Consider the following 56,182-nt stretch of genomic DNA (forward strand, 5'->3'; position numbering starts at 1 on the left):
GCAATGGCTGCACACCTACAATCACCACCGCGGACACACCGCGCTGAAAGGGCAACCACCCGCCAGCCGCGTCCCCAACCTCGCGGGTCAGTACAGCTAGCCGAGGGCGTCGAGGAGGGCGGCGGCGGTGAAGAGCTCCACGCCGACGGTGATGGCGTGCTCGTCCACGTCGAAGTCGCCCTGGTGCAGGTCGCGGACCGTGCGCTCGCCGGGCGGGCGGACGCCGAGCCGGGCCATGGCGCCGGGCACCCGCTCCAGGTACCAGGAGAAGTCCTCGCCGCCCAGGCTCTGCTCGGTGCCCTCGATCGACTCCACGCCGCGCCGGGCGGTCATCGCCTCCCGCAGCAGCTCGGTGGCGTCCGGGTGGTTGACGACCGGCGGGACGCCGCGGACGTAGGTGATCTCGGACTTGGCACGGTAGAGGTTGGCCACTTCGTCGATCGCCGCGACCACCACGTCGGGCGCCTGCCGCCAGGCGTCGAGGTCCAGGCAGCGCACGGTCCCGGCGAGCTCGGCGTGCTGCGGGATGACGTTCGGGGCGTGTCCGGACTCGATCCGGCCCCAGGTGACGGCGAGGCCGCTGCGGCTGTCGATGCGCCGGGCCACCAGCGCGGGCACGTCGGCAACGACGCGGGCGGCGGCGGTGACCAGGTCGGTGGTGAGGTGGGGGCGCGCGGTGTGGCCGCCGGGGCCGTCGAGCGCGATCTCCAGCCGGTCGCAGGCGGAGGTGATGGGGCCCTCGCGCAGCCCGATCCGCCCGGCGTCCACCCGCGGGTCGCAGTGCACGGCGAGGATGCGGCGGACCCCCTCCAGCGCCCCGGCCTCGATGGCTTCGGCGGCGCCGCCGGGCAGTACCTCCTCCGCCGGCTGGAAGATCATCCGCACGGGGCGGCGCAGCAGCCCCTGGCGGTGCAGCCCGGCGAGGACGAGGCCGGCTCCGAGGACGACGGTGGTGTGCACGTCGTGCCCGCAGGCGTGCGCCCGGTCCGGCACGGTGGACCGGTACGGGCAGTCGCTCTTCATGTCGGGGATGGGCAGGGCGTCGATGTCGGCCCGCAGGGCGAGTATGCCCGGGCCGCCGTCGCCGCCGGGGCTCTCCCCTCCCTCGACACCGATGTCGCAGATGAGCCCGGTGCCGGCGGGGAGTACGCGCGGCGCCAGGCCCGCCTTCTCCAGCCGTTCCTTGATCGCTGCGGTGGTGCGGAACTCCTGGTTGCCCAGCTCGGGGTGCATGTGCAGGTCGCGGCGGAAGGCGACGAGCTCGGCGCGCAGTGCCTCGGGCAGCGCGCCGGGAAGCAGGGCTTCACCGGGAAGGTCGACCTCGGACTCTGGGGACATCAGTTGCTTCACCCTCTGAAGGGTAGGACGCCCAGGCGGCCGGTTGACCCTCGATCAACAAAAGTTCAGCCCCTTAGGGGAAGAAAATCTGGTCGCCCCACGCATATCTGTCGAATGTCTTGGGTAAACTCGCCGGTTTTCGCCGACCGAGTGGATCTTCGGATCCACGGGAAGCGGCGACCGCCCCCGCTCCCGGCTACCCGTCTCTCTCACGGATACCACGTCCCGCCCGCCCCACTCGTCCGCGCTCATCAGGCGGACGGGCGGGGCCGGCGGCGGGGGCCCCGCCGAGCCCCTCCGGCGAGGGCGATGGCCCCCGCTCAAACGGTCAGAGCGGCATGAAAGGTGTGATGTTCACCTCTACCGGTGATTGCCGTGAAAAGCGTCATATACGCACGTTCGGCCGGAAAGCCACCGGTAGCGGCGACGGGACCCGTGCCCCGGCCGGGGAGCTATCCGGCGATCGCCACCGCCGCCAGGCGGTGCGCGTCCCGGGCCGAGCCCGTCACCCCGGACAGGAAGCCCTGGGCGCGCGGGGAGGCGTGCTGGGTCAGCCACGCCGGGTCGATGTCGCAGACGGCGACCTTCACCTCCGTACCGGCCAGGGCCAGGGGCAGGGTGTGGACGACCGTGGAGGGGAAGCTGAGGACGGTGCGGCCGACGGGGCCGCGGCGGGCGATCAGTTCCAGGGGCAGGTCGGGGCGGACGATCTGGAGGCCGGTCTCCACGGCCAGCCGGTGGAGTTTCTCGGCGCTCTCGCGCCGGTGGGCGAAGTAGCGGGTGGCGCCGTGCCGCCTCGCCAGCTCCCGGACGGCGGCGACGTACCGGTCGCCGTCCACGACGCCCGTCTCCACCAGCGAGGTGCCGACCATGTCGGCGCCCTTGGTCAGGCGGGGCGGGCCGAAGCGGGCGCGGGTCCAGGCGAAGGCGTTGGCGGTGACCGTCACCCCGTCCGGGGCCTGCTCGATCGGCATGGCGGAGAAGACCTCCACCCGGCGGCTCCGGGACGGGGTCAGCCGGCGGCGGGCGGCGGCGGAGACCGGCGCGAACAGCAGGTCGCGCGGGCCGGGGCGGCGGCCTTTGCGGTGCCAGCGCACCAGGCGTTCGCCGCGGGCGAGCTGGGTGACGAACTCCATGGTGGCGGTGCCGTCGTCGACGACGACCAGCTCGCGGGCGCGGGTGATGGTCAGCAGCAGCTGCACATAGCGGGAGAAGGGGTCGCCCATCACGATCCGCTCGGCGCGGCGCAGGTCGCCCATCAGGCCCCCCACCGTCTGGTAGGGGGCCGCGGCACCGCCGCGGGCCTCCTCCCAGCGGACCTCGTGGCCCTCCCGGCGGGCCAGTTCCGCCATGCGGCGCAGCTGGCCCCGGGTCATCGGGTCGACGGGCGACAGCACCACCAGGGCGAGTCCCGCGCCGGGCGCGCGCAGGTGCGCCCACTCCAGCACGTTCAGGAGCTGTACCGGGCTCTCGACGAAGGCGAGAGTGGGGTGGCCGGCATTCCCGGCGCGGGGGCTCATCGGCGTACGACCGTCCCGTCTCAGGGCGTGGGCGGAGGGGTGGTGGGCGGGGTCAGACGGAGACCGGCTCGCCCGCCGCCGCGGCGATCTCCGCCTCGGCGACGACGCCGGGGACCCGGCGCAGCTTCTTCATGGGGCCGAGCTCGGAGTCGTAGACCTTCTTCACGCCGTCGCCGAGCGCCTCCTCGATGGTGCGGATGTCGCGGACCAGGCGCGTGAGGCCCTGCGGCTCCACCGAGGCGGCCTGGTCCGAGCCCCACATGGCGCGGTCGAGGGTGATGTGGCGCTCGACGAAGCAGGCGCCGAGGGCGACGGCGGCGAGGGTGGTCTGCAAACCGGTCTCGTGGCCGGAGTAGCCGATCGGGACGTTCGGGTACTCCTTCTCCAGCGTGTTGATCACGCGGAGGTTCAGCTCCTCGGCCCTGGCCGGGTAGGTGGAGGTGGCGTGGCAGAGGAGGATGTTGTCGCTGCCCAGGACCTCGACGGCGTGGCGGATCTGCTTCGGCGTCGACATGCCCGTGGACAGGATGATCGTCTTGCCGGTGGCGCGCAGGGCGCGCAGCAGCTCGTCGTCGGTCAGGGAGGCGGAGGCCACCTTGTGGGCGGGGACGTCGAACTTCTCCAGGAAGGCGACGGCCTCGGTGTCCCAGGGGGAGGCGAACCAGTCGATGCCCTTGGTCTTGCAGTAGTCGTCGATCTGGCGGTACTCGTCCTCGCCGAACTCCACGCGGTGGCGGTAGTCGATGTACGTCATCCGGCCCCAGGGGGTGTCGCGCTCGATGTCCCACTGGTCGCGCGGGGTGCAGATCTCCGGCGTCCGCTTCTGGAACTTCACGGCGTCGCAGCCGGCCTCGGCGGCCGCGTCGATCAGCTTGAAGGCGTTGTCGAGGTCGCCGTTGTGGTTGATGCCGATCTCGCCGGTGACGTAGACGGGGCGGCCGGGGCCGGCCTCGCGCGAGCCGAGCGTGCGGATGCGGGAGTCGGTGCTCATGATCAAGGGGTCCTTACGTGGTGGGACTGGGTGAGGGGTTCGTGAGGGAGTGAGGGGAGGGAGTCGGCAGTGGCCGGGGATCCGGGGGCCTCGGGGGTCCCGGCGGCCTCGGGGTCCTCGGGGGTGCCGGGCGTGTCGAGGCCGGGGCCCAGGAGCCAGCCGGCGATCTCCCGGATCGCGCCCCGGCCGCCGGGGACGGTGGTGACCGCGCGGGCGGCGCCGCGTACGGCGTCGTGGGCGTCGGCGACCGCCACCGGCCAGCCGGCCAGGGCGAAGCACGGCAGGTCGTTGACGTCGTTGCCGACGTAGAGCACGCGCTCGGGGTCGACGCCCTGCTCCTCGCACCACCGCTTCAGCGCGAGGTCCTTGCGGTCGACGCCGTGCAGCACCGGGACGCGCAGCTTGCGGGCGCGGGCGGCGACGACGGGGTTGACCTCGGTGGAGAGGATCAGCATCCGCAGGCCGCCGCGGCGCAGCGCGGCGATGCCGAGTCCGTCGCCGCGGTGCACGGCGACCAGCTCCCGCCCGTCGGCGTCGATCAGCACCCGGTCGTCGGTCTGGGTTCCGTCGAAGTCGAGGACGACCGCGTCGACGTCGGCGGCGGTCGGCAGCGCGCCGGGGCGCGCCGCGTCCAGCAGGGGCGCCAGCGCGCGGGCCCGGGCCAGGTCGTGCGGGTCGTCGATCTCCAGGACGCGCGCCGGGTCGGTGCGCACCAGCTCGGTCCGGCCGAAGAAGCGGTGCCGGTGGGCGCGGAAGCCGGAGGCGTCCATCGCGTAGGCGGCGCCGGTCTCCAGCAGGTCCTCGGGCCGGTCCTGGCGGCGCGGGCGGAAGGACTTGTCGTGGTTGACGCCCCGGCCGCCGCCGTCCCCGGGGCCGCCGGCGGCGTCGCGCCAGAGGAAGCCGTGGAACGGCGCCACGGTCACCGCGGTGTCGGCGCCCCGCTCGGCGACCGCGCCGGCCACCCCGTCGACGTCCTCGCGGGTGAGGAAGGGGCTGGTGCACTGCACGAGCAGCACCACGTCGACGGGGGCGCCGTGCAGGGCCTCGTGGGCGTCCAGGGCGTGCAGGACGGCGGCCTCGGAGGTGGCGGTGTCGCCGGCGATGCCGGCGGGCCGCGGCACGATCTCGGCGCCGGCCCGGCGGGCGGCGTCGGCGATGGCCCGGTCGTCGGTGGAGACGACGACGTCGGTCACCAGCCGGGCGGCGCGGCACTCGCGCACGGCGCGGGCCACCAGCGGGACGCCGCCGACGGGGGCGAGGTTCTTGGCGGGCACGCCCTTGGAGCCGCCGCGTGCGGGGATCACCGCGAGCACGCGGCGCACCGCCGCGCCGCGGCCCGCCGCGGGCTCCGCTTCCGGGGTGGACATGAACGGGTCTCCTTGCGCTGCGGGGTGGGCGGCCGGGGCGGTCACAGCTCCCCCATCCGCCGGATGACGGGCGCCACGCGCTGCACGCCGTGCCGGTAGGCGCCGCGGGCCGCGCGGCGGACGATCTGCCGGACGGGGCCGGGCTCCCGGTCGCCGGCGGGGGCGCCCGGCAGCGGGGTGCCGTCGGGGCCGAGGTGGTGGCGGGCGAGGATGCCGGGCAGATAGCCGGGGGCGGTGACGGGGGTGTAGTACGGGGTCAGCGGGGGCAGGCCGCCGGGCCGGGCGAGCAGCTTGGCGATGCGCGCGCGGGCGGCGTCGAAGGCGGTGGCGTACGCGCCTTCCCCGCCGGGGCCGGCCCCGGCCGCGACGCCCTGCCGCGCCACCCACTCCTCGTCCGGCACCGGCCGGTGCCCGGCGTCGAGCTGGTCCCAGGAGGCCAGGCAGCCGGAGCCGGTGAAGTGGTGGTTGCCGAGCGCCTCGCGGATGCCGAGGTCGGTGAGGACGGCGGTCGGGATGCGGCGGTGCAGCGCCTCCAGGGCGGCCGTGGAGCTGACGGTGACCAGCAGGTCGGTGCGGTCCAGCACCTCGCCCATGTGGCCGTAGACCAGGCGGAGGTTGGGCGGCGGGTCCGCCTTCTGCGCCAGCTTCTGGTAGGGCAGTTCCTCGATGTGGGTGGTGTGCTCGCCGGGCTGGGAGCGCAGCTTCAGCAGCACCTCCCGCTCGGGGTGGCGGCGGGCGTGCCGGATCAGCCGGTCCAGCAGGTACGCGCGGTCCGCGCGGCTCGCCGGCACGGAGGGCTGGGCGGCGAAGACGACCGTGTAGGGGTCGTGTTCACCGGTGTAGGGGGCGCCGCCCAGGAACGGCAGCGCCACCTCGGTCACCGCGGAGGCGTCGGCGCCCACCCCTTCGTACACGGCCCGGAAACGCTCGGCGTCCTGGCGGGAGTTGGCGAGGACGAGGTCGGCGCCGTGCCGCAGCAGCAGGCCGTCGGCGAGCTTCTCGTAGACGACGCCGACGTAGCCGGTGACGACGACGGGCCGGTGGGCCCGGTCCTCCCACACCCGCTTCAGGCCGTGCAGCATCGCCTGCACTCCGCCGCCGACCAGGGCGAGGACGAGCACGTCGTACGGCTCGCGCGCCATGGCGCGCAGGAACTCGACGCCGGTGACCTCGCGGAGCGTGTCGGCGCGGACGCCGACCTCGTCGAGCTGGCGGGGGGTGGGGGTGGCGCGGCCCCGCAGGAGGTAGCCGTCCAGACGGAGGTCCGTGTCCCGGGGGGCGGTGCGGCGCGCGGTGAGCGCGCCCCACTTCCACCGGGTGTCGGAGTCCGCGAGGACGGCCACCCGCAGGGCCTTCGTCGCACTTGCTGCACTTGCTGGCACGCCGAAGACGCTAGGAAGGCATTTCTAGGAACCGCCCAACCCGAAAGCAACAAACGGTTAACAGCACACCGCCGAATGGGGAATCGGCCCGTGTCCCGCCCGGAAAACCGTCTGCTTCACGGCTTCGCCACGCGCCGTTCACTCCGCATCAAGCCGCAGGTAAAACCGAATGCCGGGCCGCGGCCTAGCGTCGCCTGCGTGCTCAAGCTCTCCGTCATCGTGCCGTTCTACAACGTGCAGCAATACGCCCCCGACGCCCTGAGGAGTCTGCGCGCCAACGCGCGGGACGACTTCGAATTCATTCTCGTCGACGACTGCTCGACCGACGGGACACCCGACATCCTCGCGCGCGCGGAGCGCGAGCTGCCCGGCGCGGTGCTGGTCAGACACGAGCGCAACGGCGGCCTCGCGACCGCCCGCAACACCGGCATCGACCGGGCTCGCGGCGAGTACCTCACCTTCCTGGACGGCGACGACTGGCTGGCCCCCGGCTACTACGCCCGGCTGGTCGCCGTGATCGAGGAGCTGGGCTGCGACTTCGTGCGCACCGACCATGTGCAGTGCACCGCGCGGTCCCGCGCGGTGCACCGGGTGCCGCACGGCCGCAGGAACGTCCCGCTGCGTCCGCGCGACGCCATCCTGCCGGCCCACCGCTCCACCTCCGTCGACTACGCCTACGCCTGGGCCGGCGTCTACCACCGCCGGCTCGTCGACCGCGGTCTGCTCCACTTCACCGACGGGCTGCGCACGGCCGAGGACCGGCCGTGGATCTGGAAGCTGCACCGGGAGGCGGAGTCCTTCGCCGTGACGGGGCTGCTCGGCGTCTTCTACCGGCGCGGGGTCGCCTCCTCGCTGACGCAGATCGGCGACGCCCGGCAGCTCGACTTCATCCGCGCCTTCGACCAGGTGGTCGCGGAGACCGCAGAGGACCCCGACGCCGAGCGGCTGCTGCCCAAGGCCGTGCGCACGTACTGCGCCATCATCTCCCACCACCTGGGATCGATCGAGAGGTTCGAGCCGCCCGTGGCCCGCAAACTGAAGGCGATGAGCGCCGCCGCGCTGCGGCGGATGCCGCAGGACGCGCTCGACAAGGTGCTCGGCTCGATGGACGCCGAGCGCGCCGGGCGGCTGCGCCGGCTGCGCCGCCGGCCGGTGCCCGCCGGGGAGGTGGCGGCGTGACCACGCAGATCTTCATGGCGTCGACGCTCTACGGCACGGCCACCCTCGCCGCCGCCCTGGACGCCGGCTGTTTCGCCCCCGCCGGCCGGCGGATCCTGCTGGTGTCCAACAACGCGGCGACGCCCGAGACGACGCCCGCGGTCGACCAGATGCCCGGCTTCGACCGGCTGCGCACCCGGTTCGACGACGTCGTGTCGTGGAACGAGGCGATCTTCCCGTTCCACCCGGGCGGCTGGCAGCCGCGCCCGGAGGACGTCCCGGTGTGGGAGCGGTATCTGCGGCTGGCGTGGGGGCTCGGTGACGACGACGTGGCGCTCGCCGTGGAGTCGATCCAGGTGCACCCGGCGCTCGGCGTGACGCAGATCTTCGCCGACGCGCCGGTCACCGTCTACGCGGACGGCCTGATGAGCTACGGCCCCACCCGCAACAAGCTCGACCCGCTGGTCGGCACCCGGGTGGAGCGGCTGCTCCACCTGGACCTGGTGCCGGGCCTCACGCCGCTGCTGCTGACCGAGTTCGGCGTCCCGCCGGAGGTGGTGCCCACCCCCGCGTTCACCAAGGTGCTCGCCGAACTGGCCGACACCGGGGACGGCCTGCCCGCCCTCACCGAACCCGCCCTGCTGCTGGGCCAGTACCTGTCCGCGCTGAACATCCTCTCCCCCGGCGAGGAGGAAGACCTGCATGTGCGGATGCTGCGGGGCGCGGCCGGACTCGGCCACGAGCGGATCGTGTTCAAGCCGCACCCCTCGGCCCCGGCCCGGTTCGCCCGCACCCTGGAGCGGGAGGCCGAGCGGCTCGGCGTGGACCTCACCGTCCTGGACACGCCCGTCCTCGCGGAGGTGCTCTACCAGCGCATGCGTCCGGCGCTGGTCGTCGGCTGCTTCTCCACGGGCCTGCTCACCGCGTCCGCGCTGTACGGGCTGCCGGTCGCCCGCGTCGGCACGGGCACGCTGCTGGACCGGCTCAGCCCGTACGAGAACAGCAACCGCGTCCCGGTCACGGTCGTCGACGCGCTGCTGCCCGAGCCGACCGAGCGCGCGGCCGTCACCGAAGGGCGCCGGGGCATGGACACCGGCGCGCTCACCTCCCTCGTCCGCGCCGTCGGGTACACGATGCAGCCGAAAATCCTGCCGGAGCTGCGCCCCGAGGCCGAGCGGTACCTGACGGCGCATCTCCACACCGGCGCCCGGCGGTACTTCAGGAAGAAGCGGCTGACCGCGCTGGGCCTGCCCGGCGGCATGCCGCGGCGGCTGGCCTTCCTGCCGCGCAACGCCGCGGCGCGCCGGGTGGTACGCCGGGCGCGGGCGCTGCGGCGCTCCCTCAAGCGGTGACGTCCGCCCCGGGGGGACGGACCCGGCGCCGCCGCCCCCGGCAGCCGTACCACCAATTCACGGTGAAGAGAAAATGAACGGAAAGAACTCCGCGACCGATCGCACTTTCCGTTCATTTCCTCTTCACGCACACGTTTCCGTGCCCCGTGCGATGATCTGCGGGAAATCATCACATCTCTGTACGACGATGAAGGTGCGCCTGCAAGACCGGCGTCGCGGGCCGAACAAGCGGTGGCCTTCCGGTACCTGACCTTCGGACTGGGCTGGTTGTCTATGCGTATCGCCGTGTTCATCGAAAACCGCAACGGGGTCGGTCTCACCGCTCAGATCATGAGCGCTCCCGGCGCGCGGGAGCACACCTTCCTGCCGGTCACCGCCGACCTCGGCGGTGACGTCGGCCGGTGGATCGAGGAGGAGACCTCGGCCCGGCTCGACGGCGTGGAGGTACGCAACCTGTTCCACGAGGACGAGACCCTCGCCCACGCGCAGTTCCTGGAGGAGATCGGCCCCCGGACGGCCGCCTTCGCGCGGCGCGAGGGCATCGACCGGCTGATCCTCTTCAACGACCAGTCGCAGCGCGGCAGCCGCGTCGCCCGCGCCCTCGCCGAGACGCTCCCGGTGGTGCTCGTGCAGGACGGGCACCTGGACTTCCACTACAAGACCCTCACGCCCGGCGTCCGCGACCAGAACTGGTACTACGGCTCCTCCAGACCCGCGGCGATATGCGTGTGGGGGCCCGCCACCGCCCATCACCTGCTGTACCGCACGGCGGACGCCGATCCGGTCGTCCACATCACCGGCGCCCTGGGCCACAGCGACGACCCGGCCCTGCTGCGCGCCGCGCACAACCCCGCCCCGCGCCCGGCCCGCACCTCCCGCGAGCCCCTGCGGATCATCATTCTCGACCAGCCCCTGGGCGATCAGCGCAAGCTGCCCGCCAAGCAGCACCGCGAGTATCTGAAGGCGGCCTGCGCGGCCCTCGCGGAGTTCGGCGAGGTCGCGATCAAACCGCATCCCTCGACGCTCTCCGGCCATCTGACCTGGCTGGCCGGGCTGCCCGGCGTCACCGTCCTCGACGAGTCGGCGCTGGCGGACGCGGCGGGCCTGGGCGCCTACGACCTGGCCGTCACCTTCTTCTCCACCACCTACCTCCAGACCCTGCGCGCCGGCGTCCCGCTGATCCTGTTCAGCCCGCCGCCGCTGAACATCGTCTTCCCGGCCGTCAACCACGCCCTGCTGCGCAACGTCGGCACCGTCGGCGAGCTGGCCGACGTGGCCGGGCAGCTGCACCGGACGGGCAAGTTCACCGGCAACACCACCGGGGAGCCCCTGACCCACTTCCTCACCTTCCGCGACGACGTGGCGGAGCAGATCCTGAAGGTGGTGGAGGAGGCGGAGCCGGCCGCGCCGGCCGCGCCGCGGCCCGCCGTCTCCTCGGGCGCGCCGCGCGAGACCCGCGCCGAACGCGCGCTGCGTGCCGTACGGGAGCGGCAGACGCCGCCGAAGTCGCTGGCGGTGCTCGGGCTCGGCTTCGGCTACGTGACGGGAGTCGCCATCCCGATCCTCACCTACACCCAGGCCCTGCTGGCCCACTCCCCCGTGGACATCCGCTACGTCGACCTCAGCGCCTACTGCCGCACCGAGGACGTGCTCGACGCGCTGAAGGACACCGACGTCGTCCTCGTCAACAGCCTCGCGCCGCTGTGGCGGTCGGCGCTGGGCAACGAGCTCGTGGCCGAACTGGTGTCCGCCGGCCGGCAGGTCTTCCTGTACGCGCACGAGACCGAGCACGTCATGGCGTACGAGGCGGAGCACCACACCCTGCGCCACAAGGAGATGCTGCGGCTGCTGCCGGAGCTGACGGTGCTGTGCGTGTCGGCCGCCCAGGCGGACATGTTCCGGGGCCTCGGGGTCGCCGACCCCGTCGTCGTCTACAACACCGTGCCGCAGGACCTGAACCGGGCGCGGGCCCGGGTCGAACCCGGCCCGCGGCCGAGGATCGTGATGGTCGGCTCCATGCAGGACCGCAAGGGGCTGGACCTCTTCTCCCGGGTGGCGGAGCTCGCGCACACCGAGGGGCTGCCGTGGCGGTTCGCGTGGATCGGGCACCGCACCCCGCGCATCGCGCCGACCACCCTGCTGTCGGACCGGGTGACCTGGATGGGCGCCCTGTCCCGCGAGCGGGTGCGGGCCGAACTCGCCGCGTCGGACGTCTTCTTCCTCTCCTCCGTCGACGACCCGATGCCGCTGTCGGTGGTGGAGGCCGTGCAGCAGCGGCTGCGCGTGGTGACCTACCACCGGGTGGGCTCGCGGGAGGTGCTCGACGGGGTGCCGGGCTACCGGTCCTTCGCCGACTACACCCCGCAGGCGGCGCTAACGGCGCTGGGGGCCGTGCTCGGCGAGCGGGTGTCCGAGGACGACTACCGCGAGGTCGAGGAGCTGTTCGACATCCCCGCGTTCACCGCCCGGATGACGGCGGCGCTGGGCCTGCCCGGCCCGCGGCGGGCGGCGCACGGGCAGCCCGGCGATCCGGACACGGGCGCGGGCGGCGGGGACCGGGCGGACACCGGCGCGGCCGAGGAGGTCCGGGCCGTGATACCCCAGCAGATCCGGCACCTCAACGAGGACTTCAAGCGCCATGTGCGCAGCGGCAACGTCGAGGACGCGCTGCGGGTGGGCACCGAGATACTGCGCCGGCGGCAGCCGGTCGACGTGCTGATCGGGATGGCCGAGCTGCGCGCGGGGCGGGGCCAGGTGAAGGAGGCGTGCCAGCTGCTGGCCGCGGCGGCGATCGCCGGGGGCGACCGGGGCCGGGTGTGGTCGGAGATCTCCCGTGTCGCCGGGCTCCTCGGCGCGCGCGGCCGGTCCATCCGCCTGCTGGCCCGCCGGGAGTCGGTGCGCGCCCAGGTGACCACGCACTCGGCACGGCTGCGCAAGGGCCACTGACGGCGACGCGAGGGCACTGACGGCGACACCCCGCCGTTCCTCCGGCCGCCCGCCCGCCCGCACAGGCGGGCGGCCCGGCGGCGGCCCGGACGCGCGGCATCCGGGCCGCCGCTCCCGCGGGTCACCCAGAGTTCAGCAGAAGTTCCCCCGATCCTCCGCCCGACGGCTCCGCACCCCGGCGGGCGGCTGCCTAGCCTGGCCCCACCGCGCTCCTCGCACCCCCGTTCAACTCCCGTGACGGATTGAGGTCCTTGGTTTCCATGGCTTCCACGAACAGCCGCTCGCTGCTTCGCAGCTCGGTCTCCCGGCGTCTGCTGCGTCCGGTCGCCGACCTCATCGACCAGCGCATCGAGCGGCGGGTCCGCTCGGCGGTCGCGCGCACCACCGCGCTCCGGAGCCCCGACGCGCCCGACACGGAGCGACTGGCCCGTGACGTCGAGCTCCTCAGACGCCGCCAGCTCACCTTCGAGCTCCTGCTCGGACCACGGGGCCGCGGCATCTCCCGGATGGTGGCCGAGGCGCCGCTGGACCGCCTCCACGCCGAGGTCGCCGCGCTGGCCGGGGACCGGGAGGCCGCGGTGCGCAACGTCGCCGCCGCCTTCCGTCTGCTCGTGGCGCTGGAGTCGCTCGGGGTGGGCCGGATCGCGGGCGGCACCATGAACATCTGCGGCAAGCTCGGCACGATACCGCTGCTCGACCCGCCCAATGACGAGATCCTGGAGATCGGGACGCTGTACGGGATGTTCTCCGCCGGGCTGGTCCGCATGATGGAGCGCGACGGACGCAGCCCGAGCCTGACCATCGTCGATCCCTTCGCCGGCGTCCAGCTCCAGCCCGGCACCGCCCAGCGCCCGGACCCCACCGGCGCCCCGGTCGACGAGCACGCCGTACGCACCAACCTCGCCCTGGCCGGCCCGGCGGGCGCGGCGGCCCGCGTCCAGCGGGGATTCTCGGAGGACCCCGCGACCCGGGCCGCCGTCTCCGACCGCGCCTACGGCGTCATCGTCGTGGACGGGGACCACTCCGAACGGGGCGTGGCCCAGGACCTTCAGTGGGCCGAGGAGATAGCGGCGCCCGGCGCCGTCGTCGTCCTGGACGACTACGGCGACCCGAACTGGCCCGGCATCAAGCAGGCCCTGGACACGCACCTGACCGGCGAGACGCGCTTCACCTACCTCGGCAAGGCGGCGCACTCGGCCTACCTGCGGGCGGCCTGACACCGCCCGCCGCCCGCACCGGGGCGACCCCGCCCACCCGCACCAGCAGTGACCGTGAACCGCGCACGGTCGAAGGAGTCACGCACATGACCGAGACGGTCATGACGGCGTCCGCGTCGCAGCCCGCCGCCGTCACCGGGACCCCGGGCCCCGCCGACCCGGCCCGCCCGCCGCGGCGGAAGGCCGCCCCCGCCCGGCTGCGCGCCCTGGACGGGCTGCGCCTGGTGGCCGCGCTGATGGTGGCCCTCTACCACTACGGCGGGCGCGGCGGTCACGTCACCGAGGCGTGGGGCACGTCCCCCCGGCACCAGTTCCCGACGCTGCACCAGCTCTTCGCCTACGGCTGCCTGGGCGTCCAGGTCTTCTTCGTGATCAGCGGGTTCGTGATCTGCATGAGCGGCTGGGGCCGGCCCCTGTCGTCGTTCTTCGCCTCCCGGGCCGCCCGGCTGCTGCCCGCCTACTGGGTGGCGGTGGTCCTGGTGACGGCGGTCTTCGCGCTGCCGGTGGTCGCCTACGAGGCGGTGTCACCGAGCGACGCGCTGGTGAACCTGACCATGCTCCAGCAGCCGCTGGGCGCCGACCGGGTGCTCGGCGTGTGCTGGACGCTGTGGGCGGAGGTCCGGTTCTACGCGCTGTTCGCGCTGTGCGTGGTCCTGCCGGGGGCGACCCGGCGGCGGGTGATCCTGTTCTGCGCCTGCTGGACGCTGGCGGCGGCGCTCGCCCAGGCCGCCGACGAGCCGCTGCTCGATCTGGTCCTCATGCCCGAGTACGCGCCGTTCTTCATCGGCGGCATCGGCCTGTACCTCGTCCACCGCGACCGGCGGGACGCCTGCGGGTGGGGCATCGCGGCGGTCGGCTTCCTCGTCGGGCAGCACTACGCGGTCGGCGAGCTGTGGAACGCGGCCGATCCGGACGCCTTCGCCCACCGCACCACGGCCGGCATCGTCCTCGTCGTCGCCGTCGGCTTCGCGGCGGTCGCGGCGATCGCGCTGGGCCTGCTGAACCGCGCCGACTGGCGCTGGCTGACCGTGGCGGGCGCGCTGACGTACCCGTTCTACCTCGTCCACGAGCACCTCGGCTGGGTGGTGATCCACGCCCTGCACCGCGGTGCGGGCCTGGGCTCGGCGACGACCTTCGCGCTGACCCTGGCCGCGATGCTGCTGCTGGCCTGGCTGCTGAACCGGTACGTCGAGAAGCCGCTGACCCCCCGTTTGCGGGCGGCTCTGTCACGCATCCGGTGATTTCTTCACACGATATGCGGCGTGGAGCTGGAACGGGGTGCGCCCGGCAGGCAACCTCCCCCCATGGCCACTGCACACGCACCCGAGACGTACCCCGGTGAGCTGAACGACGTGCCCGGCTGGTTCTGGCCGCTCGACCAGCTGCTGTTCACATGGTTCCTGGAACGGCAGTCGGCGCGGGGCCTGCGGGGCGACCTGCTGGAACTGGGCGCCTACCTGGGCAAGAGCGCGATCCTGCTGGGGCACCACCGCCGGCCGGGCGAACGGTTCACCGTCTGCGACCTGTTCGGCAGCCAGGCCCCGGACCGGGCCAACCGCGCGGAGTCGGCGCGGTCCTACGCCTCGCTCACCCGCCAGGCGTTCGAGCGGAACTACCTCTCCTTCCACGACACCCTGCCGGAGATCGTCCACGCGCCGACCTCCGTGATCACCGAGGAGGTCGCGCCGGGCACATGCCGGTTCGTCCACATCGACGCCTCGCATCTGTACGAGCATGTCCGCGGCGACATCGAGGCGGCCCGCGAGCTGCTGCTGCCCGAGGGCGTCGTCGTCCTGGACGACTTCCGCTCCGAGCACACCCCCGGCGTCTCCGTCGCCGCCTGGGAGGCGGTGCTCAACCACGGGCTGCGGCCCGTCTGCCTCAGCTCCCAGAAGCTGTACGGCACCTGGGGCGATCCCGTACCCGTCCAGGAGGAGCTGATCGCCGTGCTGGGCCGGCGCGAGGACTGCTCGGTGAGTACGCAGGAGGCCGCCGGGCACCGGCTGGTGCGGGTGCGGGCCAAGGGCATGCAGCCGCCGCCGTTCCCGCGCTCGCGGCACTACGAGCCCCCCGCCCCGGCGCCCCGGCCGGTGCCGGCGGCCCGCCCCGCCGGCACCGCCCGCGCCCGCCGTCTCGCCGTGGACCTGCTGCCGCCGGTCGTCACCCGGGCCGTCCGCCGCCACCGCGCGGGGCGCGGACGCCGTACACCGGGCGCACGGGCCGCTTCCTAGCGTTGTACTGGGGGCGCGGACGCCGTACCCCCGGCGCGCGCCCCGCTCCGAAGCGCCCCCGGCGGCGGACGGCCTCGCGGAGCACCTCGCCCTCGTGGGCCCTGAGGTGACCGGGGCCGGCGGTCAGGCGCTCGCCAGCGACAGCTTCACCGCGAATCCCAGGAACAGCGCGCCCGCCGCCGAGGTGGCCGTCGCCGACAGACGCCTGCGGCGGCGGAAGGCGGCGGCCAGCCGGGTGCCGCTGAGGATCAGGGCGCTGAGGTAGAGGACGCTGGCCAGCTGGGCGAGGGTGCCCAGGACCACGAAGGAGAGCGCGGGGTAGGCGTAGGCCGGGTCGACGAACTGCACGAAGAAGGCGACGAAGAACAGGATCGCCTTCGGGTTGACGAGACTGATGACCAGGGCGCGGCGGTAGGGGCGCTCGTCGGCGACGGCACCGGCGGCCGGGTCGCCGCCGCCCTCGGCGCTCCGGTCGCGCCGGGTCCGCCACATCCCCCAGGCGGCCCGCAGCATGCCCACGGCCAGCCAGGTCAGGTATCCGGCCCCGGCGTACTTCACGATCCCGAACAGCAGCGCGTTGGCCTGGAGCAGCGAGGCGACCCCGGCGGCCGAGAGGGTCATCAGCACGGTGTCCCCGCACCAGACCCCGGCGGCGGCGCGGTACCCGGCGCGCACCCCGCGCCGGGCGGCGACGGAGAGGACGTACAAGGAGTTGGGGCCGGGGAGCAGGACGATCAGTACCAGGCCCGCGAGGTAGGTGGGGAGATCGATGACGCCGAACATGGGAAGGAGTGTCGCACGTGAGTACGACATCCCGCCCCGGCGTTTTCCGCCGCCGGGAAACCGGCGGCGGGCTCCGCGCCCGGGGTCACCCCTGCGAGGTGGTGGCCGGCCGGGCGGAAGGCGTCAGAAGGCGTCCGACGGCACGTAGGTCCCCCACACCTCCCGCAGCGCGTTGCACACCTCGCCCACCGTGGCCCGCGCCCGCAGCGCGTCCTTCATCGGGTACAGGACGTTGTCGTCCCCCTCGGCGGCCTTCTTCAGCGCGGCGAGGGCCGAGTCCACGGCCTGCTGGTCCCGCTCGGCGCGCAGCCTGGCCAGGCGCTCGGCCTGCTGCGCCTCGATGGCGGGGTCGACGCGCAGCGGCTCGTACGGCTCCTCCTCGTCGAGCTGGAAGCGGTTGACGCCGACCACGACCCGCTCCCCGGCGTCGGTCTCCTGGGCGATGCGGTAGGCGCTGCGCTCGATCTCGTTCTTCTGGAAGCCGTGCTCGATGGCGTTGACCGCGCCGCCGAGGTCCTCGACCTTCCGCATCAGCTCCAGCGTCGCGGCCTCGACGTCGTCGGTCATCTTCTCGATGACGTAGGAGCCCGCGAAGGGGTCGACCGTCGCGGTCACGTCCGTCTCGTAGGCCAGGACCTGCTGCGTGCGCAGGGCGAGCCGGGCGGACTTGTCGGTGGGCAGCGCGATGGCCTCGTCGAAGGAGTTGGTGTGCAGCGACTGGGTACCGCCGAGCACCGCCGCCAGGCCCTGGACGGCGACCCGGACCAGGTTGACCTCCGGCTGCTGCGCCGTCAGCTGCACCCCGGCCGTCTGCGTGTGGAAGCGCAGCATCATCGACTTGGGGTTCTCGGCGCCGAACTCCTCCTTCATCACCCGCGCCCAGATCCGGCGCGCGGCACGGAACTTGGCGACCTCCTCCAGGATCGTCGTGCGGGCGACGAAGAAGAAGGACAGGCGCGGGGCGAAGTCGTCGACGTCCATGCCGGCCGCGACCGCGGTGCGGACGTACTCGATGCCGTCGGCGAGGGTGAAGGCGATCTCCTGCGCGGGGGAGGCGCCCGCCTCGGCCATGTGGTAGCCGGAGATCGAGATGGTGTTCCACTTCGGGATCTCGGCCTTGCAGTACTTGAAGATGTCCGCGATCAGGCGCAGCGACGGCTTGGGCGGGAAGATGTACGTCCCGCGCGCGATGTACTCCTTCAGCACGTCGTTCTGGATGGTGCCCGTCAGCCGGTCGGCGCTGACGCCCTGTTCCTCGGCGACCAGTTGGTAGAGCAGGAGCAGCAGGGCGGCCGGGGCGTTGATCGTCATCGACGTGGACACCTTGTCCAGCGGGATGCCGTCGAACAGCACCCGCATGTCGTCGATCGAGTCGATGGCGACGCCGACCTTGCCGACCTCGCCGTGCGCGATCGGCGCGTCGGAGTCGTGGCCCATCTGGGTGGGCAGGTCGAAGGCGACCGACAGGCCCATGGTGCCGTTGGCGATGAGCTGCTTGTAGCGGGCGTTGGACTCCACCGCCGTGCCGAACCCGGCGTACTGGCGCATCGTCCAGGGGCGGCCGGTGTACATCGTCGGGTACACGCCGCGTGTGAAGGGGTACGCCCCGGGCTCACCCAGCTTTCCGGCCGGGTCCCAGCCGGCCAGGGCGCCGGGTCCGTAGACCGGTTCGATGGGCAGTCCGGACTCAGACTCGCGCGCCATGGTGCGTTGCCTCCCGCTGAGCAAAGAATCGAGTTACTCGTCGTCTACTCGCCGGCTCACGCCGGTTACTCGCCAGTACAGCCCATCTCTTGATCGGACTGTAGCGGTGACCCGCCCGCCGGGTGCAGAGGTAAGGGCTGGGACCTTGCTCACAACCGCACGCCGCGTCCCCCGTCACACCACCATGCCGCCCTGTTCACGATCCGTCATCCGCGGGGAACATCTCAGGGGAACATCTCCAGGGAACGTCCGGCGGGGACGACTGCCCGGACGCGTCGCCGAGACGGCGGGGGGCCGTGATGCGGGGAACGGGACAGGGCACGGGAACGGGCGCGGGCAGGGTGGCCGCCGCCGCGGCGGCGGCCCTGGTGGCGGTGTGCGGCTGCACCGTGCAGCCGGCGGGCGCGGACGGGCAGCAGCGCGCACCGGTGCGCATCGACGTCTCCGGCGCCCCGCCGGCACCGCAGCCGTCGCAGCCGCCACAGGCGCCGCGGCCGTCACAGCCGCCACAGCCCTCCCGGCCCCAGCCGCCGGCCCCGTCCCAGCCGCCGTCCGACGACCGGCCGTCCCCCGGCCGCCGGCCGAGCGCGCCGCCCGTGCCCCCTGCGGCCCCCGTCCTGTGGTCCCGGGGCGACACCGGGCGGGACGTCCGCGAACTCCAGGCACGCCTGCGCCAGATCGAGTGGCTGTTCGACGGGCCGACCGGGACGTACGACGACCTCACCGAGCGCGCGGTACGCGGCTTCCAGGGCAAGCGCGGACTTCCCCCCACCGGCAGGACCGACACCGTCACCTGGCAGCGGCTGCTGGGGATGACGCGCGAACCGGGCTGGTGGGACCTGTACCTCATGGGCGGGCAACCGGCCGCCGCGCCCGACGCGCGCTGCCTGACCGGCCGGGTCCTGTGCGTCAGCAAGTCCAGCCGGACGCTGCGCTGGATGATCGACGGCCGGACGGTGACGACGCTGCCCGTCCGCTTCGGCTCCGATGCGGCCCCGACCCGGGAGGGCGTCTTCCAGGTCTACTGGAAGTCCCGGCACCACTGGTCGACCCTGTACGACACGCCCATGCCGTACGCGATGTTCTTCAGCGGCGGCCAGGCCGTGCACTACTCGGCCGACTTCGCGGCCCGGGGCTACGCCGGCGCCTCGCACGGCTGCGTCAACGTCCGGGACGAGGCGGCGATCGCGGAGCTGTACCGGCAGGTGCGCAACGGCGACAAGGTCGTCGTGTACCGGTGAGGGCGGCCGCCGGGCGGCCGGGGCGATGAGGGCGCGGACGGGACCGGGGGAACGTGTCCCGTCCGCGCCGATGCACGAGCCGCGGGTACGGGGGGAACCCCGGCTCGGTGCGACAGCCGATGACCAGTCGGCTCACTCAGTACTGCGTCACTGCGGCCGAAAATGTCACACCCCGCGGCCAAAAAAATCCCACCGCCCACGAAACCGCAGGTCACAGGGGTCTGTCACACAACTTTCGCAGGGGCGCCCGGCGGGGCTACGGCCGGGGCGCGTCCGCCGGTCTCGCCGCCGGGAGGGCCGCGCGGACCGGCCCCGTGCGGACGGCGGCGCTCTGGCGGGCGGCGCCGTCGGCCGACGGGGTGTCGCCGCCCCGGCCGCCGCTGCCGTTCCCGTCCTTCTTCACCGCGGCGTCGCCCTCGCCGTCGGACGTGCCGCCGTCGTTCCGCCCGCCCGCGTTCCCCTGCCCGGCCCCCGGGGCCGCGCCGTTCCCGCCCTTCCCCGCGGCGCCGCCGTCCCGGCCACCGGAACCGGCCAGGACGTCCTCGCAGTACGCGGGCACGCGCGCGGCCCCGCCGGCCGCGCGCTCCAGCGCCCGCCGGCCCGCCGCGCCGAGGACCTCTCCGGCGCGCAGGTCCCGGCAGGCCCGGGCGAGAACGGACCGCTGCCCGCCGCCCGCACCGCCCCGCGCCTCGCCGGAACCGGAATCGGAATCGGAACTGGAGCGGTCACCGGAACCGGACGCCGCGCCCGTCTCCTCGCCGCTCTCCTTCTCCTCCGTACCGCCCCGCTTCCCGTCCTCCTCCTCGCCGGTGTCCGCCTTCGCGTCCTTCCGCGCGGCGCCCAGGCCGGCCGGACCGGCCGGGGTGCCGTCCGGCCGGGGCTCGCCCCAGGTCCGGTCCCGCGGGGAGGGGGACACCAGCGGGCGGCCGGGGGTCGCGGCGGCCGGCGCGGAGGCGGCGGGGGCGGGCGCGCCGCCGCCGAACGGTGCGGGCAGGGTCCCGGTCCCGGCGGCCACCGCCACTCCGCCGACCATGCCCGCGGCCAGTACGGCGGCGAGCGTCAGGCGCAGCGGGCGGACCCGGCGGGGCGGGCGGGCGCCGCGACCGCCGGTGGCGGCGGGGTCCGCGGGAGCGGTTCCGCTTCCGGTACCGGAGGCGGCCGTCCCGTCGGCGTGCGCCGCGCGGAAGGCGGCCAGCGCGGCGGCCTCGCCGGGCAGTTGCCCGCCGGGCGGCGGGCAGGGCGCGGCGAGCGCGCGCAGGGCGGCGGCGAGCCGTTCGGCCCGCTCGCGGGCGCTGGGGTCGACAGGGTCGAGCGGCTCTCCGCGCAGCAGGCGTTCCGCCGTTTCGCGGTCCAGCCACTTGTCCTGCTCGTCGGCCATCACATGTCCTTCTGCGTCCGCGCGGACGTATGCGTCACAGTCGCGGACGTCACCTTGCGGCCCAGTGGTTCTCGGGGCGCGGGCAGGGCGCCGAGCACGCCGGTGGATTCCGGATCGCCGCCGAGCAGTTCGGCCAGGCGCTTGAGCCCGCGGTGCGCCGCCGTGCGGACGGCGCCCGGCCGCTTGCCCAGCGTCTCGGCGGCGCTCTTGGCGTCCAGGCCCACCACCACGCGCAGCACCACGGCCTCCGCCTGGTCCTGCGGCAGCCGGGCGATGAGGGAGAGGGTGCTGTCGGTGGTGAGGGCCTCGATCGCCTCGCCCGCGGTGTCGGACTCGGCGGGTCTGCCGGTCAGTTCCGTCTCGTCACCGGCGATGGCGGGCCGGCGCCCCCGCATGCGGATGTGGTCGAGCGCGCGGTTGCGGGCGATCCGGGCGGCCCAGCCGCGGAAGCGGTCCGCGTCCCCGCTGAAGCGCTCCAGGTCACGGGCGATCTGCAACCACGCCTCGGACGCGACGTCCTCGGCGTCCGGCTCGCCGACCAGTGTGCGTATGTAGCCGAGCAGCCGCGGGTGCACCGCGCGGTACACAGTCCGGAACGCGCCTTCGTCCCCGTCCTGCGCCGCGCGCACCGCGGCGGTCAGCTCCGCGTCGTCCCCCAGCACCGCGCGCGCCTCTCTTTGCGCCTGATCCGGCGCCGCTCTCGCGGCCCGGGCTCTGGCCGTCGTGGTTCCTGACATGGTGGTTGCGGTGGTCTACCGCAGGTGTGACGCGGGGGCCCAGCCCTCCGCGGTCCGGCGCGAAACGCACGTTACGTCTTCAACCACCGCTCGTCCATGTCCGGGTGAGATGTCGTGCAAGATGCAACTAAGCCGTGACACGGCAGGTGGGGCGCGGGTGTGACGCAAACCGCAGTCCCGGCGCTGAAGGAAGTACGGGCCGCCCCGCGGCCCGGACCGCGTGACGGCCGGGGCCTCTCCTGTGGGGGGTGGCGGTCCCGGCCGTCTCGCTCGTTTCCCGGCTTGACCTGGTCTTACGCACGGCCCCGCCCGGCTCCGTGACCAACCGCGCGACCAGCGCGCCGGCCGCTTCGCACGACCTTCCCCGAGCCGGCGCCCCGGTCAGCCGCCGCCGTCGCGCCGGTCCGGTGTCCGTCCGCCGCCCGCGCCGCTCCGGTCAGCGGAGCCCGCGGCGTTCCCGGCGCTCCCTGAGCCACCCGAGCCGCCGGAACCGGCCGGGCCGGCGGGCCCGCCGGACGCACCCGAGCCGCCCGCGTCGCCGGGATTGCCGGGACCGCCGGGGTCGCCGGGACCGCCGGAGTCGCCGGCGCCGCTGTCCCGTGCCCGGTCCCGCACGGGCTGCCCGGCCGGGTGGTCCTCCCTCGGGGACCCGGGCCGGTCGTCCTGCCGGACGCAGTACGCGGCGATCCGCCGCCCGCCGCCCGCCGCCGCGGCCAACCGCCGCGGCACCGCGGCCTCCTGGGGCTCGCCGCGATCCTCGGTCCGGTGGTAGGCACGGCAGTCGGCCGCGGGGTCCATGGCGTCCCCGGCGCCCGCCGCGCGGTCGGGCACGGCGGGGCCCCCGGCGGGCGGCGCGGCGGGCCGGGAGGCCGGCCGGTCCGCGGGAGCCGTCGCGGCGGGCGGCCGGGGCCCGCCGTCGCCGCGGCCGTCCACGGCCGGGCCGCCGCCGATCGCGGCGTAGGCGGCGCCGCCCAGGGTGAGGCCCGCCAGGAGCACGGAGAGGGCGGCCTTGAGCGGGCGGCCCACGCGCCGCCGCTGCCGGGGCCGCCAGTCGTCGCGGCGCCGGGCCCGGACCGCCCGGTGCGCGCCGGCGTCCCGCGCGGCCCGGAAGGCGGCCACGGCCCGCCGCTCGGCTTCGGCACCCGGGCCGTCCTCGCGCAGGGCGGCGGAGAACAGCGCCTCGACGAGGCCGGAGGCGCCGGCCGGGTCACCGGGACCGGACCGCCGCCCCGGGCCCGCGGCGCTTCCCGGGGCCCGGCCGGAGCGCGCCCGCCGGGGGACGGTGGCCCCACCGTCGCTGCGCTGGTCGCCCATCTCCTCTTCCGTCCCCGCTCGGTCCGCCGGTGTCTCGCCGCCGCCGGTCATGTCGACTCCCCCAGCGTCCGCGGAGCCTCGTCCGTCACACCGTCGGCGCCCAGTTGCCGGGCCAGACGCTTCAGCCCCCGGTACGCGGCGGTGCGTACCGCGCCCGGGCGCTTGCCCAGCACCCGGGCGGCGGCGGGTCCGTCGAGTCCCACGACGACGCGCAGCAGCACCGCCTCGGCCTGGTCGCGCGGCAGCCCCCGGACCAGTGCGAGGGCGGCCTCGGTGGACAGGGACTCCAGCGCCTGGTCGTGGGTGCTGTGCGGGGCGGGCAGGTCCAGGTCCTGTTCCAGCGCGGCCGGCCGGGGCCGCACCCGCTGCCGGCGCAGATGGTCCAGTGCCCGGTGCCGGGCGATGGTCGCCGTCCAGCCGCGGAAACCGGCCCCGTCGCCCCGGAACCGCCCCAGGTCCCGGGCGATCTCCAGCCACGCGTCGGACGCCACGTCCTCGGCGTCGTCCCCGACCAGCCCGCGCAGATAGCCGAGCAGGCCGGGCTGCACGAGCCGGTAGGCGACCGCGAAGGCGGCCTCGTCACCCTGCTGGGCCCGCGCGACGGCCGCGCCCAGTTCCCCGTCGTACGCCTGTACGCGGCGGGGTTCCCCTCGCTGGCCCAAGTACCGTCCTCGTCCGTACCGAGTGCGCGGCGAGCTCCGGTGAGCCCGCACCGTCCGTGCGGCACGAGCCGGTCGTGCCCACGTCCCCACGGTGATCAGCGTCAGGACCGGCGGAAACGTCACTGCGGCCGCGTCCGCCGGGCGTTCGCGGCCGGTGCGGACGGCGGTTGCGCCCACCCTGGTCCCCGTGACGATCGGCCGGGCTGTCACGCTGTCTGTAGTGGCGCCCGTGTCCTGTGGTGCCTTCGTGATGAGTTTCTAGGGGTGGGCAGTTGAGTCCTCGAAGGACCCATGCGTACAAACCGCTCGGTCTGAAGAGACGGGTGTGGCTGACGACGGGAGCGGTCGTCCTGAGTACCGCGGGGGTGGTCACGTACGCGGTGGCCGAACCGTCCGCGCGGCCGGCCGGCAAGGCGGTGGAGCGCAAGCCGACCATCCGCACGGTGAAGCTCCAGAGCGAGGGAGCGGGCCGCAAGGGCCTCGACAAGAAGGGGACCGGACGGTTCAGCGCGGTGCTGCTGACCTGGGACGATCCCGACGCGAAGGTCAAGGGGACGCCTCAGGTGCGCACCCGGGACCTGACCTCCGGCAAGTGGTCCGGCTGGCAGGAGCTGGACACCGAGCCCAACCAGGCCGACGGCGCCGAGGGTGAGCGGGCCGCCGCCCGCGGCGGCACCGCCTCGCTGTGGACCGGGGACTCCGACGGCATCGAGGTGCGCGTCGTGCACGCCGACGGCACCGAAGCCGCCGGCCAGCCGGCCGGCCTGGACGTCAAGCTGCTCGACCCGGGCACCGACCCGGAGGGCGCCATGGAGCCGGCCGCCTTCGCCGCGGAGACCGCCTCGCCCTCGCCCACGGAACCGGGCACGACGACGCAGACGGCGGCGCCCACGCAGACGCCCGGCGCCCCGGCCTCCGCCTCGCCGTCCGCCCCGGCCTCGCCGTCCGCCTCGGCGTCGGTGCCGACGTCCCCGCCGGCCACCGCCTCGCCCTCGCCCACGCCCACGGTCCCGGCGCCCCGGCCTTCCAAGGTCGTCAAGCCGCCGGTCATCACCCAGGCCGAGTGGGGCGCCTCCACGGACTACGACGGCACGCCGAGCTACGGCACCGAGATCAAGGCCGCCGTCATCCACCACACCGGCACGGACAGCGACAACACCCTGTCCTGCGCCCAGTCGCGCGCCCGGATGCGCTCCATCCAGCAGGAGCACTTCGCCCGCGGCTACTACGACATCGGCTACAACTTCGTCGTCGACCGGTGCGGGCAGATCTTCGAGGGCCGCAGCGGCGGCATGGACCTGCCGGTGACCGGCGCCCACGACGTGGGCTTCAACACCAACACGGTCGGCATCTCCTACCTCGGCAACTTCGAGAAGGTTCAGCCCAGCCGTGCCGCGCTCGACGCGATGGCGCGGATCGTGGCGTGGAAGTTCGGGATGTACGGCATCGATCCGACCGGCAAGGTCACGCTGACCTCCGGCACCCCGAAGGGCCAGGACGGCAACCTCGTCGACAAGGGCACCTCGATCACGCTGCCGCGGGTCTTCGGCCACCGCGACACCAACGCCACCGCCTGCCCCGGCGCGAACCTCTACCCGAAGCTGTCCCGGATCGCCACGCTGGCGAAGACCCCGGGCATCTCGCACGCCCTGCCGACCTCCGACGTCAACCGGGACGGCATCACCGACCTGGCCCTGGGCGTGCCCGTGGGCAACGTGGTGAAGGTGGTCCCCGGCGGCATCGACGGCCCGGTGACCGGATCCAAGGTGACGATCACCCAGAACAGCGCGGGCGTCCCCGACTCCACCGAGTCCGGTGACGCCTTCGGCACCTCCACCGCCTGGGGCGACGTCAACGGCGACGGTTACGCCGACCTCGCGATCGGCGCCCCCGGTGAGGACGACACCAGCGGCAACGCCGACCGCGGCATGGTCACCGTGCTGTACGGCCCCGCCCTCAACACCGGTTTCTCGTACTACGCCACGGGTGTGACGTGGGCCGGCGCCAAGCTCGGCTCGACCGTGACCGTCGGCGACTTCAACGGCGACGGCAAGGCGGACGTGTTCTCGGCCGGCACCGGCCGGGGCGGCAACTACAACGTCAAGCTGACCGGCGGCACCACCGCCTACGGCAGGCTGACCACCGCCACCGGATCGGTCGCCTACCTGGACGCCGCGACCGGCGACTTCAACCGGGACGGCTACGCCGACGTCGCCCTGAACTACCGCGACAACGCCGGGGTCGCCCGCGTGGCCCGCTTCGCCGGCTCGGCGACCGGCCTGTCCCTGGCCGGCGTCCTCTCCGTCAAGGGCGGCCGGTCCATCGCCGCGGGCGACGTCAACAACAACGGCTACGACGACATCGTCATCGGCCAGCCGGTCGCCAAGGAGTCCGGCGGCATCTCCGGCGGCCAGATCACCATGCTCCTCGGTACCTCCACCGGGTTCACCACCACCGGCATGCGGGTCATCCACCAGGACACCTCCGGCGTCCCCGACACCAACGAGGCCCACGACTCCTTCGGCATGTCGGTGTCGATGGGCGACTACAACGCCGACGGGTACGCGGACCTCCTCACCGGCGTCACCGGCGAGGACGTCAGCCGCGACGGCGTCAACCGCGTCAACTCCGGCGCCGTGGTCCTGCTCAAGGGCACCGCGTCCGGCCTCACCGGCACCGGCTCGGTCGCCATCTCGCAGGACACCTCCGGCGTCGCCGGCTCCACGGAGACCGACGACCGGGTCGGCTCGTCGGTGTCCCTCACCGACCTGTCCGGGTACGGGCGCGCCGACCTCACCTTCGGGGCCGACGGCGAGGACGGCACGGACGGCCTGGTGCACCACATCCCGAGCAACAGCACCGGGCTGGGCTACGCGCAGTCCGTGATCTGGAGCAAGACCACGCTGGGCACGCCCACGGACGGCCGGCTGGGCCAGACGCTGACGCCGTAACCCGGCACCTCCTCGGCGGCCGACCGGCCGGGGCCCCGACCACGACCAGTGGCGGGGCCCCGCCGGTCCGGTCTCACCGGACCGCCGTCGCCTCCCGGCACAGCAGCCGCAGCGACCCGTCGCCGGTGTAGCAGCGCCGGGCCTCCTCGATCGGGTCCCACAGACGGCCGTCCGGGGTGCGCACCCAGTGGTCGCCGCCGGTCGCCCACCACTCGGCGCCGGTCTGGCGGACGATCACCTCCCCGGCGTACGCGCCGAGCCCGCGCAGCACGGTGCGGACCGCGGCGTACGGCGGCCCCTCGCCCCGGATGCCGTCGATCATCCGGTCCACGCGCCACAGGCTTTGCGCCGAGTAGTCCAGGCGCAGCCGGGCGCCCTCGCGCAGGGCCGACACCGCGTCCGCCGCCCAGCGCACCGGCTTCGCCGCGGCCGGGGGCCTGGCCTCCTGCCGGGTCGCCGCCGTAGTCGTACTGGTCACAGTCGTCACAGTCGTCACACCCGCTAGAGCGCCGGCGCCCGGTGATTCGTCACCGGGATCCGCGGGGGTGCCGCCGACCGGTGCAGGATCGCCCCACCTCCGCCACTTTCCCGCAATCCTCACCGCAGGACGGCCACACTCTCCCGGGCCCGGCGCGCGGGCGGACGGCGAGGGCGTCAGCCGCGCCCGCGCTCCCGGCGCGAGACCACCGCGCGCAGCACCCGGCGGCCCTCCGCCGCGACCTCCAGCGCCTGGCGCAGCCCCGCCGCCCCGTGGCCGGTGAGCAGTTCCAGGACGGTGACCTGGCGGCGCAGCTCGGCGGCGACCAGCGGCGGAACGCCCTCCGTGTCTCCCTCGCGTCCGGCGTCGACGCCGGACGGCTCGCCGCCGAGGCCGTCCGCCGCGGGTTCGAGGAGCCGGTGGATCCGGAGCGAGGCGACCGAGCAGGCGTCGGCCCAGACTCGCATCCCCGCGGCGGACCGCCGGTCCGGGGCGGCGGCCAGCATCCGGTGGGCGAGCAGCGCGGCCTCGGCCTCCGCGGCACCGCCCCGGGGCTCCCCGGGACCGGCGAGCGTGCCGCGCAGCCGTTCCAGCCGCTTCGCCCAGTCGTCCCCGGTGCCGCCGCCGTCCTCGGCGAGGGCCGCCCACAGCGGCCGCAGGATCTCGTCCTCGCCGCCGAGCAGCGGCACGCACCGGTCCACACAGGCCAGTCCGCTCGCGGCCAGTGCCCGTTCGTCGGCCCGTGCGATCAGTTCCACCAGGCTCATGCGGCCTCCCCGTCCGTCCCTCTCGGTCCCGCGCGCCGATACGGCACCGGCACTTCCCCCTACTGCGTGCGACGGCCCGCGAGTGTCACAGGGGCACCCGCTCGCCCGGAGCCGGGGCGGGCGGGCGGGGCGATCCGTGCCGGTGGCGGCGCGGCGGAGGCGGGAGCGGGACCGTCCGGGCCGGTCAGCCCAGCCGGTCGGCCAGCGCCTTGAACTCCGCCCAGGACAGTTCCGGCTCGCCGGGGTCCCACAGCTTCTGGACCGTGGCCGCGAGCGGCAGCCGGATCCCGGCCGCGACCTGCTCCTGGGTCTGGGAGTTCGCGAGGTCGCACCAGACGGCGAAGCTGCCGCCGAGGATCTGGTCGTCGTACCGCGCCGGGACGGCCTCGGTGCCGCGCAGCACGCGCGGCGTCCACTGCTCGTAGATGCGCTCGCCGGTCGGGTAGACGAAGGTCTGCGGCTGCCCGAGCACGTAGTAGAGGAACTCGTCGTTGTAGTTGATCACCTTGCGGCCCGCCTGGAGGTACTCCAGCGGCTGCCGGGCGCCGATCTCCTTGCCGGTCCAGTAGGCGACCTCCAGGTCATCGGAGGCCGGCACGGAGGCGCTGCGGAAGAAGCCGTCGTTCCAGGCGCGCGGGGTGCGGTCGTGGGCGCGGACCGTCGCGGTGCGGTCGTTGAGCCAGCCGGTGGTGAGGTCGGCGACGTTCGCGCCGGAGCCGAACCGCTCCCGCGCGGCGGCGGCCAGCTGCGGGAAGGACGTCTGCGGGTCCGACACGGTCAGCGCCTGGTACTCGTCGGCGCCGAGGTGCCACCGGCTGCCGGGGAAGAGGCCGGCGTACTCGTTCAGCAGGTCGTCGACGATGTCGGCGGCCTTCTTCTTCGAGATGTCCACCGCGCCGCGGACCGCCGTGCCCTGGGCGTTGCGCAGTTGCAGGTCGGGGTGGGCGGCGATGACCGCGCCGAGGTGGCCGGGCGAGTCGATCTCGGGGACGACGGTGATGTGCCGGCTCGCCGCGAGGTCGACGATCTTCTTCACCTGCGCCTTGGTCAGGTGGTCCTCGGACACGATCTCCGGGTGGGACTCGGACTCGACACGGAAGGACTGGTCGTCGGAGAAGTGCAGGCCGAGCTCGTTGTACTTCAGGTCGCCGAGCTCGCGGATCCGGTCCTCTATCCAGTCCGCCGAGAAGTGCTTGCGCGCGATGTCGAGCATGAAGCCGCGCCGGGGCTTGTCCGGTTCGTCGCGTATGACGCCCTCCGGGGCGGTGCCGCCGCGCACGGCCTGCTTCAGGGTGCGGGTGCCGTAGAAGACGCCCGCCTCGGCCGGGGCGCTGACGGTCACCCGCCCGCCGCGCGCGGTGAGGGTGTACGACTCCGGGTTGGCGCCCTTGCCCTCGTTGACCTCCAGGCGCAGGTCACCGGCGCGCTCGTCGTCCTTCTCGCCCGCGTACGTCAGCCCCAGCTCATCGGCTACCAGCCGGCCCTCGTCGGCGAGGGCGGCGTCGTTCACCACCACGCGGTGGCCGCGTGCGGGCCGCCAGCCGGGGCCGCGCTCGGGGGTGTGCTCGCGGACGGCGGGGATCGTCCGCGGCGCGCTGGACAGGGGGTAGGAGCGCGTGGGGCTGGGCGTCGCGCTCGGGGAGGTGCCCGTGGGCGCGGCGGCGGTGCCCGGCGGGCCGCCGTCGCCGCCGGAGGCCCACAGGCCCACTCCCGCGCCGAGCGCGGCGACGGCCGCGCCGGCTATCACCGCCCGCTGTTTCACCCGGTGCGCCGAGGTGCGGCGCCTGTGCTGACTCACGGCGCCCACCGTAGGACGTCACCCGTCCACCAGTCGTCCTTAAACTCTCCTGTTCGGGTGAATCTGCGGTATCTGCCGGACACTTCGTGACCATTCTCGATAGCGTGATGACACATCTCTCACAGCACTCCCTGCCGACACACACGTGACGCCCACAAGGACCCACGCTGCCTGCGCACCGTCTTCCCGACCTCCCCGGCCGAGTCGCCATACCCGTACCAGAGCAAACCCGCGGCACGCCGTCCCCGCTGGAGCGCTTCAACCGCGCCCGCGCCGAGGACGCGGTGCGCCTTCTGCTGACCTGCCTCCGCCACCCCGACTGGGCGCTCCGGGTCGCCGCCCACCGGCCCTATCCCGACCTGCCCGCCCTGCTGGCGGCGGCGGACGAGGCGACGTACGACCTGGCGCCCGAGGCCCTCACCGCGGCGCTGGCCGCCGAGACGCTGCCCGCGCTGCCGGAAGGGGCGTACACCCCCGCCCACACGGCGCTCGGTGCCGCCAACGCGGCATACGAGAGCAGATTCGGTCATACGTTCGTCATCTGCGTGGACGATCTCGCCGCCCACGAGGCCCTGGACCATGTCCTCGAAGGCATCCGGTCACGATTGGCCAACGATCCCGAGGAGGAGCGGCTGGTGGCGGCCGACGAGCTCAGGCGCCTGGCGAAGGGGCGGCTGCGGACGCGCCTGGGGCGGGCGGGGCGCTGACGGAGCCCGGCGCGGACGGCCGGATCGCCCCGGCACCCGGCAGATAACGGGACACCCCGGCCCAGATGCCGCCCACCGGTCACCCGTCCGTGCACCTTTGAGTGCAAGTTTGATCACACTGGCAGGCCCGCTGTCAGCGCCACAGGCACACGTCGCTACGATGCTGGGGGCCGGTGGACCGTACCCGGCCGGGCCCGACCGACAGAGAAGCCGGCGCGGCCCCAATCCCCGCTCCCGGAGGAAACTTCCGTGCCGGCTGGAACGCTGTACCGCGGCCGGGAAGGAATGTGGTCCTGGGTGGCTCACCGAGTCACCGGCGTCCTCATTTTCTTCTTCCTGTTCGTTCACGTGCTGGACACCGCACTCGTCCGTGTGTCCCCCGAGGCCTACGACAAGGTCGTGGCCACGTACAAGACGCCCATCGTCGCGCTGCTGGAGTACGGCCTCGTCGCCGCCATCCTCTTCCACGCGCTCAACGGTCTGCGCGTCATCGCCGTCGACTTCTGGATCAAGGGCGCCCGGTACCAGAAGCACATGCTCTGGACCGTCGTCGTGCTGTGGGTCGTGCTGATGCTCGGGGCGATCTACCCCGTCCTCGGCCACGCCGCTCGTGAACTGTTCGGGAGCTGACGCCCATGTCCACCACTGAAACCGCCGCGTCCGGGATCGGCCCCGTCGAGGGCGCCGCGTACAACGTCGACAACCCGGCGCCGCTCATCGAGGCCCCGCGCAAGCGCACCAAGAAGACCCCGAGGTCGACCCGGGGCAACTTCGAGATGGCCGCCTGGCTGTTCATGCGCCTGTCCGGCGTGGTGCTGGTCGTCCTGGTCATCGGCCACCTGCTGATCCAGCTCGTGCTGGACGGCGGCGTCTCCAAGATCGGCTTCGCCTTCGTGGCCGGCCGCTGGGCGTCCCCGTTCTGGCAGGTCTGGGACCTGCTGATGCTGTGGCTGGCGATGCTGCACGGCGCCAACGGCCTGCGCACGGTCATCAACGACTACGCGGAGCGCGCGAACACCCGGCTCTGGCTCAAGGGCCTGCTCTACACCGCCACGGTGTTCACCATCCTGCTGGGCACGCTGGTGATCTTCACCTTCGACCCGAACATCCGCTAGGCACGGGGCTGCGAGAATCATGAAGATCCACAAGTACGACACCGTCATCGTCGGCGCCGGTGGCGCCGGTATGCGGGCCGCCATCGAGGCGACCAAGCGCAGCCGCACGGCCGTCCTGACGAAGCTCTACCCCACCCGCTCCCACACGGGCGCCGCGCAGGGCGGCATGGCCGCCGCGCTCGCCAACGTGGAGGAGGACAACTGGGAGTGGCACACCTTCGACACGGTCAAGGGCGGTGACTACCTGGTCGACCAGGACGCCGCGGAGATCCTGGCGAAGGAGGCCATCGACTCCGTCCTCGACCTGGAGAAGATGGGCCTGCCGTTCAACCGGACCCCGAACGGCACCATCGACCAGCGCCGCTTCGGCGGCCACTCCCGCAACCACGGCGAGGCCCCCGTCCGCCGCTCCTGCTACGCGGCCGACCGCACCGGCCACATGATCCTCCAGACGCTGTACCAGAACTGCGTCAAGGAGGGCGTGGAGTTCTTCAACGAGTTCTACGTCCTGGACCAGCTGATCACCGAGGTCGACGGCGTCAAGCGCTCCGCCGGAGTCGTGGCCTACGAGCTGGCCACCGGCGAGATCCACGTCTTCCAGGCGAAGGCCGTGATCTACGCCTCCGGCGGCTGCGGCAAGTTCTTCAAGGTCACCTCCAACGCGCACACCCTCACCGGTGACGGCCAGGCCGCCGTCTACCGCCGGGGCATCCCGCTGGAGGACATGGAGTTCTTCCAGTTCCACCCGACCGGCATCTGGCGCATGGGCATCCTGCTCACCGAGGGCGCCCGCGGTGAGGGCGGCATCCTGCGCAACAAGGACGGCGAGCGCTTCATGGAGAAGTACGCGCCGGTCATGAAGGACCTCGCCTCCCGTGACGTCGTCTCCCGCTCCATCTACACGGAGATCCGCGAGGGCCGCGGCTGCGGTCCCGAGGGCGACCACGTCTACCTGGACCTGACCCACCTGCCGCCGGAGCAGCTGGACGCCAAGCTCCCGGACATCACCGAGTTCGCCCGGACCTACCTCGGCATCGAGCCCTACACGGACCCGATCCCGATCCAGCCGACCGCGCACTACGCCATGGGCGGCATCCCGACCAACGTCATGGGCGAGGTCCTGGCGGACAACACCACCGTCGTCCCGGGCCTGTACGCGGCCGGCGAGGTCGCCTGTGTCTCCGTGCACGGCGCCAACCGCCTCGGCACCAACTCGCTGCTGGACATCAACGTCTTCGGCAAGCGGGCCGGCATCGCCGCGGCGGAGTACTCCCAGGCGGCGGACTTCGTCGAGCTGCCCGAGGCCCCGGAGGCGTTCGTCGCCGAGCAGATCGAGCGGCTGCGCACCTCCACCGGCAACGAGCGGGTGGCGGAGCTGCGCCGCGAGCTCCAGGAGACCATGGACGCCAACGTCATGGTGTTCCGCACCGAGCAGACGATCAAGACGGCGGTCGAGAAGATCGCCGAGCTCAGGGAGCGCTACAAGAACGTGGCGATCCAGGACAAGGGCAAGCGGTTCAACACCGACCTGCTGGAGGCCATCGAGCTGGGCAACCTGCTCGACCTGGCCGAGGTCATGGCCGTCTCGGCACTCGCCCGCAAGGAGTCCCGCGGCGGTCACTACCGCGAGGACTACCCGAACCGCGACGACGTCAACTTCATGCGCCACACCATGGCGTACCGCGAGGTCGGCGACGACGGCTCCGAGTCCATCCGTCTCGACTACAAGCCGGTCGTCCAGACCCGCTACCAGCCGATGGAGCGTAAGTACTGATGGCTACCCCTGTTCTGGACAAGGCGGAGGCCGACGCCACGGCGGCGTCCCCCTACATCACCGTCACCTTCCGGGTGCGCCGCTTCAACCCGGAGGTCTCGGCCGAGGCGACCTGGGAGGACTTCCGGATCGAGCTCGACCCCAAGGAGCGCGTCCTCGACGGCCTCCACAAGATCAAGTGGGAGCTGGACGGCTCGCTCACCTTCCGCCGCTCCTGCGCCCACGGCATCTGCGGTTCGGACGCCATGCGGATCAACGGCAAGAACCGTCTGGCCTGCAAGACGCTGATCAAGGACATCAACCCCGAGAAGCCGATCACGGTCGAGCCCATCAAGGGCCTGACGGTCCTGAAGGACCTCGTGGTCGACATGGAGCCGTTCTTCCAGGCGTACCGGGACGTGATGCCCTTCCTGATCACGAAGGACACCAACGAGCCGACCCGCGAGCGGCTCCAGTCCGCGGAGGACCGCGAGCGCTTCGACGACACCACGAAGTGCATCCTGTGCGCGGCCTGCACCACGTCCTGCCCGGTCTTCTGGAACGACGGCCAGTACTTCGGCCCGGCCGCCATCGTCAACGCGCACCGCTTCATCTTCGACTCGCGTGACGAGGCCGGCGAGCAGCGCCTGGAGATCCTCAACGACCGCGACGGCGTGTGGCGCTGCCGCACGACCTTCAACTGCACGGACGCCTGCCCGCGCGGTATCGAGGTCACCAAGGCGATCGCGGAGGTGAAGCGGGCGCTGATCACGCGCCGCTTCTGAGCTCCGCTCGCGTACGTCCCCGAGGGCCCGGTTCCGCTGGAACGGGGCCCTCTGGCATATGCCACACCATCGAGTGAAGGACGCGCGGACCGCTCCGGGAGGCCCTTCCGGCCTACGATGATGGTCTCGACACCAGCCCACGGGAGGCACGCGATGGCCGCAGCATCCGTCGAGCGGTCCTACGAAGACAGTCCGCTGATCGCGGAGGCGAACCGTCTCATGGACCGCCTTCCGGGCTACCGCGTCGAGATCATCGGAGGCCAGCTCCTCGCGTCCCCGCCGCCGGACGGCCCGCACGCGCGTGCCCTGACCAAGCTCATGCGCCCCTTCATCGCAGCGGGGCTGGACGACGGCCCTACCGAGGTCCTCCAGGGCGTCGGCCTCTGGCTGCCCACCGGCTCGGAGGACTACGTCATTCCGGACCTGGCCGTGGTGGACGCCGACATCGACGACCACCTCATCGAGAACAACTGCTACGACCCGGTCTGCTTCCGTCTCGTCCTGGAGGTGACCTCCAGCAACTTCCGGAGCGACCTGCGCACCAAGGTCGCCGCCTACGCCGAGGCCAAGGTCCCGGTGTACGTGATCGTCGACCGCGAGCACCGGCGCCTGCACGTCCTCACCGGCCCGGCCGGGCGCGACTACGCCGCCCACCGCGTCCACTCCCCCGGCGAGCGGGTCGTCCTCCCCGCCTCGCTCGGCGCCGAGGTCACGCTGGATGTGACCGGGGTCCTTGAGGCCGGACGGCGGAAGCAGGCGCCCGACCGGGAGTGATAATCACCGGATCCGGATGACGCCCCGCCTACGCTGACGATATGTCAGATGACGAGTCGTACGAACTGCTCGGTTTCGACAACGTACTGCTGCCCGTCGGGGATCTCGGCCAGGCCGTGGCGTTCTACGAGCGCGCCGGGTTCCCGGTGGCCTTCCGGCTCGACGAGGCCGGGATCGCCCTGCTGAAGGTGGGCGGCGAGACGCCCGGCCTGCTGCTGCGGGCCGAGGAGGAGTTCGGGCAGCGCCCGCCCCTGTGGCCCTCGCCCCGCGTCTGGCTGGAGGTGCCCGACGCCCGAACCGCCGCCGAGGCCCTGCACCGGGCGGGCATCCCCCCGCTCGACGAACCGTTCCCCGTCGCCACCGGCTGGACCGTCGAGTTCGCCGACCCCTGGGGGAACGTGATCGGGCTCACGGACTACGGCAAACGACCGGAGCTGAGCCGGCGGCCGTGATACACCGCACCGGGCCGTGGCGGCGGCGCCCGCGCCACTGGTTAGGCTCTCTCTCCGTGCCCCCGAAGAACGACGGCCCGGACTCCGGCGCCGCCCCCAGCAAGTCCGAGCAGACCCGCGCGCTCATCCTGGAGACGGCCATGCGGCTGTTCCGGGAACGCGGCTACGACCGGACGACGATGCGGGCCATCGCCCAGGAGGCCGGGGTCTCCGTCGGCAACGCCTACTACTACTTCGCGGGCAAGGAGTACCTGATCCAGGGCTTCTACGACCGGATCGCCGCCGAGCACCACGCGGCGGTCCGGGAGGTCCTGGCCCGGGAGACCGACCTGGAGGCGCGGCTGGCGGGCGTGCTGAAGGCATGGCTGGACATCGCCGCGCCGTACCACGAGTTCGCGGTGCAGTTCTTCAAGAACGCCGCCGACCCCGACAGCCCGCTCAGCCCGTTCTCCCCGGAGTCGGAGCACGCGCGCGTGGAGGCCATCGGCGTCCACCGGGCGGTGCTGGCCGGGACGAAGACCAAGGTGCCCGGGGAACTGCGGGACATCCTGCCCGAGCTGATGTGGCTGTCGCAGATGGGGCTCTGCCTGTACTGGATCTTCGACCGGACCGAGGGCCGCGCGCGCAGCTACCGGCTGGCCGAGCGCGGCGCCCGGCTGACCGCCCGGGGCGTGGCACTGGCCCGCTTCCGGGTGCTGCGCCCGCTCGTGCGCGAGGTGCACGAGCTGTTCACGGACTTCCTGCCGGGGATGGCGAAGGCGCTGCCGGATCCCGCCGGGCAGCGCCCGGTGCGCGCGGCGGAGCCGGAAGGCCCCGCCGGCCCTCCCTCACGCCTGCCGTGAGGCCAGTTCGATCACCGTGATGTCCGAGGGCGCCCCCACCCGCGTGGGCGGGCCCCAGGCCCCGGCGCCGCGGCTGACGTAGAGCTGGGTGTCGCCGTAGCGCTCCAGGCCCGCCACGGTCGGGTTGGCGGCGCCCGCGAGCAGGCTGCCGGGCCACAGCTGGCCGCCGTGGGTGTGCCCCGAGAGCTGGAGGTCGACGCCGTGCCGGACCGCGTCGTGGATCTGCACCGGCTGGTGGGCGAGCAGCACGCACGCGCGGGAGCGGTCCCGGTCGCCGAGGGCGCGGGCGTAGTCGGGGCCCTGGCCCTCGTCCTCGCCCGCCACGTCGTTGACGCCCGCGAGGTCGAAGTGGGGCAGTTCCGTGCGGGCGTTCTCCAGGGGACGCAGGCCCAGGCGCCGTACCTCCTCGACCCACTGCTCGGCGCCGGAGAAGTACTCGTGGTTGCCGGTGACGAAGAACGCCCCGTGGCGGGCGCTGAGCCGCGCGAGGGGCGCCGCGGCCGGGCCGAGGTCCTTGACGCTGCCGTCGACGAGGTCCCCGACGACCGCGATCAGGTCGGCCTGGGTGGAGTTGACCGTGTCGACGACCTTCTGGGCGAAGCCCCGGCCGAGCACCGGGCCCAGGTGGATGTCGCTGACCACGGCGATGCGGAAACCGTGCGCCGCGCGGGGCAGCTTGGCCAGCGGCACCGTGACGCGTTTGACCCGCGGGCCGCGCAGCACGCCGTAGGTGCCGTAGCCGACCGTCCCCACCGCCGCCGCGGCGGCGGTGCCGCCGACCACCCGGGAGACGAAGAGGCGGCGGGTGGGGCCGGCGAGAGGGCCCGCGAGGACGCCGTCGGGCACGGCGGGCGGCTCCGGGGCGGCGGGACGCTCCGGGACGGCGGGCGGTGCGGTCGCGGCCGGCACGCGCTCCGGAGCCGCCGGCCGCACCGCGTCCGCGTCCGCCCGGGCGGCGGCCCGCCGCTCCAGGAGGCGTCGCAGCAGCGGCCGTACGGCCTCCCCCGCCAGCAGCGCCAGCAGCAGGTAGATCGACAGGGCGAGCCACAGGAAGCCGGGCCAGGCCAGCACCCGCTGGAGGGTGAAGGGCGCACCGGTGCGCTCGGCGACCAGCGCGCCCACGGCGAGCGCCCAGCCGCCCGCGATCAGCACCGCGCCCGCGCGGCGCGCGGCCCCCGGGCCCCGGGTCGTGTCGTGGAACAGGCGCCGCCACACATACCAGTTCGCCGTCACCAGGACGGCGAGCACCAGCAGTGCGACGAGCGCGAAGACGACCACCATGCCGTCCGTACCCCCTCTGTTGTGACGCCGGTGACGTGGCGTCTATGACGTGCGGCGCAGTGCGCGCACTCCGCGCAACCCGATGACCCCGATGACCGTCCCCCATACGAAGGAGACGACGGCCAGCAGCAGATGGACCCAGAAGTAGGCCGTCGGGTCCCCGTCCTCGAACGCGAGCCCACTGCTGTCCTTGATCAGGTTTTTGACGAAAGTGATCCAGATGACCCAGCTCCACACCCCGAAGACGAGCAGGAACCAGGAGACGGGGCGGCTGAGCTTCACGACAACGGACCTTTCCTCGCAGCGCCGTGCACCCGCGGCCGGCCGGGGGCCCGGGGGTTGTCCCCCGGATGAGCACAGCATGTCTCCAGTATCGCGACCGCTTGTCCGGTTCCGGCCCCGGGGTGGGCAGCGGAGCGGGACTTCCCCGCTCACGGCAGGTACGTTCTCGGTCGTGCCCGCACCCAAGAAGGCCGCCAGGCGATCCCTGGCGCTCACCGCCGCCGTCCTGTCCACCGCCGCGCCGCTCGCGCTGACCGCTCCCGCCGCGCACGCGGCCCCGGGCCCGTCGGCCAGCCCCTCGGCGAGCCCCTCGGCCACTCCCCCGGCGCAGATGTCCACCGTGGGCGGTGTCCGGCTCGGGCGGCCCGGGACACAGGTCAACCTGGCGAGCGGTGTGCCGGTGCTGCCCAAGGACGTCACCGCCCGGTCGTGGATCGTGGCCGACGCCGAGTCCGGCGAGGTGCTCGCCGCGCACAACGCGCACTGGCGGCTGGCCCCGGCGAGCACGCTGAAGATGCTGTTCGCGGACACGCTGCTGCCGAAGTTCCCCAAGACGATGACGCACAAGGTCACGCCCGCCGACCTCGCGGGCGTGGGGGCCGGCTCCAGCCTGGTCGGGATCAAGGAGAACGAGACGTACACCGTCCACGACCTGTGGCTCGGTGTGTTCCTGCGCTCCGGCAACGACGCCGTGCACGTGCTGTCCTCGATGAACGAGGGCGTGGCCGAGACCGTCCGGGACATGAACGCGCACGCCGAGGAGCTCCAGGCCCTCGACACCGAGGTGGTCAGCCCCGACGGCTACGACGCGCCGCGGCAGGTCTCCTCCGCGTACGACCTGACGCTGATCGCCCGCTCCGGGCTCCAGAAGAAGGACTTCCGCGAGTACTGCTCGACGGTCAGCGCAACCTTCCCCGGTGAGACGAAGAAGGACAAGAAGGGCAAGACGGTCCGTGGGTCCTTCGAGATCCAGAACACCAACCGGCTGCTGACCGGTGACTACGACATGGACGTCTACCAGGGCATCGCCGGTGTGAAGAACGGCAACACCACCAACGCGGGCGCCACCTTCACCGGCGTCGCCGAACGCGGCGGCAAGGTGCTGCTCGTCACCGTGATGCACCCGGAGAAGAAGGAGCACAACGAGGTCTACAAGGAGACCGCCCGCCTGTTCGACTGGGGCTTCAAGGCGGCCGGGAAGGTCGAGCCGGTGGGCGAGCTGGTGCCCCCGAAGGGGGCGCGGACCGACGGGAAGCCGGGCGGCGGCGCCGCCGGTGAGGCCGGTGGCACCGAGGCGGGGACCGGCCGGGGCCTGGCGGGCACCGAGGCGGTGGCGAGCGCCACGGCGGCCTCGGGCACCGGCGGCATGGGGACCGCGCTGGCGGTCACCGGCGGGCTGCTGGCGCTGCTCGCGGGCGGCGTGTTCCTCGTCAACCGCCGCTGGCCGCTGCCGGATCTGGTGCGCCGCCGCCGGTGACCCGGGCGGTCTCCTCCTTGCTGCCGGTCGCCGTCCAGGCGGCGCAGAACAGCACCAGTTTCGAGGTGAAGTTGATCCACAGCAGCAGGGCGACGGGGACGCCGAACGCGCCGTACATGCTCTTCGCGGCGACGCCCTGCATATAGCCGCTCAGCAGCAGCTTCAGCAGTTCGAAGCCGACCGCGCCGGTCAGCGCCGCCACCACCAGGCGGCGGCGCGGCGGTTCGGCGCCCGGCAGCAGGGTCAGGACGTACAGCAGGACCAGGAAGTCGGCGAGCACCGCGACCGCGAACGCGGCGATGTACAGCAGCACCCCGCCGAAGCCGCCGTCGGCCATGCCCAGCCGGCGGATGATCCAGCCGACCAGCGCGGAGGCGACGGTGGAGATGGCGATGGTGACCAGGAGCGCGCCGCCGAGTCCGACGAGGATGCCGGCGTCCTTGGCCCGGTGCAGCACCGGGTTATCCTCCTCGTCGGGCAGCTCCCACACCGCGCGCAGGCAGCCCCGGACCGAGTCGATCCACCCTATGCCGGTGAACAGCAGCAGGGCGCCCGCGATCAGGCCGACGGTGCCGGCGTTCTGCACCAGGCCCTCGATGTCCAGCTGGTCGGCGATGCCCGACACCTGCTCGGCGATCTTGTCCTGGAGCCGGTCCTGCTGGCTGCCGCTGAGCGTGGCGGCGGCGATGGCGGCGGCCAGGGACAGCAGCGGGAACAGCGCGACGAAACTGGTGAACGTCATCGCGGCGGCCAGCCGCGTCCACTTCACCCGCTCCAGCCGTTCGTACGACCGCCACGCGTGCGTGGCCATCAGCCGCGCCGCCCAGGGCCCCACGACGGGGAGCCTTTTCAGCCAGTCCATGATCCGACCCTGCCCCCTGTCCGCTCGGTCCGCCCGCTCCGCTCGGTCCGCCCGGTCCGTTCGCCGCGGAAGACCAGTGTTCTAGTGCCCCAAAAACGCAGAAGGGTGGCCAGCGCCATGCCGATGCCCGCTCCGGAGACGGTGTCGGCGCGCCGCGAGGTGAGGCCGAGGCCGTAGTGGCTCACGGCCAGGCACAGCAGCTGGACGGCGGCCCCGGCGAGGTTGACCGCGACGAAGACGGCGAACGGGCGCAGGCCCCGGACGCGGGTGTGCCGGTAGGTGCCGAGGGCGTTGCCCGCGTACGCCACCGAGCAGCCCGCGACGAAGGACAGCGCCTTGGCGGTGAGCGGGCCGAGACCGGCGGGGCCGCGCAGATACGTGAAGAGGCCGAGGTCGGCGGCGTAGGCCACGAGACCGGCCGCGGCGAACCCGGCCAGTTCCCGTCGGCGGCCTACCAATTGACCACCGCCAGGCCGTACATGGCCGCCCACACCGCACCGATGAGGGTGAGGGCGCGGTCGCGCAGGACGACGTCCTCGGGTTCGCCCGCCGTCCCCCGGTCGGCGAAGACGGCGTAGCGCAGGACGGCGAGGACGAAGGCGACCACGGACAGCTGCCGCCAGGGCAGCACGCTGGCGTGCGGCACCCCGCCCTCCTCCAGCGCCCACAGGCAGTAGGCGAGGACGGCGACACCGGCGGCGAGCTGCCAGACGAAGCGGAGGTAGCCGGTGGTGTACTCGGTGAGCAGGGCGCGCGTGGCGCCCGCCTTCCCGGCCATCTGCACGGCCTCGGAGTACCGCTTGGCCGACACCATGAACAGCGCGCCGAACCCGGTGGTGATCAGGAACCAGCGGGACAGCGGGATGCCGAGGGCGAGCCCGCCGACCACCGCCCGCATCAGGAAGCCGGTGGTGACGACGGCGAGGTCGACGACCAGGACGTGCTTGAGGCGGACGCAGTACGCCAGTTGCAGGCCCGTGTACGCGGTCAGCAGGGCCGCGACGGACGGTGCGCACAGCCAGGCCGCGGCGGCGGGCGCGAGGACCATGAGGGCGCCGCCGGCGGCGTACGCGACGGGGACGGGGACCTGCCCGGCGGCGACGGGGCGGTGCCGTTTGACCGGGTGGGCGCGGTCGGCGTCGGCGTCCCGGGCGTCGTTGACGAGGTAGACGGCGGCGGCGCACGCGGTGAACAGGACGAAGACGAGCGCGAGGCGGGCCAGGGCGGGGAGCGAGAACAGTTCGCCGGCGGCGGCCGGGGCGGCGACGACGAGGACGTTCTTCACCCACTGCTTGGGACGGGCGGTCCGCAGCAGGCCGGTGAGCAGGTTGCCGGTGCGGGGCGGCGGGGGCGGCGGCTCCTCGCGGGTGCGCTGCCGCAGGATCGTGGTCTCAGTCACGGATTCCTCCCCGCATCCAGCGGGCGCCGAGCCGGGCCGTGAGCGCGCCGAGGGCCGCGCCCGCCGCGACGTCCGAGGGGTAGTGGACGCCGGCGATCAGCCGGGAGAGGCACACCGCGGCGGCGAGCGGCGGCACGGCGTGCGCGCCGAGCGCCCCGAAGGCGACGGCCGCCGCGGCGGCCGAGGTGGCGTGCGAGCTGGGGAAGGAGTGCCGGCCGGCGGTGCTCACCAGCGGCTCGACATGCGTGGGGCGCGGACGGCGTACGACCCGCTTCACGCCCATGCTGACGAGGTGCGCGCCCGCCACGAGCGCGGTGCCGCGCAGCCAGGCGCCGCGCCGCGCGCCGTCCGCAGCGGCCCCCGCGAGACCCGCCGCGACCCACAGCGCGCCGTGCTCCCCCGCCCAGGACAGGGCGCGTGCGGCACCGGCCACCCGCGGGTCGCCGCCGCACGCCCTGAGCGCCGTCACGATCCGGTGGTCCATGGTCGGGTCGCCGTGCTGGTCGTGCTGGTCGCTCTGGTCGCTCTGGTCGCTCTGGTCGCTCTGGTCGTTCGGGTGGAACTGGTCGAACTGGTCGAACCGGCCGTCCTGGCGGTCCTGGTGGTCCTGGTGGTCCATGCGGACTCACTGTTCACCCCGGCCCCGCGGGAACTCCGCTCAAAACTCCGGCAATATTGAGCGACATCCCATTAATCACCCATTTCGGGTAGAGAGTTAATGTTTCTCAACCAATCAGGCCATGGGTGGCGATACGGTCACCGGCATGTCTGCCGACACCACCGTTTCCGTCACCGGGTGGGGCCGCACCGCCCCCACCGCCGCCCGGCTGGTCCGCCCCGCGACCTACGAGGAGGCCGCGGCTGCGGTCCGGGAGTGCGGGGCGCGCGGCGGCATCCCCCGGGGCCTGGGGCGGGCGTACGGGGACGCGGCGCAGAACGCGGGCGGTGCCGTGTTCGACATGACGGGCCTGGACCGCGTCCACGCGATCGACGCCGACGGCGGCACCGTGCTCTGCGACGCGGGGGTCTCCCTGCACCGCCTGATGGAGGTGCTGCTGCCGCTGGGCTGGTTCGTGCCGGTGACGCCCGGGACCCGCTACGTCACGGTCGGCGGCGCCATCGGCGCGGACATCCACGGCAAGAACCACCACGTCTCGGGCTCCTTCTCCCGGCACGTGCTGGCCTTCGAGCTGCTCACCGCCGACGGCGAGATCCGCACCGTGACGCCCGGCACCCCCCTGTTCGACGCGACCGCGGGCGGCATGGGCCTGACCGGCGTGATCCTCACCGCGACGGTGCGCCTCCAGCCGGTCGAGACGGCGCTGATGACGGTCGACACCGAACGCGCGAGAGACCTCGACGACCTGATGGCCCGCCTCACCGCCACCGACCACCGCTACCGCTACTCGGTCGCCTGGATCGACCTGCTCGCCCGGGGCGCCGCGACCGGCCGCGCGGTCCTCACCCGCGGCGACCACGCCCCGCTGGACGCGCTGCCGAGGGGCGCCCGCGCCCGCAGGGACCCGCTGGCCTTCCGCACCTCCCGCTTCCCGGCCGCCCCCGCCGCCGTGCCGGAGGGCCTGCTGAGCCGCACCACCGTGGGCCTGTTCAACGAGGTCTGGTACCGCAAGGCGCCGCGTGCCCGGACCGGCCGGCTCCAGCGGCTCGCGAGCTTCTTCCACCCCCTGGACGGCGTCCCCCACTGGAACCGGGTCTACGGCCGCGGCGGCTTCGTGCAGTACCAGTTCGTGGTGGGCTACGGCCGCGAGGACGCCCTGCGCCGGATCGTGCGGCGCATCTCCGAGCACCGCTGCCCGTCCTTCCTGGCCGTCCTCAAACGGTTCGGGGACGCCGACCCGGGCTGGCTCTCCTTCCCGGTGCCCGGCTGGACGCTCGCCCTGGACATCCCCGCCGGGCTGCCCGGCCTCGGCGCCCTCCTGGACGAGCTGGACGAGGAGGTCGCCGCCGCCGGCGGACGGGTGTACCTCGCCAAGGACTCCCGGCTGCGGCCCGACCTGCTCGCCGCTATGTACCCGCGCCTGGACGACTTCCGCGCGCTGCGCGCCGAGCTCGACCCGCGCGGGGTGTTCACCTCGGACCTGTCCCGCCGACTCACCCTCTAGGAGCCGCCGTGAAGGACGCCTTCGGCATCCCCCAGTCCCTGCTCGTCCTCGGCGGTACGTCCGAGATCGCGCTGGCCACCGCCCGCCGCCTGGTCGCCCGCCGCACCCGCTCGGTCTGGCTGGCCGGACGCCCGTCGCCCGCCCTGGAGCGGGCCGCGGCCGGCCTGCGCGACCTCGGCGCGGAGGTCCGCACCGTCGCCTTCGACGCGCTCGACCCGGAGTCCCACGAGGCGGTGCTCGGCAAGGTCTTCGCCGAGGGCGACATCGATCTCGTGCTGCTCGCCTTCGGCATCCTCGGCGACCAGGCCCACGACGAGCGGGAGCCGGTCAGCGCCGTGCGGGTCGCGCAGACCAACTACACCGGCGCGGTCTCGGCGGGCCTCGTGAGCGCCGCCGCGCTCCAGGCGCAGGGGCACGGCTCCCTGGTCGTGCTCTCCTCCGTCGCCGGCGAGCGGGCCCGCCGCGCCAACTTCATCTACGGCTCCAGCAAGGCCGGCCTGGACGCCTTCGCGCAGGGGCTGGGCGACGCGCTGCACGGCACGGGCGTGCACGTGATGGTGGTGCGCCCCGGGTTCGTGCGGTCGAGGATGACCGCGGGGCTGGAGGAGGCGCCGCTCGCCACCACCCCGGAGGCGGTCGCCGCCGCGATCGAGCTGGGCCTGCGCCGCCGCTCGGAGACGGTGTGGGTGCCCGGCTCCCTGCGCCTGGTGATGTCGGCCGTACGGCATCTGCCGCGGGCGGTGTTCCGGCGGCTGCCCGTCTGAGGGGCCCGGGGGAAGGGGGCTAGCAGGCGGGCAGGGTGCCGCGGCGGTTCCGGGCCGTCTGGGGCGGGACCACGGGCCGGCCGAAGCGGAACTCGCGCAGGGTGCGCCACACGCCGTCGGCGCCCTGCTCGTACAGGGCGAACCCGGTGCAGGGCCACTCGGCCTCGTAGCCGGCGAGCTCCTCGAAGGCGCGGTCCATCGCCGCCTCGTCGATGCCGTGCGCCACCGTGACGTGCGGGTGGTACGGGAATTGCAGTTCGCGGGCCATGGGGCCGGAGGCGTCGCGGACCTGCTTCTGCAACCAGGTGCACGCCTCGGCGCCCTCGACGACCCGCACGAAGACCACCGGCGACAGCGGGCGGAAGGTGCCGGTGCCGGACAGCCGCATCGGGAAGGGCCGGCCGGCCGCCGCCACCTCGGCGAGGTGCGTCTCGATGGCGGGCAGCGCCGCCTGGTCGACCTCGGTGGGCGGCAGCAGGGTGACATGGGTGGGGATGCCGTGAGCCGCGGCGTCGCCGAAGCCCGCGCGCAGCTGCTGGAGCTGGCTGCCGTGCGGCTCCGGGACCGCGATCGACACGCCGATCGTTACGGTCCCCACGTCGTCTCCTGTCGTTCTGTCGGCGCTGCCCGTCTCGGCGGCGGGCAGGAGGGGCCGCGGGCGCGGCCCCTCGGTTATCGACTGTACGGCCACGACCGTGCCGTGGGCAGGCGCAGCCGTGGTGATGTGTGGCAACAGGTGGTGGTGACCCGTGCCCGGTGGTACGCGGTCAGTGCTTGGCGGGCAGGAACCCCACCCGGTCGTACGCCTGCGCGAGGGTCTCCGCGGCGACCGCCCGTGCCTTCTCCGCGCCCTTGGCCAGGACCGAGTCGAGCGTCTCCGGGTCGTCCAGGTACTGCTGGGTGCGCTCCCGGAACGGCGTGACGAAGTCGACCATGATCTCGGCGAGGTCCGTCTTGAGCGCGCCGTAGCCCTTGCCGGCGTACTTCTCCTCCAGCTCCCCGATGCCCGCCCCGGTGAGGGTGGAGTAGATGGTGAGGAGGTTGCTGACGCCCGGCTTGTTCTCCACGTCGTAGCGGATCACGGTGTCGGTGTCGGTGACGGCGCTCTTGACCTTCTTCGCGGTGGCCTTCGGCTCGTCGAGCAGGTTGATGAGGCCCTTCGGCGTGGACGCCGACTTGCTCATCTTCACCGCCGGGTCCTGGAGGTCGTAGATCTTCGCCGTCTCCTTGAGGATGTACGGCTTGGGGACGGTGAAGGTTTCGCCGAAGCGGCCGTTGAAGCGCTCGGCGAGGTCGCGGGTCAGCTCGATGTGCTGGCGCTGGTCCTCGCCGACCGGGACCTCGTGCGCCTGGTAGAGGAGGATGTCCGCCACCTGGAGGACCGGGTAGGTGAACAGGCCGACGGAGGCGCGGTCGGCGCCCTGCTTGGCGGCCTTGTCCTTGAACTGGGTCATCCGGCCGGCCTCGCCGAAGCCGGTGAGGCAGTTCATGATCCAGGCGAGCTGGGCGTGCTCGGGGACGTGGCTCTGGACGAAGAGCGTGCAGCGGTCCGGGTCCAGCCCGGCGGCCAGCAGCTGGGCGGCGGCGAGCCGGGTGTTGGCGCGCAGCTCCTTCGGGTCCTGCGGAACCGTGATCGCGTGCAGGTCTACGACCATGTAGAACGCGTCGTGGGTCTCCTGGAGGGCCACCCACTGGCGGACGGCACCGAGGTAGTTGCCGAGGTGGAACGAACCGGCGGTGGGCTGGATTCCGGAGAGCACGCGGGGTCGATCAGAGGCCATGCCCCATATTCTCTCAGAGAGCGCGGGAGGTCCGGCGCGCGGGAAACCGCGGACCGTGGAGGCCGGTCGCGTGGTCCCCCGCGTCCCTGTCCGGACGTCTCGCCGGGGGCGTCTCAGCCGAGGTCGATCTCCGGGTACAGCGGGAAGCCGGCCACCAGGTCCGTGGCCCGGCGGGAGATCTCGTCCGCGATCTTCTCGTCCAGGACGTGGGCGGCCTTGGAGGCGGCGCCGGACTTGGTGGTGCCGGGCTCGGTGCTGGTGAGGACCCGGTCGATGAGGCCGGCGACCTCGTCCATCTCCGCCGTGCCCAGGCCCCGGGTGGTCAGCGCGGGGGTGCCGACGCGGATGCCGGAGGTGTACCAGGCGCCGTTGGGGTCGGCGGGGATGGCGTTGCGGTTGGTGACGATGCCGGAGTCCAGCAGGGCGGCCTCGGCCTGGCGGCCGGTGAGGCCGTAGGAGGTGGCGACGTCGATCAGGTTGAGGTGGTTGTCGGTGCCGCCGGTGACCAGGGTGGCGCCGCGGCGCATCAGGCCCTCGGCGAGGGCGCGGGAGTTGTCGACGATGCGCTGGGCGTAGTCCTGGAAGGAGGGCTGGCGCGCCTCCGCGAGGGCGACGGCCTTGGCGGCCATGACGTGCGGGAGCGGGCCGCCGAGGACCATCGGGCAGCCGCGGTCGACCTGGTCCTTGAGGGAGTCGTCGCACAGGACCATGCCGCCGCGCGGGCCGCGCAGCGACTTGTGGGTGGTCGTCGTGACGATCTGGGCGTGCGGGACCGGGTCGAAGTCGCCGGTGAGGACCTTGCCCGCGACGAGGCCGGCGAAGTGGGCCATGTCGACCATGAGCGTGGCCCCGACCTCGTCGGCGATCTCCCGCATGATCCGGAAGTTGACCAGGCGGGGGTAGGCGGAGTAGCCGGCGACGATGATCAGCGGCTTGAACTCGCGGGCCTGGGCGCGCAGGGCGTCGTAGTCGATCAGGCCGGTGGCCGGGTCGGTGCCGTAGGAGCGCTGGTCGAACATCTTGCCGGAGATGTTCGGGCGGAAGCCGTGGGTGAGGTGGCCGCCGGCGTCCAGGGACATGCCGAGCATGCGCTGGTTGCCGAAGGCCTGGCGCAGCTCGGCCCAGTCGGCCTCGGAGAGGTCGTTGATCTGGCGGGCGCCGGTCTTCTCCAGGAACGGGGCCTCTACGCGGTCGGCGAGGACGGCCCAGAAGGCGACGAGGTTGGCGTCGATGCCGGAGTGCGGCTGGACGTAGGCGTGGCGGGCGCCGAAGAGCTCCCGCGCGTGCTCGGCGGCCAGGGACTCGACGGTGTCGACGTTGCGGCAGCCGGCGTAGAAGCGGCGGCCGACGGTGCCCTCGGCGTACTTGTCGCTGAACCAGTTGCCCATGGCCAGCAGGGTGGCCGGGGAGGCGTAGTTCTCGGAGGCGATCAGCTTGAGCATCTCGCGCTGGTCGGCGACCTCCTGGCCGATGGCGTCGGCGACGCGCGGCTCGACGGCGCGGATCACGTCGAGGGCGGCGCGGTAGGCGGTGGAAGTGGTGGAGAGCGGCTGCTCGGCGGACATCGGGACCTCCGGGACGTGGCGTTCGGCGTTCACGGTACGGCCCAGGCGCACGGCACTCGTGCCGGGCCCGGCCGGGCCCGGGGGCCGCTCCCCGATGGTCGGTCCCATCCCAGCGCGCCAGTCACGGCCCGCGGCCAGCCTACCGGGCGGCATGCCGGGGCCGTAGCCGGGCGTCCACCATGCGGGCGGCGGGACGTGCGGCGGGGCTCGGGGGATCACGCCGGCGGCGGGAGGTCACCGGACTCACGCGCCGGACCGCACGGCGGCGAAGAAGCCCAGGAGGTACGTCAGCGCGAAGACGAGGGGCACCCACTGCTCCACGTGCGTCAAGGGCATGTACTTCCGCCAGTCCTTGCCCTCGCCGAGGGCCTTCCACTCCGCGCGGGAGTAGGCGTACGCGGGCAACCGCTCCTCGATGGCGCCGATCACCGCGTACTTCGCCGCGTTGAGCAGACGGTACGAGCGGATGATCAGAAACCAGGCGACGCACTGGGTGAGCAGGACGACCGCACCGCCGAGCAGCAGCCAGAAGGGCGCGCGCGCAAGGCCGCCGCCGAGGGCCCCCAGGGTCGCGGCGACCGCGCTGTTCAGGGAGAGGAAGAAGGTGTTGGTGAGGCTTCGGCGGGAGCTGACCCGGTCCGCCATCTCCACGCACAACTTGTACTGCTCCAGCACGGCGGCCTGGTACCGCTCGTTCCCCGCGGCGTAGTCGGCGGGACGGACAGAGGCGTTCCAGAGAGCTTCCCCGACGTCGGTCATCGCCCCGTCACCTCCTGCCGCGCCGGCTTCGCCGGGGCTGATCCGCCGCCCGCCGCAGCACCGGGCCCAGAGCGTGCTCGAACCGCTTGTACGCCTGATTGACGTGCCCGGCGCGCACCTGGTCCAGCAGGACGAAGGTGGCCTCCCCCTCCGCCGAGAAGTAGATCAGGCTCTTGATGCCGAGGCGCCCCTGAGCGAGGAGGCCGTCCGGCTTGGGCGGGTGATCGGGCAGGTCCGCGACCGTCCTCCCGTACCGTGCGCGCGACTCTTCCCTGAAGGCCTGCCGGAACTCCTCGTACCCCTCCCGTTCCAGCGGTACGAGCAGGACCAGCCGCTCGCGCGGCACCAGCCGCACGGCCTCGACCAGCTCCCACATGGTCCCGGGCCCCGGGCCCAGCGCCAGCACGACCAGCCGCGCCTGGCGCATGAGTTCGCGCACCGGCTCCTGCCAGGCGTCCAGCGGCAGGTACATGCGCCCGGCCCCGACCTCGGGGAGCGGTTCGCCCGGGCGGCCGACGGCCACCATGGGGGCGACCTTCGCCAGGACGGCGGCGAGTTGCTCCTCCTCGCTCAGCGGCGAGAGCGTCAGGTCACCCAGCATCCCGCCGACACCGCGGATGGTGTTGATGTCCCCCTTGCGCCGCGCGGGGTCGTCCGTGAACGACCTGAGGTACAGGACGAACGGTACGCCGGCGAGCTCGGCGGGAGACCGGATGATCGTCACGAAGTGGCGCCGGCTGCGGCGGCCGATACCCCGCCCGACACTGAACACAGCCCCGCCGAGCAGGGTGACCAGGGCGGACATGAAGCCCCCGGTGAGCCACGGGTGCCGTGCGGTGAACTCGACGATCTGCGCCAGGACCGGCGGGTGCATACCGTACGGGTCCCCGCGCACGAAGATGTTGTCCTGCGGAGCCTCGCGGTTACTCAACCACACCACGAAGCCGACGTTCACCATGGCCCCGCCGGACAGCTGCACCACCCACGCGCAGAGGCGTAATAACGTTCCCCTCAACCGGGACTGAGCGGTCCCGCCGTCAGTGCTCATGTCACTCATCCCCCCGACATGCGCCGTGTGGTGAGAAGCTACTCGGTCCGGCCGGTCAGGGGCAGGGGCAGGCGGCGGCCATGTTCACCAGCATGACGAAGCCCCGCCTCGCTCCCCACACGGGGGCGTGGCGGGGCTGACGCCATGGTGACGTTGTGGTCGTCAGAGGGTGCGGAACCCGTCCGCCTTGACGCCTGCCACGAAGGACGCGAACGCGTCGGCGGGGAAGCCCAGCACCGGGCCCCTCGGGCTCTTGGAGTCACGGACGGGGACGATGCCGTGTGCGGCGGCAAGGTTCGTGGCAACCTCGACGCACTGGCCGCCGTTGCCGCTGTAGGAGGACGTGAACCAACGGGGGGATTCGGTCGTCACGGGGTGCCCTTTCGCAACTGGCAGATCACGGCATCGTCGTTGTGAGGCCCTGTCAGAGTGTGCGGAACCCGTCCGCCTTGACGCCTGCCACGAAGGACGCGAACGCGTTGGCGGGGAGGTCCAGTACCGGGCCCCTCGGGTTCTTGGAGTCACGGACGGGGACGATGCCGTGCGAGACGGCAAGGTTGGCCGCGACCTCAATGCAGTCGCCGCCGTTACTGCTGTAGGAGGACTTGAAGAACTGCGGATCGGTCACGGTGCGCCCTTTCGAAGCTGCTCGATCATGGCCACGGATGCCGCTTGGGGCATGGCTTCGGCCTGTAGTTGATGGTAGGCGGTCAGCATGGGCAGAACGACCCCGGTATCTCGGTCTACATGCCCCTGCATCGCGGACTCTGCGTACGCGATCATCGAACGGTCGGCCAGAGTGACCAGCCTGACCGGCAAGTCAAACGGCCGTCGCTCGCCGAGTTCGTACGGCGCGACCTGGAGCACGGTGTTAGGCAGCTCGGCGAAGGCAATGAGCTTGTCCAGCTGAGCTGCCATGGTCCCCGTCCCGCCGACTGGTCGCCGGATACAACTCTCGTCCAGCACCGCGTAGACGAACGGCGGGGGTGTCCGCTCCAGCGACGCTTGCCGCTCGACGAGGAGGGTCAGCCGTTCCTCCGCCTGCTGCTCTGTGATCGCACCCCGCCGCACGGCACCCGTGGCGATGGCTGCCGCGTACTCCGGTGTCTGGAGCAGGCCCGGAACGATCCCGAGTTCGAAGAGTCTGATCTCTGCGGCCCGTATCTCCTGCCGCACGTACTCCGGAAACCCCTCCAGCAGGGCCGTGTTCTGTAGGGCATGCACCATGCGCTGGAACATGTCGCCGGTTCCGAACGCTCTATCAGCACTGATCGCGAAGCGCTGAGTTGGAGGGCGACGACCGACTTCCACGGCCGAAATGTGCGTCCCGGTGCACCCCATGCGTGCACCCAGCTCTTCCTGCGTCCACCCCCGTTCGTCCCGAAGGTGCCGCAGACGCTGGCCAAACGCCGCTAACGGCGAGGTGCCGGGGTCCAGTTCCTTTCGGTTGACCATCCCTGGTTCCTTAACTCTTCGAGCAAAATGCGCAAGTTGAAGACCGTGCCGGGCTTCGACACGCTAGGCCGCCCCGAGTAGTGGAAGCACTACGGAGAGGAGCGGCGGTGTCTGCGCAGAAGGTTCCCACAAACAAGTCCGCCCGCGTGCCCGAACCCGGCTCACTCATGGTGGACACCAGCCGGGACGACCAGGTTGGAGAGTTCCGGGGAGTCGCCGGCCCGTACTGGGCACTGCGCCCGGTCTGTGGCGGGGCCGAGTGGGACGCCGACCCGCAGTACGTCCGCGCCGCGGACCGCATAGAGCGACTGAGGGCGGAGACGGCCCGTGCGAACGCACGCAGCCGGGGTGAGGTGCTGTGATCCGTCGTTCGTTCGCGTTCGTCGAGCACATGCTCGCCCCCCACCAGGGCGAGGGCGCCCCGAACGCCATACCCGGCGGTGCCGACCCGACGGGTTACCGATGCGAGGCGCTCGCCGAGGGAGCCGTCTGCGGCACCGGCCGAGAGGTGCGCTACGTCCTGGGCACCTTCCGCACCATCTCGCCGGTGCTCGCGCTGCGGTGGCTCCGTGGGCAGGCCCGGCGTATCGCGGACGGACTCGACCCCGATCCGGGGGTGTCGTCGTGGTTCCGCGCGAACGCGTGCGAGGCGAGTCCCGCCGAGGACGCGCCCACCCGGTTACGTGACTGGGCAGCCGACCCGGACCAAGAACGCACGGCGCGAGAGCACGTCAAGGGCGGGCAGCCGCTGTTCGTCACGGCCCTGGACGCGGACTGCACGTACACCCTGTCCGTCCGGCCCATCCGGCTTCCCGTCCAGCAGTACGCCGAAGCACCCCGCGAACCCCTCACGCACCGCATCGGCGGGCTCGCCCACCCGCTGTACGTGCTCGCCGAAGATCCATGGAGGTAAGACCGTGCGCCGCCCGACGCACGCGGAGAGAGCCGAAGCGCGCGAAGCCGTCCTCCAACGCAAAGACAAGATCATCAAGCGCTATGAGGCCGGCGAACCCATATCCCGGATGGCCCCCTCCCTGGGCGTGTCCGAGACGTGGTTGCGCCTGCGGCTGGACGACTGGGGCGTACCCCGCCGCCCCCTCCACGCAGCACACCGATATCGCCGTGCCGGTAGCCGAGTATTCCGAGGACGAACCATGACCCGTCGCACCACAGCCGAAGTACAGGCGGCGCAAGCCAGGCTCATCGAGCGCCGCCAGGAAGTGACCGAGCGCTACCGCAGGGGCGAGTCCGCCGCCGCGCTCGCCCGCGAGTTCATCGTGGACCCCGGATGGCTTCGCAAGCGCCTGGACGAGTGGGGCGTGCCCCGCCGTGACCGGTCCGCCGCCGCGGTCGTGCGCGGCCCCGGCGTCCCGCCGCTCTAACACTCCGCCCCCGCCACATGGACTCGCTCTGTGGCAGGGGCGGGCACCACCCCGCCGGAACACAAGCGTGCGACCCCGCCTACTGACGCCTGGGAGGCTCGACAACATGGTGTGGCAGATGAAAGCCCGGGCGCTCGCCCACGAGGTGGCGGACCCCGATTCCCGGTGGCTCGCCCCCGTGGCGAAGACCGCCCGGCACACACTGATCCCGCGCTGGTGGGACGTGGACGGCTCGGGGCACTGGGTCCTGCGTGACGGACCGAGCGACCCGGAAGCGTGGGAGGAAGCCGCGTACGCGGACCGGTCGCTGGTCACCAGGGTCGGCGCACTGCACGCCGACCACGCCCGGCCCGGGGACCGGCCCGAGGGGCTGCCCACGTCGTCGGCCACGCCGCCGAGCCTTGTGGTCCGGATGCTCCGGCACGGACGGCTCGGCGACGGGCTGTCCCTGCTGGATCTGGGCACCGGGGCCGGCGGACTCGCCGCGTACGCCTGTCACCGGCTCGGCGACCCGTGTGTGACGAGTCTGGACGTGGACCCCTACCTCGTGAGCGCCGCCGGGGAACGGCTCGCGTCCATGGGGTACCACCCGAGGTTGATCACGGCCGACGCCACCGAGCATGTCCCCGGGACGTACGACCGGATCGTCTCCACCGTGGCACTCGCCCCCGGGGCGGGGCTCCGCGCCGTGTTCCGGGCGCTGGAGGAGGGCGGACGGCTCGCGACGACCCTCGCCCGCACGTCGCTGATCATCACCGGTTGGAAAGACTGGACCGGTGACATCGTGGGGCGGGTGGAGCGGGACATGGCGGGGTTCGTGCTCACCCGGTCCGGTGACGACTACCCGCCCGCCCTCGCCGAGCTGTTCGCCCTGGCGCGCGGCGCAGAGGGGGACGAACGCGGCACGGGCCGCTATCCCGTGGTGGACGTGGCGAAGGCGTGGGAGCTGCGTTCCATGCTGGAAGTCACGGCACCGGGCGTGGAAGTCGACTACGAGACCGGCGGCCGGACCCGTACCGCGTATCTCGTCCACCCGGACGGTTCATGGGCCCGGGCTACCGCCGAGTGGACCGGCCCGCCCGAAGTCCACCAGGGCGGACCGCGACGACTGTGGAACGCGCTCGAACGCATCCGGAACCGCCTCACCGCGGAGGGCGCGCTGCCGCTGCTCGGCGCGAAGGTCCGCGTCACCCCCGATGGCGTCTGCCATCTGTCCCGCGGCCGATGGCGCGCTTCCCTGGGTGCCCGGCAGCTCCACGTGCTCCCGTCAGGCTGACCGGCCCCGCCTCCCGGTGAGAGCGCCGTTCGCGCGTCACCGCTCCGGAAGCGCGCGCAGCAGCGCCTCCAGCGTCCCCGACCACGCGCTGTCGGATGGGGTGCCGTAGCCGACGACCACGGCGTCCAGGGGTTCGGTCCGGGCCCGGGGGTGGCGGAAGAGGGACAGGCCGTACAGGGCCAGGCCCTGCCAGGCCGCCGCCTGGACCACCGACTGCTCGGTGCCGGCCGGCAGCCGCAGTACGGCGTGCAGACCGGCCGCGATGCCGGTGGCGCGGACCCCGGGGGCGCGGGCGGCGAGCGCGGCGACCAGGGCGTCCCGGCGGCGGCGGTAACGCAGGCGGGCGGCGCGCACATGGCGGTCGTAGGCGCCGGAGGTGAGGAACTCGGCGAGGGTGAGCTGGTCCAGCACCCCGCAGCTGTCGATCTCGCCCTTGGCCGCCGTCGCCTCCTCGGCGAGCCCCGGCGGCAGCACCGCCCAGGCCAGCCGCAGGCCGGGGGCGAGGGACTTGCTGGCGGTGCCCAGGTAGACCACCCGGTCGGGGTCCAGGCCCTGGAGGGCGCCGACGGGCTGGCGGTCGTAGCGGAACTCGCCGTCGTAGTCGTCCTCCAGGACCAGGCCGCCGGTGCGCCGCGCCCAGTCCACGACGGCCGCCCGGCGATCGGGGCGCAGGGGCACGCCCATCGGGAACTGGTGGGCCGGGGTGAGCAGCACGGCGCCGGCGTCCGCCGACGGCCGCGGGTCGGTGCCGCGTTCGTCGAAGGGCAGCGGCTCGGTACGCAGGCCGGCCCCGGCCAGCAGGTCCCGGTGCACGTGCAGGCCGTACGACTCGACGGCGACGGTGTGGACGCCGCGCGCCTTGAGGACCGCGCCGAGCGATGTGAGCCCGTGGGCGAACCCCCCGCACACCAGGACCCGTTCGGGGTCGGCGCGCACGCCCCGGGCCCGGGCGAGGTAGCCGGCGAGCGCGGTGCGCAGTTCGGGGCGGCCGCGGGGCTCGCCGTAGCCGAGGGCGTCGTTCGGGGCCGCGGCCAGGGCGCGGCGGGCGGCCCGGAGCCACTCGGCGCGCGGGAAGGAGGCGAGGTCGGGGGTGCCGGGCCGCAGGTCGTAGACGGGGCGGGCGGTGCGGCGGGGGCGCCCGGCCGGGCCGGCCGGCGGCACCACCGCGCGGTCGGCGACGCGGGTGCCGGAGCCCTGGCGGGCGGTGAGCCAGCCCTCGGCGACGAGGTCGGCGTAGGCGTCGGCGACGGTGTTGCGGGCGATGCCGAGGTCGGCGGCGAGCGCGCGGGAGGAGGGCAGCCGGGTGCCCGGGGCGAGGCGCCCGGTGCGCACCGCCTCGCGCAGGGCGTCGGTCAGTCCGCGGCGCAGCCCCGGACCGGTCGGTTCCAGGTGCAGGTCGATGCCCAAAGTGGCCCAGGATTCCGGCATGGGAATGGACCATACCCGTGGGCTGCTTCGCTCCTAGGGTCGAGGGCATGACGACGCATCCCGACCAGACGGCCGGCCCGGCCGGGCCGACGCACACGACCGACGCCTCCCGCCCGTACGCCTCCGAGCCGCCCGCCCGGCTGAACTGGGCCGAGCACGCCCCCGAGGTCTACAAGGCGATGATCCGGCTGGACGCCGCGGCCCGGCGGGGGCTCGACCACACGCTGTACGAGCTGGTGAAGATCCGCGCCTCGCAGATCAACCACTGCGCCTTCTGCATCGACATGCACACCAAGGACGCGCTCGCCGCGGGCGAGACCGTCGAGCGGATCGTGCAGCTCAGCGCGTGGGAGGAGTCGCGGCACTTCTACACGGAGAAGGAGCTGGCGGCGCTGGAGCTGACCGAGGCGGTGACCGTCCTGACGGACGGCTTCGTGCCCGACGCGGTGTACGACAAGGCCGCGAACCTCTTCGACGAGGCCGAGCTGGCGCAGCTCATCTCGGCGATCACGGTGATCAACGCCTGGAACCGTTTCGGGGTGACGTGCCGGATGGTCCCGGGCCACTACCAGCCGGGGCGGCACCGGTGACGCCCCGTACCACCCGGCTGGACGCGGGGGTCCGCGACGCGATGCGGGCGCTGAGCGCCGCCGCGAAGAAGGGCTTCGGCGACACGGCCCTCGCCGAACTGGTCATGATCCGCGCCTCGCAGCTCAACCGCTGCGCGTTCTGCCTGGACATGCACCTGGACCTCGCCCGCGGCCTGGGCGTGGAGCGGCGAAAGCTCGACCTGCTCGACGCCTGGGAGGAGGCCGGGGACGTCTACGACGAACGGGAGCGGGCCGCGCTCGCGCTGACGGAGGCGGTGACCGTCGTGACGGACGGCTTCGTGCCCGACGCGGTCTACGAGGACGCCGCCAAGCACTTCGACGAGACCCGGCTGGCCCATCTCGTCGCGCTGATCACCGTCATCAACGGCTGGAACCGGCTGATGGTGAGCCGGCGGATCCCCCCGGGAGGGGCACCGTGGTGAACCAGGCATAGGTCTTCCGCTCGCCGCGCCAGGGCGCCGCCTCCCGGCCGGGGGGCCGGGAGCGGGGGCGGGCGGAGGGTCAGAACGGCCCGGCGTCCGTGCCGCACTCGGTGTACGGCGGGCAGAAGTGGCCGAGGGCGGTGTGCACCAGCTCGCGTTCGTCGTCCCGGCCGTCCGCGTCGGGGCCGTACGCGGCGATCGCGTACACCTTGCCGTCCGCCGCCTGGAAGCGGAGGTCGACGACGTGCCAGGTCCCGATGTCGGGCCCGCCCTTGAGCGAGGCGGCGAGGTATTCGAGCCGGGTGCCGGTGAAGTCGCCGTCGTCGAGGTTCTCCAGGGAGAGCCGCTCGAAGCCCTCCGCCTTGGGGGTGTCCTCGGAGAGGAAGAGCTCGAAGGAGTCGTCGGGCGACGGCTCCGCCACCTCGAAGATCTGGAGGCGGCGCTCGCCGTCGGAGCTGCGGTAGGTGACCACGTCGATGCCGTGCTGGGAGGCGACCGCCTCGCGGATCCAGCCCACGGGGCGG

55 protein-coding genes (1 of these 55 cut by a window edge) are annotated in these 56,182 nt (G+C 73.3%); 25 read left to right on the forward strand and 30 right to left on the reverse strand.

Annotation, left to right across the window (positions count from 1 at the left end; all coding sequences use genetic code 11):
• Positions 1–96 precede the first annotated feature (96 nt).
• From AB0L74_RS14780 to AB0L74_RS14800, 5 genes are all read right to left on the reverse strand, one after another.
• Positions 97–1,338 carry an amidohydrolase gene (locus AB0L74_RS14780; protein WP_365651180.1) on the reverse strand — a complete coding sequence of 414 codons (1,242 nt, stop codon included), beginning with the start codon at positions 1,336–1,338 and terminating at the stop codon, positions 97–99.
• 452 nt (positions 1,339–1,790) lie between these two features.
• Positions 1,791–2,858, reverse strand: coding sequence for a hypothetical protein (locus AB0L74_RS14785; RefSeq protein WP_365650693.1), 1,068 nt, complete (start codon positions 2,856–2,858; stop codon positions 1,791–1,793).
• A 52-nt stretch (positions 2,859–2,910) separates the two neighbouring features.
• Complete coding sequence (locus tag AB0L74_RS14790) at positions 2,911–3,849, reverse strand: N-acetylneuraminate synthase family protein (RefSeq protein ID WP_365650696.1); 939 nt, start codon at positions 3,847–3,849, stop codon at positions 2,911–2,913.
• A 2-nt stretch (positions 3,850–3,851) separates the two neighbouring features.
• Entirely contained in the window at positions 3,852–5,216 is a 1,365-nt protein-coding gene (locus AB0L74_RS14795) for an acylneuraminate cytidylyltransferase (protein WP_365650699.1), read from the reverse strand.
• 41 nt (positions 5,217–5,257) lie between these two features.
• Positions 5,258–6,598 carry a DUF6716 putative glycosyltransferase gene (locus AB0L74_RS14800; protein WP_365650702.1) on the reverse strand — a complete coding sequence of 447 codons (1,341 nt, stop codon included), beginning with the start codon at positions 6,596–6,598 and terminating at the stop codon, positions 5,258–5,260.
• 198 nt (positions 6,599–6,796) lie between these two features.
• Between AB0L74_RS14800 and AB0L74_RS14805 the strand changes: the two genes are divergently transcribed.
• The 6 genes from AB0L74_RS14805 (at position 6,797) to AB0L74_RS14830 (ending at position 15,502) form a co-directional block, all read left to right on the forward strand.
• Entirely contained in the window at positions 6,797–7,777 is a 981-nt protein-coding gene (locus tag AB0L74_RS14805; RefSeq protein WP_365650706.1) for a glycosyltransferase family 2 protein, read from the forward strand.
• On the forward strand, positions 7,774–9,108 hold the full coding sequence (locus AB0L74_RS14810) for a polysialyltransferase family glycosyltransferase (RefSeq protein ID WP_365650708.1): 1,335 nt from the start codon (positions 7,774–7,776) through the stop codon (positions 9,106–9,108). The genes AB0L74_RS14805 and AB0L74_RS14810 overlap by 4 nt, the downstream gene beginning before the upstream one ends.
• Before the next feature lie 285 nt (positions 9,109–9,393).
• Positions 9,394–12,054, forward strand: coding sequence for a glycosyltransferase family 4 protein (locus AB0L74_RS14815; RefSeq protein WP_365650711.1), 2,661 nt, complete (start codon positions 9,394–9,396; stop codon positions 12,052–12,054).
• 260 nt (positions 12,055–12,314) lie between these two features.
• Positions 12,315–13,271, forward strand: a complete 957-nt coding sequence (locus AB0L74_RS14820; RefSeq protein WP_365650714.1) for a class I SAM-dependent methyltransferase — start codon at positions 12,315–12,317, stop codon at positions 13,269–13,271.
• An 86-nt stretch (positions 13,272–13,357) separates the two neighbouring features.
• Positions 13,358–14,512 carry an acyltransferase gene (locus AB0L74_RS14825; protein WP_365650717.1) on the forward strand — a complete coding sequence of 385 codons (1,155 nt, stop codon included), beginning with the start codon at positions 13,358–13,360 and terminating at the stop codon, positions 14,510–14,512.
• 63 nt (positions 14,513–14,575) lie between these two features.
• On the forward strand, positions 14,576–15,502 hold the full coding sequence (locus AB0L74_RS14830; protein WP_365650720.1) for a class I SAM-dependent methyltransferase: 927 nt from the start codon (positions 14,576–14,578) through the stop codon (positions 15,500–15,502).
• Positions 15,503–15,625: 123 nt separating this feature from the next.
• Here the strand turns inward: AB0L74_RS14830 and leuE are convergent, their stop codons facing one another.
• Positions 15,626–16,285: a leucine efflux protein LeuE gene (leuE, locus tag AB0L74_RS14835; RefSeq protein WP_365650723.1), complete on the reverse strand. Its 660-nt coding sequence runs from the start codon at positions 16,283–16,285 to the stop codon at positions 15,626–15,628.
• Positions 16,286–16,408: 123 nt separating this feature from the next.
• Positions 16,409–17,989: a methylmalonyl-CoA mutase family protein gene (locus AB0L74_RS14840; RefSeq protein ID WP_365650726.1), complete on the reverse strand. Its 1,581-nt coding sequence runs from the start codon at positions 17,987–17,989 to the stop codon at positions 16,409–16,411.
• Positions 17,990–18,288: 299 nt separating this feature from the next.
• Between AB0L74_RS14840 and AB0L74_RS14845 the strand changes: the two genes are divergently transcribed.
• On the forward strand, positions 18,289–19,230 hold the full coding sequence (locus tag AB0L74_RS14845; protein WP_365650729.1) for a L,D-transpeptidase family protein: 942 nt from the start codon (positions 18,289–18,291) through the stop codon (positions 19,228–19,230).
• A gap of 256 nt (positions 19,231–19,486) precedes the next feature.
• On the opposite strand, the gene AB0L74_RS14850 is transcribed toward AB0L74_RS14845, so the two are convergent.
• The 4 genes from AB0L74_RS14850 to AB0L74_RS14865 form a co-directional block, all read right to left on the reverse strand.
• The gene (locus AB0L74_RS14850) at positions 19,487–20,608 is read right to left on the reverse strand and encodes a hypothetical protein (RefSeq protein ID WP_365650731.1); all 1,122 of its coding nucleotides are present in this window, start codon (positions 20,606–20,608) and stop codon (positions 19,487–19,489) included.
• Complete coding sequence (locus AB0L74_RS14855; protein ID WP_365650733.1) at positions 20,608–21,270, reverse strand: RNA polymerase sigma factor; 663 nt, start codon at positions 21,268–21,270, stop codon at positions 20,608–20,610. The genes AB0L74_RS14850 and AB0L74_RS14855 overlap by 1 nt, the downstream gene beginning before the upstream one ends.
• 456 nt (positions 21,271–21,726) lie before the next feature.
• Entirely contained in the window at positions 21,727–22,710 is a 984-nt protein-coding gene (locus AB0L74_RS14860) for a hypothetical protein (RefSeq protein WP_365650736.1), read from the reverse strand.
• A complete protein-coding gene (locus AB0L74_RS14865; protein ID WP_365650739.1) occupies positions 22,707–23,321 on the reverse strand; it encodes an RNA polymerase sigma factor in 615 nt (204 codons plus the stop codon). The genes AB0L74_RS14860 and AB0L74_RS14865 overlap by 4 nt, the downstream gene beginning before the upstream one ends.
• Before the next feature lie 323 nt (positions 23,322–23,644).
• On the opposite strand from AB0L74_RS14865, the gene AB0L74_RS14870 reads away from it, so the two are divergent.
• Entirely contained in the window at positions 23,645–26,272 is a 2,628-nt protein-coding gene (locus tag AB0L74_RS14870; RefSeq protein WP_365650741.1) for an N-acetylmuramoyl-L-alanine amidase, read from the forward strand.
• 73 nt (positions 26,273–26,345) lie between these two features.
• Here AB0L74_RS14870 and AB0L74_RS14875 read toward each other — a convergent pair whose 3' ends face one another.
• The 3 genes from AB0L74_RS14875 to AB0L74_RS14885 form a co-directional block, all read right to left on the reverse strand.
• Entirely contained in the window at positions 26,346–26,750 is a 405-nt protein-coding gene (locus AB0L74_RS14875; protein WP_365650744.1) for a hypothetical protein, read from the reverse strand.
• A gap of 176 nt (positions 26,751–26,926) precedes the next feature.
• Complete coding sequence (locus AB0L74_RS14880) at positions 26,927–27,517, reverse strand: hypothetical protein (RefSeq protein WP_365650747.1); 591 nt, start codon at positions 27,515–27,517, stop codon at positions 26,927–26,929.
• Positions 27,518–27,701: 184 nt separating this feature from the next.
• Positions 27,702–29,264 carry a glycoside hydrolase family 20 protein gene (locus AB0L74_RS14885; protein ID WP_365651183.1) on the reverse strand — a complete coding sequence of 521 codons (1,563 nt, stop codon included), beginning with the start codon at positions 29,262–29,264 and terminating at the stop codon, positions 27,702–27,704.
• Positions 29,265–29,524: 260 nt separating this feature from the next.
• On the opposite strand from AB0L74_RS14885, the gene AB0L74_RS14890 reads away from it, so the two are divergent.
• From AB0L74_RS14890 to AB0L74_RS14925, 8 genes are all read left to right on the forward strand, one after another.
• Positions 29,525–30,022, forward strand: a complete 498-nt coding sequence (locus AB0L74_RS14890; RefSeq protein WP_365651185.1) for a 2-oxo-4-hydroxy-4-carboxy-5-ureidoimidazoline decarboxylase — start codon at positions 29,525–29,527, stop codon at positions 30,020–30,022.
• A 249-nt stretch (positions 30,023–30,271) separates the two neighbouring features.
• Positions 30,272–30,652 carry a succinate dehydrogenase, cytochrome b556 subunit gene (sdhC, locus tag AB0L74_RS14895; protein ID WP_365650750.1) on the forward strand — a complete coding sequence of 127 codons (381 nt, stop codon included), beginning with the start codon at positions 30,272–30,274 and terminating at the stop codon, positions 30,650–30,652.
• A 5-nt stretch (positions 30,653–30,657) separates the two neighbouring features.
• Positions 30,658–31,137 carry a succinate dehydrogenase hydrophobic membrane anchor subunit gene (locus AB0L74_RS14900; protein WP_365650753.1) on the forward strand — a complete coding sequence of 160 codons (480 nt, stop codon included), beginning with the start codon at positions 30,658–30,660 and terminating at the stop codon, positions 31,135–31,137.
• A gap of 19 nt (positions 31,138–31,156) precedes the next feature.
• The gene (gene sdhA, locus AB0L74_RS14905) at positions 31,157–32,911 is read left to right on the forward strand and encodes a succinate dehydrogenase flavoprotein subunit (protein WP_365650756.1); all 1,755 of its coding nucleotides are present in this window, start codon (positions 31,157–31,159) and stop codon (positions 32,909–32,911) included.
• Positions 32,911–33,675 (forward strand): succinate dehydrogenase iron-sulfur subunit, encoded by a 765-nt coding sequence (locus tag AB0L74_RS14910; RefSeq protein WP_365650759.1) that lies wholly within the window; start codon positions 32,911–32,913, stop codon positions 33,673–33,675. The genes sdhA and AB0L74_RS14910 overlap by 1 nt, the downstream gene beginning before the upstream one ends.
• 153 nt (positions 33,676–33,828) lie before the next feature.
• Entirely contained in the window at positions 33,829–34,449 is a 621-nt protein-coding gene (locus AB0L74_RS14915) for a Uma2 family endonuclease (RefSeq protein WP_365650762.1), read from the forward strand.
• Between the two features lie 41 nt (positions 34,450–34,490).
• Positions 34,491–34,901 (forward strand): VOC family protein, encoded by a 411-nt coding sequence (locus AB0L74_RS14920; protein ID WP_365650765.1) that lies wholly within the window; start codon positions 34,491–34,493, stop codon positions 34,899–34,901.
• Positions 34,902–34,957: 56 nt separating this feature from the next.
• The gene (locus tag AB0L74_RS14925; protein WP_365650768.1) at positions 34,958–35,743 is read left to right on the forward strand and encodes a TetR family transcriptional regulator; all 786 of its coding nucleotides are present in this window, start codon (positions 34,958–34,960) and stop codon (positions 35,741–35,743) included.
• Here AB0L74_RS14925 and AB0L74_RS14930 read toward each other — a convergent pair.
• Both AB0L74_RS14930 and AB0L74_RS14935 read right to left on the reverse strand, forming a co-directional pair.
• Positions 35,729–37,024, reverse strand: a complete 1,296-nt coding sequence (locus AB0L74_RS14930; protein WP_365650771.1) for a metallophosphoesterase — start codon at positions 37,022–37,024, stop codon at positions 35,729–35,731. The two genes, AB0L74_RS14925 and AB0L74_RS14930, sit on opposite strands and share 15 nt — an antisense overlap.
• Before the next feature lie 42 nt (positions 37,025–37,066).
• A complete protein-coding gene (locus AB0L74_RS14935; RefSeq protein WP_365650774.1) occupies positions 37,067–37,306 on the reverse strand; it encodes a hypothetical protein in 240 nt (79 codons plus the stop codon).
• 172 nt (positions 37,307–37,478) lie between these two features.
• Here AB0L74_RS14935 and AB0L74_RS14940 point away from each other — a divergent pair, with 172 nt between their 5' ends.
• Positions 37,479–38,783 (forward strand): D-alanyl-D-alanine carboxypeptidase, encoded by a 1,305-nt coding sequence (locus tag AB0L74_RS14940; protein ID WP_365650777.1) that lies wholly within the window; start codon positions 37,479–37,481, stop codon positions 38,781–38,783.
• Here AB0L74_RS14940 and AB0L74_RS14945 read toward each other — a convergent pair.
• The 4 genes from AB0L74_RS14945 to AB0L74_RS14960 are packed head-to-tail and all read right to left on the reverse strand — an operon-like array spanning position 38,737 to position 41,528.
• Positions 38,737–39,645 (reverse strand): YihY/virulence factor BrkB family protein, encoded by a 909-nt coding sequence (locus AB0L74_RS14945; RefSeq protein WP_365650780.1) that lies wholly within the window; start codon positions 39,643–39,645, stop codon positions 38,737–38,739. The genes AB0L74_RS14940 and AB0L74_RS14945 overlap by 47 nt on opposite strands.
• Entirely contained in the window at positions 39,633–40,103 is a 471-nt protein-coding gene (locus tag AB0L74_RS14950) for a GtrA family protein (RefSeq protein WP_365650783.1), read from the reverse strand. Before AB0L74_RS14950 ends, AB0L74_RS14945 begins: the two co-directional genes overlap by 13 nt.
• Entirely contained in the window at positions 40,097–41,044 is a 948-nt protein-coding gene (locus AB0L74_RS14955; RefSeq protein WP_365650786.1) for a decaprenyl-phosphate phosphoribosyltransferase, read from the reverse strand. Before AB0L74_RS14955 ends, AB0L74_RS14950 begins: the two co-directional genes overlap by 7 nt.
• On the reverse strand, positions 41,037–41,528 hold the full coding sequence (locus AB0L74_RS14960; RefSeq protein WP_365651188.1) for a phosphatase PAP2 family protein: 492 nt from the start codon (positions 41,526–41,528) through the stop codon (positions 41,037–41,039). Before AB0L74_RS14960 ends, AB0L74_RS14955 begins: the two co-directional genes overlap by 8 nt.
• A gap of 280 nt (positions 41,529–41,808) precedes the next feature.
• Here AB0L74_RS14960 and AB0L74_RS14965 point away from each other — a divergent pair, with 280 nt between their 5' ends.
• Both AB0L74_RS14965 and AB0L74_RS14970 read left to right on the forward strand, forming a co-directional pair.
• On the forward strand, positions 41,809–43,167 hold the full coding sequence (locus AB0L74_RS14965; protein ID WP_365650789.1) for an FAD-binding oxidoreductase: 1,359 nt from the start codon (positions 41,809–41,811) through the stop codon (positions 43,165–43,167).
• 8 nt (positions 43,168–43,175) lie between these two features.
• Complete coding sequence (locus AB0L74_RS14970) at positions 43,176–43,931, forward strand: decaprenylphospho-beta-D-erythro-pentofuranosid-2-ulose 2-reductase (protein ID WP_365650792.1); 756 nt, start codon at positions 43,176–43,178, stop codon at positions 43,929–43,931.
• 19 nt (positions 43,932–43,950) lie between these two features.
• Here the strand turns inward: AB0L74_RS14970 and AB0L74_RS14975 are convergent, their stop codons facing one another.
• From AB0L74_RS14975 to AB0L74_RS15010, 8 genes are all read right to left on the reverse strand, one after another.
• Positions 43,951–44,529, reverse strand: coding sequence for a 2'-5' RNA ligase family protein (locus AB0L74_RS14975; RefSeq protein WP_365650795.1), 579 nt, complete (start codon positions 44,527–44,529; stop codon positions 43,951–43,953).
• 169 nt (positions 44,530–44,698) lie between these two features.
• Positions 44,699–45,712, reverse strand: coding sequence for a tryptophan--tRNA ligase (trpS, locus tag AB0L74_RS14980; RefSeq protein WP_365650798.1), 1,014 nt, complete (start codon positions 45,710–45,712; stop codon positions 44,699–44,701).
• Between the two features lie 113 nt (positions 45,713–45,825).
• Positions 45,826–47,277 (reverse strand): glycine hydroxymethyltransferase, encoded by a 1,452-nt coding sequence (locus AB0L74_RS14985; protein ID WP_365651191.1) that lies wholly within the window; start codon positions 47,275–47,277, stop codon positions 45,826–45,828.
• A 243-nt stretch (positions 47,278–47,520) separates the two neighbouring features.
• Complete coding sequence (locus AB0L74_RS14990; RefSeq protein ID WP_365650801.1) at positions 47,521–48,036, reverse strand: hypothetical protein; 516 nt, start codon at positions 48,034–48,036, stop codon at positions 47,521–47,523.
• A gap of 7 nt (positions 48,037–48,043) precedes the next feature.
• On the reverse strand, positions 48,044–49,018 hold the full coding sequence (locus AB0L74_RS14995; RefSeq protein WP_365650803.1) for a hypothetical protein: 975 nt from the start codon (positions 49,016–49,018) through the stop codon (positions 48,044–48,046).
• A gap of 228 nt (positions 49,019–49,246) precedes the next feature.
• Entirely contained in the window at positions 49,247–49,456 is a 210-nt protein-coding gene (locus AB0L74_RS15000; RefSeq protein WP_365650806.1) for a DUF397 domain-containing protein, read from the reverse strand.
• 52 nt (positions 49,457–49,508) lie between these two features.
• Entirely contained in the window at positions 49,509–49,712 is a 204-nt protein-coding gene (locus AB0L74_RS15005) for a DUF397 domain-containing protein (protein ID WP_365650809.1), read from the reverse strand.
• A complete protein-coding gene (locus AB0L74_RS15010) occupies positions 49,709–50,539 on the reverse strand; it encodes a helix-turn-helix transcriptional regulator (RefSeq protein ID WP_365650812.1) in 831 nt (276 codons plus the stop codon). Before AB0L74_RS15010 ends, AB0L74_RS15005 begins: the two co-directional genes overlap by 4 nt.
• Positions 50,540–50,706: 167 nt before the next feature.
• On the opposite strand from AB0L74_RS15010, the gene AB0L74_RS15015 reads away from it, so the two are divergent.
• From AB0L74_RS15015 to AB0L74_RS15030, 4 genes are all read left to right on the forward strand, one after another.
• On the forward strand, positions 50,707–50,901 hold the full coding sequence (locus tag AB0L74_RS15015) for a hypothetical protein (protein WP_365651194.1): 195 nt from the start codon (positions 50,707–50,709) through the stop codon (positions 50,899–50,901).
• The gene (locus AB0L74_RS15020; protein ID WP_365650827.1) at positions 50,898–51,452 is read left to right on the forward strand and encodes a hypothetical protein; all 555 of its coding nucleotides are present in this window, start codon (positions 50,898–50,900) and stop codon (positions 51,450–51,452) included. The genes AB0L74_RS15015 and AB0L74_RS15020 overlap by 4 nt, the downstream gene beginning before the upstream one ends.
• A 241-nt stretch (positions 51,453–51,693) precedes the next feature.
• The gene (locus AB0L74_RS15025) at positions 51,694–51,921 is read left to right on the forward strand and encodes a hypothetical protein (RefSeq protein ID WP_365650830.1); all 228 of its coding nucleotides are present in this window, start codon (positions 51,694–51,696) and stop codon (positions 51,919–51,921) included.
• Positions 51,922–52,027: 106 nt separating this feature from the next.
• Positions 52,028–53,197 carry a methyltransferase domain-containing protein gene (locus AB0L74_RS15030; RefSeq protein ID WP_365650833.1) on the forward strand — a complete coding sequence of 390 codons (1,170 nt, stop codon included), beginning with the start codon at positions 52,028–52,030 and terminating at the stop codon, positions 53,195–53,197.
• A gap of 36 nt (positions 53,198–53,233) precedes the next feature.
• Here AB0L74_RS15030 and AB0L74_RS15035 read toward each other — a convergent pair whose 3' ends face one another.
• A complete protein-coding gene (locus AB0L74_RS15035) occupies positions 53,234–54,625 on the reverse strand; it encodes a PLP-dependent aminotransferase family protein (RefSeq protein WP_365650836.1) in 1,392 nt (463 codons plus the stop codon).
• A 47-nt stretch (positions 54,626–54,672) separates the two neighbouring features.
• Between AB0L74_RS15035 and AB0L74_RS15040 the strand changes: the two genes are divergently transcribed.
• The gene (locus AB0L74_RS15040) at positions 54,673–55,215 is read left to right on the forward strand and encodes a carboxymuconolactone decarboxylase family protein (RefSeq protein ID WP_365650839.1); all 543 of its coding nucleotides are present in this window, start codon (positions 54,673–54,675) and stop codon (positions 55,213–55,215) included.
• The gene (locus AB0L74_RS15045) at positions 55,212–55,658 is read left to right on the forward strand and encodes a carboxymuconolactone decarboxylase family protein (protein ID WP_365650842.1); all 447 of its coding nucleotides are present in this window, start codon (positions 55,212–55,214) and stop codon (positions 55,656–55,658) included. The genes AB0L74_RS15040 and AB0L74_RS15045 overlap by 4 nt, the downstream gene beginning before the upstream one ends.
• 79 nt (positions 55,659–55,737) lie before the next feature.
• Here AB0L74_RS15045 and AB0L74_RS15050 read toward each other — a convergent pair whose 3' ends face one another.
• Positions 55,738–56,182 carry the end of a hypothetical protein gene (locus AB0L74_RS15050; protein ID WP_365650845.1) on the reverse strand. The gene runs 557 nt beyond the window's last position, so 445 of the gene's 1,002 nt are visible here — the last part of the coding sequence; its start codon lies off the right edge, out of view; the stop codon is at positions 55,738–55,740.

The organism is Streptomyces sp. NPDC052020 (assembly GCF_040680575.1).
Taxonomy (GTDB): Bacteria; Actinomycetota; Actinomycetes; order Streptomycetales; family Streptomycetaceae; genus Streptomyces.

Coding starts and splice junctions, on each gene's coding strand:
- AB0L74_RS14845 (WP_365650729.1), top strand. CDS start 18,289: ATGCGGGGAACGGGACAGGGCACGGGAACGGGCGCGGGCAGGGTGGCC.
- AB0L74_RS14825 (WP_365650717.1), top strand. CDS start 13,358: ATGACCGAGACGGTCATGACGGCGTCCGCGTCGCAGCCCGCCGCCGTC.
- AB0L74_RS14990 (WP_365650801.1), bottom strand. CDS start 48,036: ATGACCGACGTCGGGGAAGCTCTCTGGAACGCCTCTGTCCGTCCCGCC.
- AB0L74_RS14945 (WP_365650780.1), bottom strand. CDS start 39,645: ATGGACTGGCTGAAAAGGCTCCCCGTCGTGGGGCCCTGGGCGGCGCGG.
- AB0L74_RS14820 (WP_365650714.1), top strand. CDS start 12,315: ATGGCTTCCACGAACAGCCGCTCGCTGCTTCGCAGCTCGGTCTCCCGG.
- AB0L74_RS15010 (WP_365650812.1), bottom strand. CDS start 50,539: ATGGTCAACCGAAAGGAACTGGACCCCGGCACCTCGCCGTTAGCGGCG.
- AB0L74_RS15025 (WP_365650830.1), top strand. CDS start 51,694: ATGACCCGTCGCACCACAGCCGAAGTACAGGCGGCGCAAGCCAGGCTC.
- AB0L74_RS14830 (WP_365650720.1), top strand. CDS start 14,576: ATGGCCACTGCACACGCACCCGAGACGTACCCCGGTGAGCTGAACGAC.
- AB0L74_RS14910 (WP_365650759.1), top strand. CDS start 32,911: ATGGCTACCCCTGTTCTGGACAAGGCGGAGGCCGACGCCACGGCGGCG.
- sdhA (WP_365650756.1), top strand. CDS start 31,157: ATGAAGATCCACAAGTACGACACCGTCATCGTCGGCGCCGGTGGCGCC.
- AB0L74_RS14795 (WP_365650699.1), bottom strand. CDS start 5,216: ATGTCCACCCCGGAAGCGGAGCCCGCGGCGGGCCGCGGCGCGGCGGTG.
- AB0L74_RS14785 (WP_365650693.1), bottom strand. CDS start 2,858: ATGAGCCCCCGCGCCGGGAATGCCGGCCACCCCACTCTCGCCTTCGTC.
- AB0L74_RS14780 (WP_365651180.1), bottom strand. CDS start 1,338: ATGTCCCCAGAGTCCGAGGTCGACCTTCCCGGTGAAGCCCTGCTTCCC.
- AB0L74_RS14900 (WP_365650753.1), top strand. CDS start 30,658: ATGTCCACCACTGAAACCGCCGCGTCCGGGATCGGCCCCGTCGAGGGC.
- AB0L74_RS15035 (WP_365650836.1), bottom strand. CDS start 54,625: ATGCCGGAATCCTGGGCCACTTTGGGCATCGACCTGCACCTGGAACCG.
- AB0L74_RS14920 (WP_365650765.1), top strand. CDS start 34,491: ATGTCAGATGACGAGTCGTACGAACTGCTCGGTTTCGACAACGTACTG.
- AB0L74_RS15040 (WP_365650839.1), top strand. CDS start 54,673: ATGACGACGCATCCCGACCAGACGGCCGGCCCGGCCGGGCCGACGCAC.
- AB0L74_RS14930 (WP_365650771.1), bottom strand. CDS start 37,024: ATGGTGGTCGTCTTCGCGCTCGTCGCACTGCTGGTGCTCGCCGTCCTG.
- AB0L74_RS14850 (WP_365650731.1), bottom strand. CDS start 20,608: ATGGCCGACGAGCAGGACAAGTGGCTGGACCGCGAAACGGCGGAACGC.
- AB0L74_RS14960 (WP_365651188.1), bottom strand. CDS start 41,528: ATGGACCACCGGATCGTGACGGCGCTCAGGGCGTGCGGCGGCGACCCG.
- AB0L74_RS14840 (WP_365650726.1), bottom strand. CDS start 17,989: ATGGCGCGCGAGTCTGAGTCCGGACTGCCCATCGAACCGGTCTACGGA.
- AB0L74_RS14880 (WP_365650747.1), bottom strand. CDS start 27,517: ATGAGCCTGGTGGAACTGATCGCACGGGCCGACGAACGGGCACTGGCC.
- AB0L74_RS14985 (WP_365651191.1), bottom strand. CDS start 47,277: ATGTCCGCCGAGCAGCCGCTCTCCACCACTTCCACCGCCTACCGCGCC.
- AB0L74_RS14915 (WP_365650762.1), top strand. CDS start 33,829: ATGGCCGCAGCATCCGTCGAGCGGTCCTACGAAGACAGTCCGCTGATC.
- leuE (WP_365650723.1), bottom strand. CDS start 16,285: ATGTTCGGCGTCATCGATCTCCCCACCTACCTCGCGGGCCTGGTACTG.
- AB0L74_RS15030 (WP_365650833.1), top strand. CDS start 52,028: ATGGTGTGGCAGATGAAAGCCCGGGCGCTCGCCCACGAGGTGGCGGAC.
- AB0L74_RS14860 (WP_365650736.1), bottom strand. CDS start 22,710: ATGACCGGCGGCGGCGAGACACCGGCGGACCGAGCGGGGACGGAAGAG.
- trpS (WP_365650798.1), bottom strand. CDS start 45,712: ATGGCCTCTGATCGACCCCGCGTGCTCTCCGGAATCCAGCCCACCGCC.
- AB0L74_RS14965 (WP_365650789.1), top strand. CDS start 41,809: ATGTCTGCCGACACCACCGTTTCCGTCACCGGGTGGGGCCGCACCGCC.
- AB0L74_RS14790 (WP_365650696.1), bottom strand. CDS start 3,849: ATGAGCACCGACTCCCGCATCCGCACGCTCGGCTCGCGCGAGGCCGGC.
- AB0L74_RS15015 (WP_365651194.1), top strand. CDS start 50,707: ATGGTGGACACCAGCCGGGACGACCAGGTTGGAGAGTTCCGGGGAGTC.